This is a genomic window from Sphingobacterium faecium, from assembly GCF_003054045.1.
GTDB classification, from domain to species: Bacteria; Bacteroidota; Bacteroidia; order Sphingobacteriales; family Sphingobacteriaceae; genus Sphingobacterium; species Sphingobacterium faecium.
In genome coordinates this window covers 1-57,671 of sequence record NZ_QBKH01000011.1, presented here as the reverse complement: position 1 = coordinate 57,671, position 57,671 = coordinate 1, and the positions used below count along the sequence as shown (strand labels likewise).

Genomic DNA, 57,671 nt, shown 5'->3' with positions numbered 1-57,671 from the left:
CCAAATGAGCACAAAAAAATCTCACAGATAGGTTTTTAAAATTTTAGTTTTTTTTCAACTCATTAGCGTCCTTTAGATTTGCTATTATTAAAAGGCTCACATTACTAATAAAAGACGTAACTATTCAGGTTTTTAGTTTTTGGCAATAGTTGTGAATAGAAAATTATTATATTTGTTTCAAATCTCATTTTTTAGGTAATGTTAGAAGAATTGGTAATGTATATGAGATGGCCCTTTTTTCACCATTAATTTCCGCAACTTTCCAATTTTTTGCTTCATAAAGTTTTTTTATGATGTCTTCATCAATACCGTAGCCCATACTGTCTTTAACTGTAATATCTTTTAATCTCCCGTCGACATCTACAGTAAACCGATACTTTCCCAAAAGTTTCTTTTTGCCAACTTCTTTTCGGGTCGGGAGTTTAATTGTTCTTGTGATATCCGATGCGAAGTTTGAAGTATTGTTTGACTGTGCTACCCCATCAAATGATAGTACAAGAAAAGTTATTAGTATTGCCAATTGTTTTATCATGAATTTTTAATTTTAAACGTATTTTCCAGTATTTTTTTTCTAAAACTTGTAATTGAAACTTTCCTTATAATTATTGTTTTACATTCCCTATCAGCCCTATACATTCCTCTCTGATAGACCATAGTTCGTCAAGAGAGTAGGGGATTTTGTAATCTTCAATCCATTGAGCGAGGTATTCGCGATGATACTGTACTTTGAAATCGGTTATTTGATCTGCTTGTATTTCGATTTCTTTAAGTATATCCAGCTCAAATTTAGTTTCGTTTATCCCGATTCCTGTAAAATCCATGATGTAGTTAGATACACGTAAATAGTTATGAGCTTCCGGAATGTACGGTAAATCGTGCTCTTGCAGTAACTCTTTAATAGCAGGTGTGTTATTACCACCCATTTTGAATAATCCCAGTATGAGTTTTAGCCCATGTTTTCCATTTTCATCAGCTAATCTTTTCAATAGCGCGTGCTTTGTACTGCAAGTGCCACACAGATCTTTAAATAGTGCTAATTCATTTTCCTTATCGTGATTGCGACGATATGGCAGATTGCTAACCCAGTTACTCGCTTCTTGAAATGTATTGATACCTGCACTTAAGAATGTTTTCGAAATCAAACCATTTGACGATAAGATTTCGAAATTAAAGGGTTTAAAATACAATCGTCTTGAGAACTGATTCGTCCTTCGATCGAATAAGATTGGCTCACCAGATTTTTTATTAAGATAGTAACGGATATTTTTGATCAGATATCGTGGATGAAAATCCGGACCAAACTCTACAGACTCTCTATACTTATTTAATATATCCAATGCAGTCCTTGCAGAATTGAAATAACCTTCAGCTACTAATTTCTTGAAATACTCCTGAACAGCATCATATGTGCTGAGGAACGACGAGGTCGGTAATTCAATTTCTTTATCTTCCTCAATAATTTTCAGAGCTCTAAGTGGTTTAATTTCATCGTTTGCAATGACAATTTCCCACTGCATTTTCTTCCGTTCAACTATACTGAAAGTGACATCTAACTTGTAATAATCTATTGGATTGCAGGGAGGATTATAACGTTCTAGTCTAAATAACTTTGCCAGAACTAGACTATCTTCTGCATCTATTAAAGTTTTTTTTAACGGATTTTCGGCATCACGGATTAAGAAATTATTCTTACCAATCATAAATGAACATTCAAAAGCAGAATATCCCTTCTCAGTTCTGATTTTATGAAAAAACATTACCTTATCAAATGAAAATGCAGGAAAGGTAGTATAAACGATTTTTTTTCTCTTTGCGGCCATAATTAATCGATAAACAAAGATAATGATTTTTTATGGTCTTTTGAAAAGAGCTTCGTCGTCACTCTTCCTTAATAAAGTTCCTTTTTTAACCGTAGCTTCAATGATTGCTGTAAAATCTTTTGCTTCCCAATTCTTTTCAGCTTTTGAACCACAATGATGAGCAATTTCTTTCGCAGAATGCCATTCATCAAAAAAGGAGTCTTTTTCCTCAGCTAATAATATATAAAGAACATCAGTCTGTTTAAGTTCTGTTGGTTTAATTTTAATAACGATTTTCTCAACCATTTTTTCCTCAAAATCTATTGGAGGATAGAAATCATTAATATCGTAAGACGTGTTTAAGCTTTTTTCTTTGGACTTAATTGTAAATGCTTTAGCAAGTTTGTTTAAATGCTCGTCGTGATATTTGGCAGGATTCAAGTTACTTTCTATCGCTCCTAAAATATTTCCATCATCACTGAGTTCTAATATTTTTTGAATATCTCTAGTAGTTAGATCAAGGGAGATTCTAATTACTTTGATTTTATTAATGATGTACAGTGCTATTGAGCTAATTAAAACTGGTTTTTTCACAATAGCAATTTCGGGGCTTAATTGATTATAAAATGTATTAGATAAAATTTGGATTGCATTAATAATCTGATTATATTTGAATTGTAAATGATTTTATAATTATTTATGGCATTGAATTAAAAGAGTCTCGACTACATACTCTGACAATTAATCATGACGAGACGGTAGATTTAATGCCCAAGTAGATATTTTATGTACCTTTGGTGCATGCTATAGCTCTTGGGCTTCTATCGTGTATCGTTTCGTGAGGGGTCAGAGCCTTGTAGTGCGATGGATAGGGCCCAAAGTTATAGTTCCTTTTCATTTCGCGACTCTCAAATTATAACCATCAATTTGTGAGTATGTACCAAAGAAAACAAACCACCAAAAACATCATCAAGCCGGCAGGTTGATCTGCTGCGCAAAGTCACTATGCTGACTATCCATTCAAAATGCAATCATGTACAGCATATTATAACCATTGATGAAGACCTTTTAATTGCATTTTTTCCAGTTTATTTTTTAACCATTGTCGGTTGAAAAGGTTGCTTATTGCCTGAATTTTAGCTCCTGATTCAACTTCAATGTAAACCATTAAACAATGCAAAAAACTTGTGTTAGGGAGAGCTATGCGCTGTCCCCAGGGAGAGAACTGTCTTCGTTTTTTATCGAAAATCGTGTTCCAATAACCAAAGAACCCATTATGACAACACCAATACCAAAACAGAAATCTAAAAAGCCTACGCCCGTCAGGTCCAGAGGTCGCGTACCTCATGTGCCTCTATCTATTGTAGTGCAAAGACCAGAGGACCGATACTATTCGATACTGGTTCCCGCAGTGGAAAAGACCGATCCCTATATCAGTATAGTGCGTGATGCGCGCAAAGATGTACTTCGGATCACGATGGTCTGCGTATCGATCTATGAAGGGTACCTATTTGCCTTGGGGCTGCCATCCAACTTTCCAAAAGAACAGATTATCGTGTTTGGACAAGACCGAGCCAGGTATATCCCTTGCCGATCTTGTGAGTACGGAGAAAAGCTGATCTACCATTATGAACTCACCGTACCTACCGATACAGCCATTGAAGAGTATCAGCAACGGATCTGTAACGATCTCAATGATCATTTTCAGTTGGATGTCAAAGTGGAGCAGCTTTCCATTGTCACAGATAGCAGACCGATCTCTACTGAAAATGGCGAGTCGGTAGAACTGATCTGGGAAGATCAGACCACCGTGATTATGAGAACCAGAAGAGACCATATAGGAAAGCTCGTCTATTAAAAGATCCTAGCTGAAGTATTAAAAATAAATTTTCTACCCGTGAATCTCAATTCTGCCGAGGGATACAACTGACATGATACAAGTAAACCCTCGGCATGAAATGGGGATGGTGGAACTATACCCAAAAAATTAACAACAATGAATACAGATGATAGATATAAAATAAAGCTTTGGGGATACCTCAAAAAGCTATTTAAATCCAAGGGGGATAGCATCTTGCTGATTGGCAAGATGTTATTTTTCACTTTGATGTCTAACGCTTTTATGCTGAGTACTTACGCTCAGACACCCCGCAAGGACAGCGGGGTGAATGGGCAGGTAAAATATGAGCTAACTGGTGTAGTTGTGTCCTCCATCGATGGCACATCACTGCAAGGAGTATCTGTTCGCATCGATGCCGACAACTTACAGATCAAAACTTCCCAAGATGGAAGGTTTCAATTGACGATCAGTAATAAAAGTGGAAAGATCAGATTCTCTTCCATCGGTTTTAAAAGCCAAGAACTCAATTATACCGCAGGAGTATCAATGACTGTTAAATTGATACCTGAAGATAATAAACTCGAAGAAGTAAACGTGGTATCTACCGGATATCAGAAGATACCGAAAGAACGTGCAACAGGGAGTTTTGCTCAAGCAGATATGAATTATTACAATACGCGTCCCGCATCTACTGTTTTATCTAGATTGAAAGGACTTGTTAGTGGACTTCGCTTTAACAATGAAAAAGATATTTCTATAAGGGGGCAGAGCACAATATTTGCAAATGACCAACCTTTGATTGTTGTTGATGGATTTGCTTATAGTGGAGATATTAATATGCTCAATCCTGAAGATATCCTTTCTGTCGATGTACTCAAAGATGCGGCGGCTGCAAGTATATGGGGGGCTAGAGCAGGAAATGGTGTTATTGTAATATCAACTAAAAAGGGTGTTATTGGTCAACCTCCTGTAATTTCTTTTAATACTCGCATATCTATTTCATCAGTTCCTAATTTAAAATATGCTCCCAATTATATGTATGCAAAGACGTACCTCTCTGCAGAAAAATTACTTTTTGATAGTGGACGGTATAATTCTGCTTTCGATGATACACAGAACTATCCGGTAATATCTCCCTATGTGCAACTACTTTATCAGGGACAAATGGCTGAAGCTGAACGTCTAAAAGAAACATTAACTGGTTACGATGTGAGAAAAGAAATATCATCTACCTTCTATAGAAACAAACTCCTCCAAAACTATGACCTTAATATCAGCGGAGGTTATGATAAAGGGCAATATTTCACGTCGATAGGTTATAACAAGGATCTACAAACTTTAAATCACAACCACGGAAATCGGTTGACAATCAATATGTCAAATACCTTTTCAATTTCCGATCGTATTAAATGGACGTTGGGATTGAATTATATCAAATCAAAAAATGAATTAGATAATACGGTTTCAGAAGTTTTAAGTGGCAGTAGCTTTTATCCATATTCCCGCTTTCGGGACACTGAAGGAAATGAAGTGCCTTACTATCCTTTGTTTAGTAGCACCTGGATTGATGAGTTGGCTCCCCAAAAGAGTTTTTTGGACTGGAATTATTGGCCCATACAAGAATTGGGTCGTACAAAAAATGAGACTACAGCACATGATATTCGTGCTTATACATCGCTCAATCTGAAATTGCTGAAAGGACTTACTGCCGATATCAGCAGTCAGATGCAACAGAGCTTTTCTAATAATAATATTGTGGCTCCGCAAGAATCTTTCCTAGCCCGCAATATGACCAATCAGTATGCACAAATACTGGATGGAAAGGTGGTGGGTTTTAATATTCCGATTGGAGGTATTGCAAATTTTTCAAAAGCACAGGTACGCTCAGCTAATCTCAGAGGGCAGTTAAATTATAATTTAGTTGGTAATGAATGGCGTCTTGATGCGTTATTAGGAACAGAGATCTCACAGACAAACCGTGCTTCGGACTATTTTAGGCTGTATGGCTACGATGCCGAAATATTAACTGCTCAACCTGTAGATTACCGATCGTATTTTACTCTTAATCCTTATGGCACTACTGCAGCGATTCCAAATTATAGTGGTCAGGGAAAGGGAATTTCTCGCTTTGTATCTTCCTTTTTTAATGGATCTTTTGCTTTTCGAGAACGCTATATTTTTTCACTCAGTGGTCGGGTAGACGGTTCAAATTATTTTGGAGTCAATGCAAACCAAAAGATGGTTCCACTTTGGTCTGTAGGTTCAAAATGGCGAGTATCGAAAGAATCTTTTTTCCAAAATGGAATATTTGACCAGTTTGATTTGAGAGCAACTTATGGCTATAGTGGTAATCTTGCATCTAATTTAACTGGTGTTACCACTTTACAATATCGAAGTAATGCGGGTTTTACAGGACTTCCTTATGCAACAATGGTCAATCTGGGAAATCCTGATCTCCGATGGGAGCGTATCGGTCAGGCTAATTTTGCTATAGATTTTCGTTTAGCAAACAAATGGCTGGAAGGAAGTCTGGAATATTATCTGAAAAATGGTAAAGATATGATTGGTGATAAACCATTTGCTCCCAGCAGTGGTGTATCCAATATGAGGGGTAACTATAGTACCATTTCTGGTGAGGGGTTGGATGTAAAATTAACCGCACATCTTGTTAATAGGAAGTCTTTGAGTGTGCGATCTGATTTTTACTTCAGCTACACTTATGATCAAGTAAAAGCATATGACATAGGTCGCACTTCTGTCATGTATTACACGGCGAATGACAACATCCCCCGTGTAGGATATCCTGTGCATAGTCTATACAGTTTCGAATGGGCGGGGCTTGACCCAGCTAATGGTGGCCCACGTATCAGGGATGTCGCAGGAAATATAAGTGGCGATTATAATGAGCTACTCAATAATCTACAGGCGGAGAACCTGATTTACGGAGGAATGACTCGCGCCAAGTATTTCGGTAGTTGGGTGAATCGGGTCCAGCTAAAAAATATTGAAGTAGGAGCGAGCATACTTTATAAATTGGGATATGTATTTCGTAAGCCGAGTTTATCTTATGCAGAGCTGACAAGTTCTAGTAAACTTACTGGACATGCTGAATTTGCAGATCGTTGGCAAGTGGTAGGTGACGACTTGAAAACAGATGTTCCCAGTTTTACTTATCCCGGAAACCAAAATCGAGATAATATCTATCAGTACAGCACGGTCAATGTGGGCAATGCTGCTCATTTTCGCCTGCAAGATGTATATGTTTCATACAAGCTTCAGCCTGACATAGGGGGGAGAAAGACACTTCTTCGATTACTTTGTCAGGTTGAGAATTTAGGCTTACTGTGGAAAGCGAATAGATGGGGCTATGATCCGGATTACATCTCTGGAAATGCCAGTACTTTGAGTACTTACCCGGCGCCGATGCAAATGACAATTGGTGTCTCTTTAACCTATTAAATATAGATGATATGAAAATAATATATGCTATAACAGCAGTCCTTTTATGCACAACAATAAGTTGTTCGAGTTCATGGCTCGAGGTAAAACCAGATCAGTCATTGGTTGTGCCTACGAGTGTTAAAGACCTTCAGGCTTGGTTAGACAATGTTTCTGAATTCAATCGATCTAGTTCTTTTGGAAACATGGAAGTTACAGCAGACAACCTATATCTTACTGATGCTACATACAATGCACTGAGTACAGTTGCGGCACGCAACATCTATTCATGGGCAAAAGGTGGAAATGATTTTTATGAAGGACAAGGAAGTGCCAGCTGGCACGATGCTTACGAGAAATTACTGCAGATAAATATCATAAACGAGGGAGTTAACAAGGTCAATAGAATGACTGATCCCGAAGGTTGGGATAATGTAAAAGGTAGCGCGTTATTCTATCGTGCATTTTACCATAATGCGCTATTATCTGAATTCTGTCAAGCGTACAGTGAGAATGATCTTTTAGGTATTCCGATCAAAAGTTCTGGAAATGTCAATGATAAAATGGTCCGTAGCTCAGTGAAGGCTAGTTATGATCACGTCGTCAACGATTTAAAAGATGCGGAGTCATTGTTGCCGGTCACAGCAATTAATAAAATGAGACCATCAAGAATGGCGGTATGGGCTATGCTCTCGAGGGTCTATCTTCTTATGTCGGATTATAGTAGCGCTCTACATTATGCGAAGCTTTGTTTATCCAATAATGATGTATTGCTGGATTATAATAAATTAAATACGGCGGCTTCATTTCCATTTGACCGTTTTAATGCTGAGGTGATATTTTCGGTGTATATCGCAAATCCAGCAGTGCTGTCTCAGACTAATCACGTGATCGATAGTACACTTTATCGTTCTTATGCCGAAAATGATCTTCGTAAGCAGTTATTCTTTCGTCTAAATGCTGGATTACCTCGTTTTAAAGGTGGATACTTTGGCGTCGCAAATTGTTTTGCAGGATTAGCTTTAGATGAGGTATATCTCAATGCAATTGAATGTTTGATACGGACCGAGCAATTGAATGATGCAATGATTTTGTTTAACAAATTCATGTCAACGCGTTGGAAGGTAGGTCAATATAGCGAAGTTGTTTTTAAAGATCTAAATAATGCATTATCACTTGTTCTGGAAGAAAGGCGTAAATCTCTATTGTTCCGATGTTTACGTCTGTCCGATATCAAGCGGCTTAATAAAACTTTGCAGCAGCAAGTTTTTATGAAAAGGAAAATCAACGGCGTGGAGATTACTTTAATGCCTAATGATCCTAAGTATGCTCTTCCAATTCCGCAAAAAGAGTTATTGATTAATGAAATGCCCCAAAACCCAAGATAATATGCGAAAAAAGATAATAATTTTATTTATAATACTTTGTCGCACTTTATTACTTGAAGCACAGAACAAATCAAATTTTACGATTCAATTGAAAGGATTTGATTCATACGACAAGGCAGTGGTTACTGTGCAGCATCTGGATGAACATGCCGATGTATTAAAAAATGAAACAGAACTGATTAATGGAAATATTTTTCCACTTGAGGGCGGAGTGGGAACCATCAAACTGGACCAAGTACCTAATAATTTTATATTAACCGTTAATTTATATTCGAGAGGAACTAGATATGGTTTAATTGCAAATTGGTTTGTGAATAATACCGACAGTATTGTTATTGAGGATAATGATTCAAAGCGTAATTTTGATCGTATTTCCATTAACGGACGTGGGTCGGCCCTATATGAATTGCAATATAAACTAGATGGAATAGTTGGAAATAGAATTACTTATCCAAACTATCCAACAACACTTGATTATTTTACCAGTGATTTTGCTCGATCATTTGGTTATGATCGAGCTGTTGATATGAATATTGAAGTTGGAAGGTTGATTAATGAAACTGGTTTCGATAGTAATTGTAAAAAATGGATGCTCACCAATATGTTTTATAAAATATATACTGCTTATTTTTTGAAGCCATTAATACTTTCTTTTGTATCAAATGATCTAGAGCGAACAAGAGCGATTAAAGATGTTTTCAATCAATTTAAATCTAATTATGTGAATGGTGCAGTTCTGGGAAACATGAAGCTATCGACAGACTATATGCTTTTTTATTTACTTTATTCAAAATTAGAGGCAACATTTTCAGAGGAGAACAAAGTAGAATATCAGTTACATAAGTTGCAAACTGACTTTAAAGGCGAATCTTTAGAAAAAATGGCTTATGCTTATCTATCCAGGACATTTTATCAAGTAAAAGGAGCTGACAGATTGAATATTTTGAATTGGATGATTTCAATAACAAAGTCACCGATGAGGTTGGCTAAGTTGGAAGAAATGAGGGCAATTGGGGCGGGGATGCCTTTTCCAGATTTTGAATTAACAGATTTAAAAGGTAAACAGTGGACAAAAAATGATCTATTGGGTAAAGTAGTTTTCTTTGATTTTTATTATACAGGTTGTGGAAATTGTGTTACTTATTTTAAAAACAAGGTTTCAAAAGCTGAAGAACATTTTAGGAAAAATGAAGATGTTGTTTTTGTGAGTGTAAGTATCGATAAAAATTTCGAAGTTTGGAGGAGGTCGGTCGAATCTGAAAAATATAATTCTGAACATAGTTTGAAACTATATACCAACGGAGAAGGTAATAATCATGTTCTTATAAAAAACCTTAGAATAAATGGGTATCCTTTTCCAATTTTGATGGGAAAGAATGGTCTTATTGAGACTTCGGATAATGTCAATTTAGGAATAGCTAGTTCCAGTGCCGAAACACTGATAAAAACCATAGAGAAAAGTTTGATTCATTAATACAAAAGCCGGAAGTATTATTTCCGGCTTTTGCAACCTAGTTCATAGGTTCTTGATATTCGCCTTTTTCTGCACTATTGGGGACTATAGTGGCTGTCGAAGGTGGCGCTTGACCGACTACAGGATTTGCAGTACCAAGATTCCATTCTGCAGAACAATCTTTTTCCTGATTTTCCTGACATAACAGGTTTTCCTCATCTTGATAAATGAAATCAGCAGGATTAGTTGAAGGAATTCCGGTTTTATTATAAAAACGATGAACCCCCGCTAACTTTTTATCAGCTTTTGGTTTTTGTGTAAATGATTGCGTCATTGCCGCACCGCCTAATACAGCTACTCCAAGTAGCACTTTTGTGAAATTTTTTAATGAGGTTTTCATACCTTTAGTTTTAATTGTTTATAATTTTTGTTTTTTTTTAGGGCGTAGATTCCGGCGATAAACCAGACCACATTAAAGATAATGTGTGTTTTCCAGCCCATGGATTCGATCACACCTCCGCAATTACAGAGTTTTTTTTCAACAAAAGCGACCATTAAGGTCATATAAAGTGCGAATATGCCCATCAAAAAAGTAGATGCATGTAGGGCAAAACGCTTTATCTTGTTTACCGGGACAATCAATAATACAGCCAGCAGGATTTCCAAGATGGGAATGCCCCAGCCGATCAGTTCAGCATATTTACCTAAATAGGGGATCTTGCTGTTTCCCCGAATAAATTCAGCGATAATTTGCAGCTTCGCAATTCCTGTATAGAAATATAAAAAAGCATAGCCATAAATAATCAAAGTAGGTATGCGAGGTTTGATCCAATGTGCACTCCGACGGATTAAACTACCGTTTTTTGTGGATGTTGCCGGGTGTATCTTGTTGCCCTTGTTGTTGATGATATGTTCCATGTTTTTGCGTTGTGAATGTTTCTTCTATCCATGCAACGGAATAGTCAACTGCCGTCAACTGATTTCCTGTTTGCGGGTCTCACCCGCATATGGGGAAGGGCGCAAATTTTTTCTTGTACTGTTTCATAAATTTGTTTTTTAGTGAGCAGATCGGAAAAAATGATACTTTCACGGTTTCTTTCTTCTTTTAAGTTGGATGGTAATGATCTCTTTCATCCGACCTGCTATTACAAATTTCAACAGCATTTTTTGTTATATTTTGGGAATTTGGACACTATGTTTTGGGTTTTTATGCCCAAATTATTGGGCATAAAAACCCAAATTATTGGGAAAATGCCTATTCTCTTTCGCGTATAAGTCGACGAAGCAACTCTTCACTGATCCCCATAAACTGGGCTAATTCTTTATGTTTTATAAATTCGCGTATATCCGGATATTTGTCAAAGACAAAATCATACTTATCAGGATTGGGCAATGAGAGCAACTTTGCCCGATAATCCAGATACTGTTGCTGTTTGTCCATCAGGCTGGCGTAGATCGGGAAAAGCTTTGGGTTTTTCGCATTTATCATATATAACTCTTTCCGTGTGGTCATGAAGGTCCTGCAGTCACTGAGTGCGATAAACTGATAGTCATGCCTGTGGTAGGGTATCATCAGCGATTCGCCATTAATGGCATACCTTACCGGACAGGTCTTTTCATACTTTCCAAATAAACCCTCGGCTATAAGATAGAGCTCTCCCCAGTTGTTGGTCAGGTACTCGCCCTTAACAAAGCGGATCTCCTCTAATGCATCCGTTAGTTCAGGTATGGCAGATACCCATTCTGCATGGATGTCTATTAAAAAACTGGCTAAAATCTCTTCCTTACTTTTCTTCATAATTAAGTATTGGCTGGTACTGAGCATAAAATAGACCTACAATTTATTAAACGATGTTTGCAAAATCAATTCTTGGGAAATAAAGGCATATGTAGGGACGAATCACCTTGATAGAGGGATGAATCCAAACATTTAGCGAGGGTATTTGGATGAAATGTCGTTTTATCCCTCGATAAAGCAATATTTCCCAATTATTTTTTATTTAGAAAGCAACTTTCATATTTGTTCTGCTGGCCAGCAAAAAGGAGAAATAACTGCCTCATTAAGGCAACGGGATTGACCTGACCCGGATGGTTATAGGTCGTAAACGAAATAGACGATTATGGAAATCGAAATTCAAAAAATCGAGCCGGTAGTCTTTGAAGGAAGTTCAATCTTTGAGCTTTTTACTGAAGATACTCCACTAATTGATTTAGGTAACGGCAAGTGCTGGCCTTCTTCATTTTAGTTAGGAGAAATGCTTTTCCCGAACCAGAGAGAAGCTGCCTTCTCTCTGGTTCTTTGAATGATGCTATCCATATGCTGTAAACGATATGAAAGTACAAGAAAAACAAAATCTACACCGGTTGATGTGGCTGGCAAATGTCCAGCAGTTTTTTCAGGACAAACCGGTCTCCATCTTATGGGAGCATTATACCACTTGGATCAACAATCGGGATAATTTTGAAACACTTTACCGTGAATTACCTTTAAAAAGGTTGCGTCAATTGAATAAGGCCGGTGTTGAGCGGGCTGAAATCACTGGGATCTTGATCACCTTTCACTATGGTCCATACCGCCTGTTGCCCAAATTGCTGGTGCAAATGGGTTATCAGGTCACCTTACTGGTATCTGGGGCTGTATTGGAACGAGAGCTCAACTATTACCGATCGGAACTCGAAGATGCCGGAATGTTACAAAATCAACTGGAATGTATTGATGCAAATGAGGCAAACTCACTCCGACATATCCTGCGGGCTATTCAACATAAACGCTTGGTGTTGATGTTTATGGATGCCGACGAAGGGGTGGGAAAAGAGAAGAAGGGTATCGGTGGACAAAAGCTGGCTGTTCCTTTTGGAAGCCACTTCTTCTACTGGCGGACCAATATTTTTAAACTGGCGTGCCGTTTCGGAATTCCGGTATACTGCACTTTTATGAAGCGGGCAAATAACGCTGTCCAATGGCAAATAGCACCTTTTATGAAAATTATGGAGACTGCGAAAGGACAGGGAGAAGAACTCATGATGGGCGCATTTTCCGCACTGCAGATGGCATTTCACCAGATGATGCAGCAAGGATGGATCTATTGGGAAAACTGGGCTTTTATACATCAGTATAATGGACAGGATGCACTAGGAAAGAAAGGTATTACTGCAAAGGGAAGCTGGTTGGCACCGTTCGAATATAACCGTAAAAAATATTTATTTGACGTAAAGAACAGGCAATTTTTTGAAGTAGCTTTTTGTTTTACTGATAGTTAATTATTATGTTTGAGTTAACCATTTATAGAATGAATATGCAATCAATCCTAACATCAATCCAGCATAGTCTTTTGAAGCGTATGGCTATCAGTCTGTTAATCTTATTACTGGGCCTGACGATTGTCAATTTCGGTAAGCTCCATCTTTTTACGCCACTGACTTTTACCGTCTATGTACTGCCTTTTATGCTCTTCTTTTGCGCACTTTATGCCTGTTACCGCATGGCGTTTACAAAGGGTAGGTTTTGGTTTATATGGTGCTTGTTGCTTTTGCTGTGCGTGGGGATGACCTATAGGTGTGTCAAGTACTATTATTATGACCTGGTACCGCTGTTTTTCAACGGATTTACCAGCGACTGGAAACCAGAACATCGAACCGAGCTGCTTTCCCGTATTAGTAGTGGTCTGCTTTTCTTTGTTGTGATCTCGGCGGCCGACTATTTTGCTTGGGCACATTTCTATACGTATTTGCTCTCCAAAAAAGTACGGGCACAGCTGCACAGCATGTCCGATGTGCAATTGCTGTCCGGTCATTTTATGAGACGGCTGTACAATATTGTCCGTGTCCAGCCCAAATCTGTTCAGAGCGAAAGCCTGGATTTCTTTCAGTATGTGACCGATAAAATAGCTAAGCCTACCGTCTTGGTTCCTTTGAAAGAGGAATGGCATTACTCAATGCTATTGGTTTCCTATAGCACGGACCGCAGTTTTATGGTCGAAGGGGATGAATTGCTAGATCGGGGAATGTGGAACAGATCTGTGCCCACGCTGTCTATGATGACCTGGATTGAAAATGCCATTGCTTATAGTCCCTGTGATCCGGTAGAACCGATTGTCATCCGTTGGATCAGAACACAACAGGGAATGCAGCTCCAGATTAAAAATTGTATATCCTCGGCAGATCTGCAGCATGGGACAGGTAAAGGATTACATCTTGTTAACAGGCTTTATGAGCAGATGAACAATCACTTTATTGAACTGGAGTATGCTATTGATGATCAGAAATACTTTGTTATTAAATTAACCTTTAAGTCTTAATCCAATGGCCAAATATGATGTCATGATTATCGATGATGATTTATTCGATATCCGAAAAGCTGAAAAAGCATTAAAAGGAATTCCGCAGATGGGAGAAGTGAAGAGTTATACGAAAGCCATTGATGGTTTTAATGCCATCATTGACTGTCCGCCTGATGTCTTATTGCTGGATGTTGAAATGCCCGACATGTCCGGACTGGACCTTTATCTTACTTTGCCTGTTGATAAAAGACCACCAGTTATTCTGTACACCAAAACAGAAAAATATAGCTATAAAGGTATTAAAATGGCTGTTGCAGATTATCTGATCAAACCGGTCAGTTTTCCCGATTTATACATTGCCTTCAAGCGCGCTCTGGAGCAGAAAAATATCACGGTTAAGATTGATTTGGAAATAGAACCGAGTGGGCAGTGGTTCAAATTTAAAAACACAGACCGTTTTATTAAATTCAGTGACGTGGTCGCGATTGCGTCTATCAAAAATTATGTCATTTTTCATTTACGTCAAGCAGAGGAAGACTTTGAGTACCGCCTTACGATGGAACAGGCCGAACAGCTTTTGCCAAAAAGAACCTTCGTAAGGGTGCACCGCGGTTTTATCGTCAATACAGATTTTACAACAAAAATAGTTGATAAAACGTTTGTACTGCCGGACCGACCGGATCTGCAGCTTAAAGTAAGTGATGTAGGGTTAAAACGACTGTACAATATAAATTGATGGGCTTACTATTATAAATCTAAATATATAACTATGCGTAAAAATCGCCATTTAAGGGGCTTTCTCATAAGCCCAGGGTACTCCTATGCCCAAAAATTAATCTTGTTGGAGCTTATGGCTACCAAGCGTAAGTTGGCTAGCTATCTTATACTTCGTGAGCAGATGGAGGAGGACAACGTAAAGCTGCGGGATGCGGACTATGTCAAATCTTACGTGGGTATTTCAACCGAAACGCTCTACCGTCTACAACGGGACGGGTATATCTGCGTGGCCAAACGCACCCGAAACAAACGCTATTACCGCGATGTGGATGTGGAGCGTCTGCGAAATAGTTACCGTGGATAGTGCTACATGATCACTTGATCTTTTGCTAACCACTACTTTGTGTCATTCGTCTCTCTTTTTTGGAGGGACGAATTATTTGAAATAGAACTTCATCAATCATGACCTGCGAATCGATGTAAAATTCTATAGGAAGCCGTAGTTTTTACCTGACATTTGAATTTTATACGCAATATCCATCTTGTTGTGAACTATTCATCGAGTTGATGAGTTCTAAACGCAGTTAGTTGGAAGAGTTCTGATCTAACGTTATTTGTTACATTAAAAGATATGATTATGGCTAGTAAAAACAAATCGGGCGAAATGCCAAATGCACATTTACATGAGTTGTTTGTAGATGAACTAAAAGACATCCTAGGTGCTGAAAGACAATTGCTCAAAGGACTAAAAAAGTTATCAGACGGAGCCCATAGTGATACGCTGAAGGAAGCTTTTAAAACGCACTATAAGCAGACCGAAGGCCAGATAGAACGATTAAAATCGGTATTCTCCAGTTTAGATCTGACCGCAAGGGGCAAAAAGTGTAAAGCTATGGAAGGCCTTTTGAACGAGGCTGAAGAAATTATGGAAGAGTTCCAGGACAGTCCAGAGGTGTTAGATGCAGCGTTGATCTGTGCTGCTCAGAAAGTGGAACATTATGAAATTGCCAGTTACGGTTGTCTGGTCACTTATGCCAGGCTGATGGAACATACGGAAGCGGAAGAACTTTTGGCTGCTACACTTGCCGAAGAGAAAGAAACAGATGTTTTACTGACCGAAATTGCCATGGATGAAGCCAATGTGGGAGAGGCTCAATAAAAGGTACGGATTCAATAGTCAAAATATCAAAGCTGGTTCTTAGGAACCAGCTTTTTTTTGTTTTTGACTCTAACGGTTGATCACCTCGGTCATCTTTTCTTAATAAGCGTGGTGATGATCTATTGACCAGACAAAACACAAAAAATCTCCAAACGACGATGGTCAGACCATCGTCTTGGAGATTTAAATATAGAAGCTACGTATTATGCTGAGTTAAGTAGAATAACAGAAACCCTGTTCCTCATGACAGGACTGCGGTTTACTTATGAAGTAGGTGGGATGACACCATTAGATGATTCTGTCGAATTGGAATCGCGATATTGGATCATGCTTGTATCTGGCATCATGGTATCTCGCTGCATGGTGGTATCCGTAGACATACTGTCCACATTATTTCCATTATGATTCGTGCTGTTACCGCAGGCTGATGCTAAAATTATACCCATTATAGCACCAAATAAGAATTTCATTTTTTTCATGATTGTATAGTTTAGTTTAACGTTGTAAAGTGTTTTTATTTAGTTTAGTGTCAATTGGACATTTTTGTTATATCTCTGACTGCCCTCTTCCATGAAATCGTATCAATTGATCTGATACATTTTTAATTTTTCCTTCAATGTTTTTCGGATCACATGGATCCGTGATTTAATGGTTCCTTCGGGAAGATCATAGACCTCAGCTATTTCCTGATATTTATAACCATCCAGGTACATACGAAATATTTCGGCATTGTCCTCTGATAAGCTTTCAAATGCCTTGTTGATATCATCATGGATCATCTTGTTTTCTGTCTGATTGATCGATATCGTATCAAAATAATCGGTATGAACATATTCATCGTAGATAGCATTTTTTCGTTTTTCACGGCGGTATTGGTTGATGTAAATATTTTTCATGATCACATATAGCCAAGTCATTAATTTTGGATCATGGATAAAATTATGAATAGATTTTAGTGCTCGAATGAAGGTTTCCTGCACCAGATCCTCTTTTTCATCATAATCGGATGTAAACTGACTAGCAAAGTGGTTGAGTTGTTGTCTTTTTTCCTGGAACAAGACATTTAAATCTGCATTTTCCATATAATCTCCTTAATTAACATATTAACTTAATCGATACTAAAACAACGAAAAATCTAGGGTATTAGTTTGTCGGTTATAAGGTGTTAAATGTATTCTAAAAGCATGATGCGTATTAATAACACGGATATTATTATTCTAAAAACTGTAGTAATTCCGCTACAAATGCGTTTTTAATCAATTATGTAAAGTCAGTTGTGAGGTCTTGATGTCGATATAAATAGGTGTTTATTTTTTATAAATAAGCATTTGCCACATATGCGGTATAACACATAAAATCAGTGTTTTATGTGTGAAAACACGTGTGCTTATGCGGAAAATACCTTAAAGTTATTATTATTGAACGATCATCAGAAGAGATTGATTCTTGTAGTATAAAATGTTAAATAATAACACTCACTTAAAAAAATCTAAGATGGAAAATTTAGAAAACAAAAACCCTAAAGAAGGTGAAACAACGAAAAAGATTGAAGATAAAACTGCTCAAATACCATCTAAAGTGTATTTATGCGCGGCCATCACGGCTATGGTTGGTGCAGCAGCATTGAAATGTGTAGGTCATAAACATACCGCACTATTTGTTGGACAGTGGGTCGCCCCGTTTTTACTGTTCGGTATTTATAATAAAATCGTAAAAACACAGGGCCACGATCAGCAAGACCATCAATCTTAAAAAGTTTTTATATTAAAAAACAAAAAGAGTAACAGGACTATTAAATTTTAGCACGATGATTAGAAATTTGAAAGTATGCGGCATATTTCTAGGAATTATTGCCCTTCTAGCTTTTAAACAGCAAAATGCAGAACAGGAATTTATCACTAAAGCGTATATGTCCAATCAGTATGAGATTGCTGTTGCCAAGCTCGCCAGTGAAAAATCAAAAAATGATGCGGTAAAGACCTATTCCAGTATGTTGATTGATGATCATCAAAAACAAATTGGTGACCTTCAAAAAATGGCTGCTGCACAGGGCATGACCTTGGTGGACGGACTGGATGCCGACCATCAAAAGCAATGGGACAAGGTAAATGGTGCGGACAGTACCAGCTTTGATCGCACTTTTAAAGATGACGCTATCGCTTCTCATCAAAAAGCTATTGCGCTATTTGAGGATGCTAGTAAAAATGAAAACATCAAAAATGTAGAACTTAAAAATTGGATTATTGGCACATTACCAGGTCTAAAGGCACATCTGGACCAAGCTCGTGTACTCGTTGCAGAGGACATGACAGAAACTGCCGTTAGTATCCCACCTCATACACTGGGGAGCTTAAATAAGTAAGAACTATAGCAAATATGTAAAGTGAACTTTATAATTGGTGTTTATCACGTTAAGTTAGTATACAATACTTTGTATGCTAACTTAACGTGATTTTTTTGTTGCCCCATTACTTGATCAATAAGATAGTTAACATACTCGAGATACTCGGTCAGTAACGGGTATTGATGACAATTGGAACATTTCCAGTTAACATTTGTTTTACTTGCGAAATGATCAAGTTTCCCGAGAGCTCTTCTTCAATTTATTGATGTGGAGTTAATCCATATCATACTGATCTTTTAGGCTAATTCAACGGATCAATCGGGTCTATTAAATCATCTCGATTCCGACCGTGAGTTTCATCCCGTGAATATTCCTCTAGGTCGCTTTCTTGATCTTCCTGATTTCGTTCTGGTTTAACATCTGGATCTTCTAATTCGGGATCTGGATGGGTCAAAGCGCTGTCATCCTGTTCTGTCTCATTCTCATCATCATCATTGTTGTAGGACTTGTCCGGATCTTGGTTATAGGATTGATCTGGATTGACCATCATTGCTGCCACGATAAGACCTAGTCTTTTGTCGGCGGTTTCTGCATGTAAGTTCATAGTTTTTATTTTAAGGGTCTAATTTATTATAATAACAGCTCCGTACAACAAATAGTTGAGCCGTAAAATACCCGAAAAAAGGAACAAGTACGCAACGACTCCCTTCATTTGGTTATTTGAGAATAAAATAATGGTGCAACAAGAAATCGATCATAAAAGGGGAAAGGACCGTGTACTGAACGAACAATGATTCAATATGATTATTTATTGTCCGTATAGGGAAAGTAATTCAATTCAGTGTATACAAGATGTTTTATGGGCTAGTTGTGGGTATGCGATGGTGGCTTAATATGATATATGATGAGATCTTCAGCGTTGACTTTCAGGGGTCACATCCAAGAAAAAGTAAAAAGTTGTACCCACTCCTTTTTCACTTTCTACTTCAATGGTCGAGTGATGATAAAGAAGTATCTCCGATACGATATATAGACCAATTCCGAATCCCGCAATATGATTAGTCTGTTCGCTGTCTACTCGATAAAAGCGGTTAAATAACTTTTTTTGATCTGCCAAATCGATCCCAATACCTTCATCTTGAACATACAACCTTATTTTTTCACCAAACTTCTCACATCCTAATGTAATGGTTCCGCCATCAGGTGAATATTTGATGGCATTAGAAAGGAGATTCATCAATACTTGCCCCATCTTGTCCCGATCAGCCAGAATAGTGATATTGCTGTCGCAAGCAAATTTAATATGATGTTTATTGATCAAGAGTTCAGCTTCGTTTTTAATTTCCTCAAATAAAGTGAGGAGCGAGATAGGTTCTATAACGACCTGCAATTTTCCTTCTTCGATTCTGGCTAGACTTAGAAAATCCCGGATTAGGGAAGTCATTTTTTTTGTTTGATTCTCAATTTTTGCGGTGATCTGCAAACCAACGTCATCGCTGCTTTCATTAAATTTTTGTTTTAGGACCTGTGTAAAAAGCAACACTGAGGTAAGCGGTGTTTTTAGCTCATGGCTGACCATGGAGATGAAATCATTCTTCCGTCTCTCCTCGAGTTTTTTATCTGTAATGTCTCGGGCTATTTTTGAAATACCAAATATATTACCTCGTTCATCTCTAATCGGAGATATGGTCAAGGAAACATCTAGTAATTTACCGGATTTAGTTCTGCGTTTAGTTTCAAAATGTTTCAGAGACTCACCAGTTCGCAACCGCTGTAAAAGATCATTTTCCTGGTCTTTAAGGTTTTCTGGTACTAATTTTTCAGTCGAATGGCCGATCATTTCAGCTGCACTATATCCAAATACCTCCTCGGCGGCATGGTTCCAGCTCGTGATGGTCCCATCCAGTGATTTTGCAATAATAGCATCGTTAGAGCAATTGACAATAGCAACCAGTTCTGCATTCGTCGTTTCAGCGACTTTAAGATCGGTAATATCGAGTATGGATCCAATAATCCGGTGCAGTCCTTGATCGGGATCAAAGTGTATTAACCCCTGCACCTTTATCCAACAAGTATTGTTGAGCTTTGATTTTTTGGTCCGGCAGATGAAGTCAAAAGACCTATCCGAAATATGATGTTGTAATCCTTCAATCTTAAGGCTCACTTCGCCCCGGTCATCGGGATGAACAAGCGCAAGAATATGATCGGGGTATAAGATATCATCCTCCAGATCCAATATCTTTTTCGTTTCCGTAGATAAATATATTTTTCCTTCTTCCAGCACCCAGTCCCAAGTTCCTAATGCGGTTGCTTCAATGGCTAATCTCAGCCTTTCTTCGCTTTTCTTAAGCAACTGCATGAGATGATTTCGCCGTTCTTCCTCTCTCACTAATGCAGTAATATCTTTTGTAAAACATCGGGAATGTATAAATTCACCATCTTTAAAAAGCCCATTTGAACTGATCACGACATATTTCAAAGAACCATCTTTGCATATTAATGTGGCGGGATAGTCGCTCAATGTTTCATGATCTAAAAGGCGCTTAAAAAGCTCATGAATAATCGTTGGATCTTGATGAAAATCAGTAATGGACTTCCCTAAGTATTCATGTCTATCGTAACCTAACAAATCCAGTTCTGCTTGATTTGCCCATATGATAATACCATCCGCATTGACCCAGTGAAGGGGTACTGCTCCATGCTCTATAAAATCTGTGAGTTGTGCTACTCGATCTTTAAGCTCCTCATTTTCCTTTTCTAGAGTTGCTATACTTCCAGGTGTTTGATTAGGTTCCATGCTGATAAATACTATTTTATTACTATGAATAGGATAATCACTAATAGTAAAAATACTATAAATATTATATTTTACGAATAATTTTTTATTAAATTATTCAATCAGAATGCAATCTGTGGATCAATTACAATCGTTACTCATTATTTCTGTAGATCGTCGTATCGTTTTTTAAAGGTATTTCGAATTTGCTGGATAGGCACATTAATACGCAAAAAATACTTATTTGAAGGTAGTTACCAGCAAGTATTTAGGTCACTATGTAGGGTATTTACAACTCCTGTTAACTACTAATACTGGAATAGTATCTTGCTGCAGAAAAAATTAAACGATTCTACCTCGGAGTTGTTCATCTTACGGATATTCAACGATCTATTTTTAAATTAGAAAGGAGATTTTTTTATGCAAGCAATGAATTACAGAGGGCCTAAGCGGGTTCGGATAGCCGAAAAACCGATGCCAGAAATACTTCATCCCGACGATGCCATTATACGGGTCACCAGAGCCTGTATTTGCGGTTCAGATCTCCATCTGTATCACGGCATGGTTCCAGATACTCGCGTGGGAAGCACTTTTGGACATGAGTTTATCGGTGTGGTAGAAGAAGTTGGTCCGACGGTACAAAAACTTAAAGTTGGGGATCAGGTGCTAGTACCCTTTAATATAGCCTGTGGAAAATGCGCATTTTGTAAACAAGGACTATATGGCAATTGTCACGAATCAAATTCTATGGCAACGGCTGTTGGTGGAATATTTGGCTACTCGCATACTGCAGGTGGCTTCGATGGTGGGCAGGCGGAATATGTGCGCGTTCCTTATGCCGATGTTGGTCCAACCGTCATTCCCGAAGGTATGGATTTAGATGATGCCTTGCTATTAACGGATGTAGTCCCGACAGGTTATCAAGCTGCCGAGATGGGTGGTATTAAAAAAGGAGATACTGTCGTGGTATTTGGTGCAGGACCGATCGGTATCATGGCGGCTAAATGTGCATGGCTCTTCGGAGCAGGACGTGTCATTGTGATTGATCATCTCGAGTATAGATTAGATTTTGTTCGTCAGTATGCCCAATGTGAAGCCTATAATTTCAAATCTGTGGTAGATCCAGTGCTTTTTATTAAAAAGACAACGGATTGGTTCGGTGCTGATGTATGTATCGATGCCGTTGGATCAGATGCTTGTGGAAGCATGCTCAATACCATTACTGGTAAAAAGCTCATGTTGCAAGCAGGTGCAGCAACGGCACTACATTGGGCAGTCAATGCTGTTAAAAAAGGAGGCATTGTCTCCGTAGTAGGTGTATACGGCCCGACAGATAATCTGGTTCCCATAGGAAATGTGGTCAATAAAGGATTGACAATTCGTGCTAATCAGGCGTCAGTCAAACGGTTGTTGCCGCGATTGATTGAACATATCAAGTCGGGGGTTTTAGATCCAAAAGGAATAATTACCCACCGCATTCCTTTGTCGGAGGTTGCAGATGCGTATCATATTTTTTCTTCAAAACTTGATGGTTGCATCAAACCCGTACTTATTCCAGGAAAAGAATAACATAAATTGAATTATTATGAAACAAGAGCAAGAAAATTTTAAGCATATAAAAGGCTGGGGCATTGATGCGGATGCTGACAATGAACCCACGTATCCGATGAAAAATTATACAGGAGACGATCATCAGCGAAGCAATTGGGATCGACCACCACTACAGAAACCAAGTGTGGAGGTATTACATTCCAATGAAAGACCAACTTACTCTGCCGTAATAGGGGAGACAGTACCGCCAACTGGACTAAGCGGCATGATCAGAAGATATGCTTTTCAATTTAGTGAATCTAGTTATGGTCATTGGTTACCTTTACTATTGGCCGATAGGATTAATGTAGTGGAGGGTATAGCGGATGATCTAGCAAAAGGAAAGATACCCAATATATTCGTGGAGAGGGGTTGGAATGCGGAATGGAAATACAATCGACCTGCACGCATCCAGAAAATACTTATTGCAGCAGTTACCATTGGGGCTGTACTGGCGCTTTCACAATTGAAAAAACGAATCCAAGCAAGATAGGTTAATAAGAATGCAAAGCCATAATAACATTATGGCTTTGGCATTTTCTGATCATGTAGGATTAAAAAATAAGGTCGTTTGATATACTCAATTTAAATGTCCCTTGTTTTTTTATGCTGGTAATTCCGTAATGTACTGATATTTCCCCTTTTGATTGACAATTGACGCAGATGCAAAGATCTATAACCTGTCGTACAAAACAATTGGGCATCAAGTATGTTGTATAAAGTATAACTTTATAAAAATATACCCAAGATCTGTTGATCATGAGTTGATCGTCTTTTTGTCCTATTGATATAGCGATAATGTATATTTTTATTTACAACGGAGATATCAACATGAATTTTAAAAATGAACAGGTGGCCGAGCTCATTCAGCTCAATGAGGATCTAGAAAATTATTTTAGCAATACCATTATTCCGCAATTATTCGTTGATGCAAATCTGCGACTGCGTAAATTTACACCTCCTGCCATGAAGCAGTTTGTTTTAAAAGAGGACTACATTGGACTACCCTTAAATGATATTAAAGAGAATTTCAGATACCCCAATATCATTAATAACATCAGCACAGTAATTTCTACAGGTAAAATGCTGGAAAAAGAAATCCAGACCACAGACATGCGCTGGTACCAGATGAATATATTACCCTACATTACGCGTAAGGATAATCAGACCAATGGTGTCATTATTACTTTTGTTGATATAACGGCTCGGATCAAAGATTTAAAAGAGCAGGAAAAACTCATTATGGAACATGAACTACTATTGGATCAGATCGCTCATGATATTAAAAGTCCATTAGCAGGTCTTTATCTGACCTGTGATCTGATCAAAATAATGCCAGAAAATAAATCACCAAAGTTTAAACTCATGACCGAAAATCTGGAAAGGGGATTGGTCAATATCAAAAAGGTTATTTATGATTTAACAGAAAGCCGCTGGGCAGAACAAAAATACCAAGCTGCAGAAGAACTATTGGATCTGCCCCATATTTTGGAAGATGTTAGGTTGGCATTGGCTCCGCAGATTATTGCTTCAAACGTTCACATTTCTCAAAATATCGAAGTCTCCGAGATTAATTTTGCTAGACGGAAGCTACGTAGTGTATTGTACAATTTGCTTAGCAATGCAATCAAATATACGCCAGCAGACCGCACACCCGATATTAAAATTCACTCGTACCAAGAAGATGGCTACATGGTTATTCGTATTCGGGACAATGGTATAGGTATCGAGGAGGAAGATATAGCCACTATTTTCGAAAAATTCAAAAGAGTGACCTCATCTGCAGATGGTTCAGGAGTTGGATTATATTTAGTCAAAAGTATTGTTAAAAATGCAAAAGGTAAAATTCTGGTAAAAAGTAAACTTGGCCATGGATCCGAATTTAAGGTTTATCTGCCGTTGTAATAGGGTGTTGACGATATGTTTTAAGTTATTTGCATCCCAGTGAAATTAAATTTTTTTAAATCGCCTAGCCATTATTCTAAAGATGAATAACTTTAACTTTTCACATCGTTGTTCATTACATTTGTCTTGTAAATGCTATTTGTTCAATAACATCTCCATTAATTTGTAAGTAAATTTGCTACGTAATTGGTAATTTCAGCAAGCTGTTGCTGATATAGGATTGATGATAGAATAGGAAATAAAACTGGGTGCCAAATGGTTTATGAAAATTTCAATCTTTAACTTATTTTTCAAAGTCCTAAGAGGGGATCTTAGGACTTAAACGTTTATCTGTAGTAATATTTATGATAAGACTCCGTGAGAGAGCAGTATAAAAATAATAATTGTTTTAAAAATTTTAAAATAAAATAAATTTTTTCCTGATCCTGTTTATGGGCTCCGTATTAATATGTAATAGTATCCATTAATGATGAATATCTATACTTCCCATGTAGATGTAAACCCATACCTATCACTAAACTTTGCGAAGTTAACAGTGCTGTCTCCCTATCATAACGCCGGATCTTTTGGGATTTCAATATTAAAGTAGAAAATTTCCCTTTTATTCTCTATGAGCAGGATAAAGGATACAACTTAACATACGATATCAGCATAACCTTGCTCACTCTATTCCGTTTACTGCCATTTTCGCCGTGCTTGTCAGATGCGGCATATCATGCTTACATCTAGGAGTAGCTTTTCCTACTAAAAATTTCACACTGTCGTGTCGCGCGCAACGTATTAATATGTTTTGATAGGTATTTATTCCCTTTATGGACAATTTATGAACGATTAGGATGAAGGGGTTGTTATCCTAGCGTAAATGAATCAGGTTACTAGCCCATGAGGCAGTAATCAACTCGATTGATTTAACAAGATCAGTTTAATAAACGTTTAAGTACTCTAAAGTATTAAAAAAACAAATTCAACGGTTCAGCTATGATTAAAAGAGACGGTAAAAATACGAGCTTATGGCAAGATCTGGAAGATTTGGAGGGTTACCATCAGGTGCCACCCTCTGATCATGTTGATGTCATTATTGTTGGTGCAGGTATAACAGGTATCACGACTGCACTGATGTTGCAAGCGCAAGGTAAGAAATGCTTAATTCTTGAAGCACATACCGTCGGATTTGGGACGACCGCTGGTACATCAGCTCATCTGAATACAGTATTGGATACACCCTATCAAACAATCATTTCCAATTTTGGAAAACTACAAGCCATACTGGCTGCTGAGGCTGCTCAACAGGCACTAGAACAAATAGCCGGTTTTATTGAAAAATTTCAGATTTCCTGCGACTTTAGCCGCTGCGATGGCTACATGTATGCGACACAACAGGACGAAGAAAAAGAGCTGGTTGAAACCTTAGAAGCCATCAACGAAGTGGGTATTCAAGCCGAGTTTGTCGACAATATCCCTGGTCCGATGGATTTTACTCGCGCGATAAAGTTTGGAGGGCAAGGACGCTTTCATCCCCTTAAGTATTTAAAAGCGCTATATGCTGAATTTTTGAAATTAGGCGGTCATATCCTGGAAAATACAAAAGTGGTCAAAATCATTGATCAGGAAGGTTTTCAACGTGTAGAGACAGCAGGTGATAAAAGCTATTATGCTGATCATGTGGTCTATGCTACCCATACGCCACCGGGAGTTCATCTGTTGACGTTCAAACTAGCTCCTTACCGTAGTTATGTGATGGGGATCGAATTAGCAGATAACCAATCTTATCCTGAAGACCTTATTTATGATATGCAAGATCCATTTCACTATTTTAGAAAAGCCGACTATCAAGATCGACAACTGTTATTAGTAGGGGGGCAGGATCATAAAACCGGTCAGCACAACAATACAGATTTTAATTTTACAGAACTGGAATCATTTGTCAGAAATACATATAAGGTCAAAGAAGTCGTATATAAGTGGTCATCGCAATATTACGAAAGTACCGACGGCTTACCCTATATTGGATATTTTCCAGGTAAAAAGAACAAGCGCATATTTGTGGCAACTGGTTATAGCGGTAACGGGATGATCTTCGGAACCTTATCTGCTCAAATCATTTCGAACCTGATTGTGCATGGCAAAAGTACGTATGAAGCGCTATTTTCACCTTCACGATGTAAGCCAATTGCCGGTTTTTCTAATTTTATGACTGAAAATATAGATGTCGCCAAACATCTGATTACCGATAAGCTCTCGGTGTCGAAGATCCACAGCTATTCCGAAATTGCCAAAGGAGAGGGGCGCATTATTAATTTTGAAAACCGAGATATTGGCCTTTTTAAAGATGATACAGGTCAGTTATTTGCGGTAGATCCGGTGTGCAAACATGCCGGTTGCGTCGTACAGTGGAATAGTACGGAACGGAGCTGGGACTGTCCTTGTCACGGCGCTCGATATGATCCGAGTGGCAATTTGCTTACTGGTCCATCCACAGCAGGATTGCCTGTTTATGAAATAGAAGAAGATGATTAAACAAGGAAGAAAAAGCAACCAAGAAGCAGGATATTAATGAAGCAATATGCTCACTTTCTTGTAAGTTTTTCAGTTTGCTTCCGAAGTAAACTATCAAATTTTAATTTTTCACCTTTAATGAATACATTATGAAAAACGAAACGGGCACAACGCCAAAATTTAAAATGAAAACGTCGGTTCATTCTGAGCCTGCTTTAAATGAACTTTTTTTTGATGGCATCCGGGATCTGTATTGGGCCGAAAACCATCTCCTCAAAACCTTGCCGAAAATGATTAAAGCCGCGAGCTCCGCTGCACTCAGCAAGGCCATCGAAAATCATCTGAAAGAGACAGAGGGACATGTCGCTAGGCTCGAAACGATATTTGATATCATGGGAAAAGAGCCAATTGCTAAAAAATGCAATGCCATGGAGGGCTTGGCCAAAGAAGGCGAAGAAATCATTGAAAGTACAGAAGCAGGGACGGCAACGCGTGATGTGGGTATTATATTAGCCTCCCAAAAAGTCGAACACTATGAAATTGCAAGTTATGGTGGTTTGCTGCAGCTTGCTGCGACACTGGGATTGACCGAGGTAGCGACACTCCTAGAGCAAACTTTGGAAGAAGAAAAAGCAGCTGATCTCATATTGACAGAAGTGGCCGAAGAAGGAGTTAATTATCAGGCATCAGAAGAATCGTAAAACCTATTAAAATCAACCCCATGAAAAAAAATAAAACCGAAGATCATACCACCAAGCCGGTGGACAATAAAAAAGTCCAGTCGCTGCAACCACATACTGCCGATGCCACCGATCAGCAAATGACGACCGATCATGGCTTGTTGATCAATGACGATCAAAATTCGTTAAAAGCCGGAGAAAGGGGAGCTACTTTACTGGAAGATTTTATTCTCCGAGAAAAGTTGACACATTTTGATCACGAGCGCATTCCCGAACGCGTTGTCCATGCTAGGGGTTCAGGTGCTCACGGCGTATTTAAGTTGTATAAACCACTGAATAAGGTCACTAAAGCCGGCTTCTTAAATGATACCGAAGTAGAAACTCCGGTATTTGTGCGTTTCTCCACCGTTGCCGGTTCCAAAGGGTCGACCGATCTCGCGCGAGATGTCAGGGGATTTGCCGTAAAATTTTATACTGAACAAGGAAATTTTGATTTAGTGGGTAATAATATGCCTGTTTTCTTTATTCAAGATGCCATGAAGTTTCCGGATTTGGTACATGCGGTTAAACCAGAACCGGACAATGAAATTCCACAAGCAGCCTCGGCGCATGATACGTTTTGGGACTTCATCTCGTTAATGCCCGAGTCCACGCATATGATTATGTGGCTGATGAGTGATCGTGCCATACCGCGCAGTTACCGCATGATGGAGGGATTTGGGGTACATACCTTCCGCTTTATCAATGAAAAGGGTGTGGCCAGTTTTGTAAAATTTCATTGGAAACCGCTATTGGGAGTACATTCCGTGGCTTGGGACGAAGCCCAGAATATTTCTGGCAAGGATCCAGATTTCCATAGAAGAGATTTATGGGAAGCGATCGAAAGTGGTGCCTTTCCGGAATGGGAGCTTGGCGTCCAGATTGTACCAGAAGAAGATGAGTTTAAATTTGGATTCGATTTGTTAGATCCTACTAAAATTATTCCAGAAGAACTTGTTCCAGTGGAGAGGATTGGTAAGATGACCTTGAACCGTAATCCCGACAATTTTTTCGCAGAAACGGAGCAGGTTGCGTTTCATGTTGGTAATATTGTACCTGGTATTGATTTTACGAATGACCCCTTGTTGCAAGGCAGGTTATTTTCCTATACCGATACCCAGCTGATTCGGCTGGGAGGGCCAAATTTTCATGAAATACCGATCAATCGTCCGATCGTGCCTATATACAATAACCAGCGGGACGGCTTTATGCGCCAACAAATTAATAAAGGAAAGACGAGCTACGGACCAAATGCTTTGGGAAATAACGACCCACAGCAAGTCCGCGAAGCAGATGGTGGTTTCACCTCTTATCAGGAACGGGTTGATGCCAAGAAGATACGGAATAGGAGTAAGAGTTTTTTTGATCATTTTAGTCAAGCCAGATTATTTTTCAACAGTCAGTCCGAACCTGAAAAAAATCATATCATTGATGCATTTAGCTTTGAGCTGGGTAAAGTAAAGACCATTGCTATCCGGGAGCGTATGCTTGGTATCCTATCCTTGGTCGATCCGGCTATTGCAGCGGAAGTGGCTTTTCAATTGGGATTAAAAGTGCCTAAAAAAATAGAGCAACCGATTAATCGAAGCATACCAGCAGATGGTGTTGTCGCCGATTATCAGCCGATAGAAGTCGAGTCACCAATCGCTAGATCCGAAGCATTGAGCATGGAAAATACGGTAAAAGATGGAATTGTCAGCCGTAAAATTGCGATACTTGCTGCCGATGGAGTAGATGCCAAGTCGCTCAATTCCATGAAAGAAGCCCTTGAAGATGCGGGCGGTGTCGTCCATATTATTGCACCAAAACTAGGAGTCTTACTTGCTTCAGATAACAGCCAGATCCCCGTTGATGAGAGCTTCCTTACTGCAGCCTCGGTTTTATACGATGCCGTTTATGTCCCAGGGGGTACGAATAGCGTGGCGACGTTAGAAGCTGAGGCCAATGCGGTGCATTTTCTCAATGAGGCTTTCAAGCATTGCAAGGCTATTGCTGCAGATGAACAGGCATTACAAATATTAGAAGCGACGTACTTTAGCCAAAAAATCCCCGATGAATTTTCAGAGGAAACGGTACTTTCTGAAGGAATTGTTTACGGTAATAAGGGATTTAGACTTGCGGCGCTCTTTATCAAAGCAATCGCACAACATCGTTTCTGGAATCGTGAAAAGCCACGTTTAGTTCCAGCGTAGAACATTTAAATACAAAAAATACACCCAGCTTAAGCTGGGTGTATTTTTTGTATTTTGATTCTTTAAGCTTCTAAAATTGCGATGGCGCGCTCATTACCCTGTTGGGCAGCAAGCTCCAGTACCGAAAGACCGCGGACATCTACGATATCCTTTTGAGCTCCACTTTCCAGTAAGAGCTGTAACACATCATTTCTGCCGAACATCGCAGCGAACATCAGTGCCGTACCACCATTGCCATGCTGTAGATCGAGATCGGCACCATAACCGATCAATAGAGTGGCTATTTCCACATAACCTTTAAAGGCGACGCCCATCAGTGCGGTATTACCGCCATTGTCCTGTGCATTGACATCAGCTCCAGCATCCAGCAATAATTTGGCGGCATCTTTTCGATTATTGTAACAGGCGATGATGAGCGGGGTGAAGCCTTTTTCATCCCTGCAGTTGAGATCTATGTTTTGGCGGATTAATTCTTGGAGTACCTCCAAATTGCCGATCCGCGCAGCATGAAGGGTGATTTCAGTCATTTGAGTCATAAAATGTAGATATGTAGTGTCTATAAAAAATGCAGGTTACTAGGCGTTTACGCTTCTTTTACCTGATTGGCAAATCCCTTGATGAGTGCTTTCCATTGTGGATAGGAGGCACCTATTATAGCTCCAAGTCCCACCATAAAATTTCGCACATTATCCACCAGATGCGAATTCTCCGTATTCAACACTTCATTACGACCTGCATATTGAAACAGCAGGCTGTTATTCCGTTGCTCAACAATTAGGGTTGAGGTAGCGATGCCTTCGAAAAAATGAGCGGTATCGTTGTTTTCTGGATCGGTAGGATCAGGACAAGGCTTTAGACTGATCGATAAGATTTTAAATTCGGACATATCTTTGGATTCCATATGGACGACATTGACCCAGTCGAACCCTTTGGTTCTGGGTAATCCTGGACCAGGAATATCAATTTTAATATAATCATGTAACTGCAGCGACCGTTGCAGCTCCACGCCCCGGCTATCCACCAGTTTAAAAACTGCCGCTGGAATTTCGGCGATACGGTGCCAATCATTAATGGCGAGTAGGTTCTTAGATGCGATCGAAAAGGCCTCGTTTGCTAATTCTGTTGTTGTAAATTCAACCGATTCAAAACAGTCTAGTTTATTACCTTCTTTTTGAGTGGGGATTATGTTTTTCATCTTTATTTAATTTTAAGGACAACCTCAAGTTGTCTGATGTTTATACCGCTATATCTCTGTACTTATTCTGAAACATTAAACCTTATTTAGAAACAGGGTGCTTACTTGGCCGGATAATAGACCCAGCCTACTAGATTTTCAAATGCATCAGCTTGTTGCAGATCAACTAAAATCGTGCTATCCATAAATAATAGCCGTTTCGTATCGCGATTTAGGTCTTCAATAGGGCAAAATAAGGCATTTTCATTGGGCAGTTCAACATTGCTCTGTAGTGCACGATATCCATCTGCCAAGAGATTCTCAATGAGGGTTGGCGTGATGGCTTCGAGTTCATGCATCATCTTACCGATCCAGGTTTTTTCACGTTCTTCAGATCCCGGATAATGTTCTGCAACAAAATCCAAGATCAGTTTTTCACCTTCTTTTTCTAATCCATCTCGGATCATGCGCAATCCCATCGATCGGGTTTCTTCCTGATAATAATCTTTACCGTATTCAAATTGAATATCTCCTGCAAGTGGACTTGCTTCAATTTTGGCCCGTAGCGCCATCTGACGGTTTAACAGTTCGTGTACATAGGCGTAAGTCTGATCCATACTCATTTGATTTATAATTTAAATGACTCTATTGATGATCTTGTCATGCAAAGAACACATCTGGGACAAGAAAAGTTTATGTACTAGTGCTTTGATCGATGGAGACCTCCATCAAGTACGTTTAAATAGAGATTATAGGGACAGAATAAGTATTCTGTTTTTATTTTAGGTATTTTATACGGTTTAGAAAACACAAACTTTTGACCTGCCGACACGTTATATAATAAGTTAAACTTAATCAATACGATCATGGCAACAAAAAATGAAAATGCAAAAGTCGGTCTAATCGATGAAGAAAAACAGCCGAAGAAAAAGAAAACCATTACTTCAGTTGTGGATAAGAGACATAAGAAGCAAGAAGGTGATGGCGAAGCGGGTGTTAATCCGCAAAACGAACAATTGAACGATATGCCTGAGCCAGATACCTTTCCAAGAGAACAGGTCAAAAAATAGGCTCTCCCATACGTAAATTACAAATACGGGAAATCGGTCCGAATCTGAACGATTTCTTTTGGTGAGTTGTATTTCATACTAAATAGGTGATAATATTTTAATTTAATGACATTTTAAAAGTGCAGTTATGGACAGTAAAGTAAATGATCCGGAAATGATCAACGATTTGATAAAAATTAATAATGATCGAATAGCTGGATATAGAACAGCTTTAGATCTCGCGCATAGTATGCATATAGACGATCTAGGTGGAATATTTGCAAAATATATCCTCCAATCGGAGCAATTTATCACTGAACTAACACCTCATGTGATACGAGAAGGAGAGGAGCCTACAGACAGTACCATGCTGAGCGGTAAGCTATTTAGATTGTGGATGAATATAAAAGTAAGCGTTGCTGGAAACGATCGCAAAAGCTTATTGGAAAGTTGTGAAAAAGGGGAAGATGCCTTTAGAGATATGTACAAGAAAATATTAGAGGAAGATAGTGAATTCTTATCTGTCCCTGTTCAACATTTAATAGGAGACCAGTTGAGCCGTCAATTGGTTGCTCATGATGAGGTTAAAGCACTAAGAGATGCGATATTAACATCTGATTAGTGCTATTTAAAATTTAATGGACCAGAAATAAATTTCGCTCTATATTCAAATTAGGTTGATCGTAAAAAAGGGGAATTTTTCCCCTTTCTTTTTGTTTTTTTAATGGGTTGACTACATTTACGTAGTATGTTGTTTGGCTAAATTAATGATTTCTGATCGCCTCGATCAGTTCCTTTTTTTTCATGGCATACCTTCCGGTGATGCCTATTTTTTTTGCTTCGGCAAGCAGTTCTGATTTTGTTCTCGAATCTAAATCACTCGCCTGTCCACCTTTTTTGCTTGCCTTCGGTGAGTTGGCGATACGAGCGGACTTTTCCTTGCTCATCCCTTTATGGCGTAATGCTTCATACTGTGCATCGTCTTTAATTTGTTTTCCGTGATCGTTAGGCATGGTCTTCATTTTTAAAGTTTATAGTAGAGATGATCAGATAGTATGATCATCTTTTAGTTTCGCGATATTATTTTCCTCTTCCTTTTTTGCAAAATGCTCGCGAGCAAGTTTCAAACCTATAGCGATAGCCGTTCCCTCATCGTTCCCTTCCTGTAATAGGGCATTCGCAATTTCTACAGCTTTATCCCGAATATGGACGGGCTGATTTTTATAGGACGGTGGATAGTCATTATTGTACCAGGGCATAATTTCTCTTTTTAATGATCAAACAAATAAAATCTCAGATGATTAAATTCCTGTCATTCGTGAACGTAGATCATCTGCCAATTCAGTTCTATTGATATAACAAATAACTCTTTGTAAAGTTGATCTTGCTGATAAGTCAAGGCAAATAATGATGTAGGAAATACACGAAGAGAGTAAACCACTTATAGGTAACATTTGTTCTAATTATAATAAAATACTACAAAGTATATTTTGTATTGATTTAATCCCTATTGTTATGCAATTTACCAGCTTATCCCGATCCCTACTAGTAGACCTTAAATGCAAAGGATATAATTTGTTGACCACCTACGATGCTGTTAACATGTCAAATCCAACTTGGCAACCTCTTCGCATCCGCAACGTACAAGAATATCTTTTACAATTGAAATATAACGGGAGCAATATTGACCTCAAAAAACCAGCTGTTTTGATCATTGATCAGGCTTTGAATCTTTTGGAAGATAATCAACTTTCAGGAGATGTTTTGATAGAAGATGATCATGCTCAGCGTTTGCAACAAAAGTGCAAGCTATACGATCTCCGTTATCATTTTACGACCAATCCAGAAATTTACGATTTTTCTTTCGATCCTCAGCGCGTACTGATCCGTAATCATGCATTAAGAACGGGGGACCATGACATCTATTTCAACTATCTTCAAATGTACTATCAGGAACATGTTTCTTATGAAATGAAAGATATGGAAGTTTTGACGGAGTCTCTAATGTGTTTAGATGCCAAGCAGGCTCAACAGTGGTTCGAAAGGAGGCAGGTCACTGTAGTAGAGTCAGATATATGGATCTGCGACCAGGATGCAATCCTTAAAGTATTGGCTGTAAAGGAACATCACCATCGATGGGAATGTCTTGATCATGCAGATGAAATGATCTATAATTTAATAAGTGTTCAGGAAGTACTACTCCAACGTGATCTTTTTTGGATAGATTCTAGAATCATGTAAAGGCTTATTGTAAATATGTTTAATAAGCTTTATTTAAGCACTCTAACATCATTAACAGTAAGTGAAAGCAAAGGTTCTTTCAGATCCTTTAGTACTATGAAATAAATCACAAGTGCTCACTAGATGATTCCCGAGTCAACTCTTTAGCTTCCCTTTATAGTGGGGTATAAAAGAATGGTATCTTCTGTGGTATGAAGATAGGGTGCCATACCCTGTTGCGCATTTAAGGATTTTCGTTTGATTAACAAATCATACAATTATGGTTAAAAATAAGTTTAATATTTCAGCACCTTAAGTCTCAGATCGCATATTTTTTTTTAAAACTAAATATTTCAGCAACCATACCGAACCATTTAGCATGATCGATTGTCTTAATAGCAATGTGTTCGAGCGGTGCCGCAACAGTACTTGCAAAAGCCAATAAAAAATCAAAAAAATAGGAGAGCATAGCACATGATAAAAGAAAAAAAAGCAAAATCAGGAGCGGACTAAAAGTACAGGTTGAAATCATATAAAATTTCATATTTCAACCTTACACGAAATGCCAATAGCCAAAGGGTGTTAGCAGTTATTATTTCATTGTAAAAGGAGGATCCAACATGGTTATTACCTATAGCGACAGTTGAAGGGCCAACAACTGAGCAGCCCATTCAACTGGTGTAAACCAGTCATTTCATTTAAGCTTAACAGGCTTTTTTATTAATTTTTTAAAAAATATCAATTTATAGAAAGGATCTACTTGATCTCCATAGGCTGTATTTCTCCTATTCGACTGGATCTGTATCCCTAGATTGTTAACGATTAAATCACATTTAAATATGCATAACTTATTATGTTTTAGTCATTTGTCCTGGAATTTCGTTTATCAGCGACCGCAACACCTCCTGACTCGATTTGCTCAGGACTACCGGGTGTTTTATTTTGAAGAACCCAAGATTGGGCATGCCGATCTATATGTGGTACATGCACAGGACCATATTTGTATTGTGGAGTTGCTGATCACCAGTCATGACGAAACGACTGACAGTCGGATCCAAGCGCTCATCCATCAAGTATTAAAAGATTATCATATCGAACAGTATATCAGTTGGTACTATACACCAATGGCACTTCAGTTTACCCGAGAGTTGAAACCTGAAATGGTAATATACGATTCCATGGATGAGCTTTCAGCTTTCAGATTTGCTCCGCCGCAACTTTTGGAATTGGAAAATGAATTATTTCAAAAAGCAGATGTCGTTTTCACCGGTGGTCACTCTCTGTTTCAGGCAAAGAAACATAGACATCATAATATTCATGCGATGCCCAGCAGTATTGATAAGGAACATTTTGGCCAGGCTAGGGGCATTCAGCAGGAACCTGAAGATCAAAAACCGATCGGTTTTCCGAGATTGGGATTTTTTGGTGTTGTTGATGAGCGGTTTGACATCGAACTGCTGTGTGAAGTTTCGGCACAACGTCCCGATTGGCAGTTCGTGATTATAGGACCTGTTGTCAAAATTGATCCCAATGATTTACCACGAGCAGCCAATATTCATTATTTAGGCCCAAAAAATTATACGCAATTACCTGCATATATTGCGCATTGGGATATGGCGTTGATTTTATTTGCTTTAAATGAATCTACGGAATTTATAAGCCCTACCAAAACACCAGAGTATCTAGCAGCGGGAAAACCTGTGATCTCAACGGCAATAAAAGATGTTGTTCATCCCTATGGAAGTGCAGGATTGGTGCAGATAGTCGATAATCCCACTTCATTTATTAGAGAAGCTGAAAAAATAGGGGCAAGCAAGGAAAAAGAGCAGTGGTTGAATAAAGTAGATCGTTTTCTTGAAAATGAATCTTGGGATCACACTTATGCTAAAATGAATGCACTCATCAATCAAGTAAGAAGAAGTAATCAAGTAAAAATAAGCACTGATCAGGTGACAAATGTACAAAAGGAGATCGATCATGTATGATTTTTTAATTGTAGGCTGCGGTTTTGCCGGAGCGGTTTTAGCGGAGCGTCTTGCTGAAGAAGGAAACAAGGTATTAATCGTGGACAAACGTGATCATATTGCGGGGAATGCCTATGATTATTACAATGAAGAGGGGATACTTATTCACAAATATGGACCTCATATCTTCCATACCAATTCGGAGGAGGTATTTCGATATCTGAGTAGGTTTACCGAATGGCGCCCATATGAGCACCGAGTTTTAGGTAGTGTAGACGGTTTACTGGTTCCTATTCCCATTAATTTGACGACCATAAATGAGTTGTACGGTAAAAATCTAACTTCCGACGAGGTGACTGATTTTCTGGCATCAAAAGCTGAAAAAAGAAATCCGATCCTGACTTCGGAAGATGTCGTGGTTAATGTTGTCGGGAAAGAGTTATATGAGAAATTTTTTAAAGGATATACCAAGAAACAGTGGGATCTCGATCCTTCGGAGCTTGATGCTTCCGTAACCGCACGCGTACCCACAAGAACCAATAAAGATGACCGCTATTTTACAGATAGCTTTCAGGCCATGCCGAAAAATGGTTATACGGAAATGTTCAAGAAAATGCTGTCGCATCGGAATATCAGCATCATGCTACAGACCGATTATAAGGATATTATAGACGTCATTCCTTTTAGGACATTGATCTATACCGGACCGATCGATTCGTATTTCGATTATTGCTATGGTCAACTGCCCTACCGTTCCATCGATTTTAAATTTGAAACGTTAGATCAGGAAGTATATCAGGAAACCGGAACCATCAATTACCCAACATCCAATCTCTTTACGAGAATAACAGAGTTTAAATACCTCACAGGACAAAAGAATCCGAAAACCACCATTGTGTACGAATATCCAACGGCCGAAGGTGACCCTTACTATCCGATTCCAAGGAAGCAAAACCAGGATATTTATAACCTGTATAAGAAGCTTTCAGAGGAGCATCCGAATGTATATTTTACAGGTCGCCTGGGGACTTATAAGTATTATAATATGGATCAGGTAGTCGCGCAGTCACTGGTACTTTTTCGAAAAATTAAAAATCAGGAAGTCTATGTTCAGTCATGATTTTTCACCCTCCCATCAGAGCCCTTTTAGTAGTTTTCTGATGGGAGGTTTTGAATGCGCGGATCACCTCAATGCATTTGGAAACCGGGTAGATTTATTTCAGGCATCTGGGCATGACCGCTATCTCGAACAAGACTTTGATGCGCTAGCTGGCCTCGAGATCCAAACGATTCGTGAAGGTATCAGATGGAGTCATGTTGAATATCAGCCCTATCAGTACGATTGGTCAGAAGTAGAGCGGATGATCACAATTGCTCAGGCTAAAAAAGTTCAGGTCATCTGGGATATCTGTCACTTTGGTTTTCCGGATGACCTGACACCCCTGCATCCGATGTTTGCTCGAAGATTTAGCCAGTTGTGTCGCGAGTTTGTCATCAAATATAGAAGTCTGGTGCCAGAAGGTGTTTTAATCGTCACGCCCATTAACGAAGTTAGTTTTCTTTCCTGGTTGGGAGGAGATGTGAGAGGCACCTCTCCGTACTGTACCGGGCAGGGTTGGGAGGTCAAATATGCCCTGATGAAAGCCTATATAGAAGGCATAGAAAGGATGAAAGAAGTAGATGCCTCCATAAGGATCATGATTACGGAGCCATTAATCAGTATCGTCACCAACGATCCTGAAAATCTGGTATCAGTGGTTGAAGCTGAAAAAAGACATCAGGAACAATTCCAGGTGCATGATATGCTGTCTGGTGCGATGTGTCCGGAACTGAGGGGGAAACCTGAATATCTCGATATTATAGGTGTTAACTATTATTATAATAATCAGTGGATCAATGAGACGCATGAGATCTTACCTTGGGCCGAAGAGCCGGCTCATCCCTACTTTCGATCCTTGCAGTCGCTCATGGAAACTGTCTTTATCCGGTATGGACGACCACTTGTCATTTCGGAAACCAGTCATCCTGGAGAAGACCGTGCCAAATGGGTTCATGCCATTACAAAAGAATGTATGGCTATTTTACAGTCAGGAGTGCCGCTTTGGGGTTGCTGTTTTTATCCTATTGTCGATCGTCCGGATTGGGATGATTTAGCATACTGGCATCACAGCGGAATCTATGATATTTTTGATACCAACACCCTGACACGAGTACCTGATATCAGGACGATCAGCGCAATTTTAAATTTTAAAAAACAGATCGATACCTTTCAGGCATTAACAGATGCTGATTATTTACTTTTTAATTCTAAAGTCATTTCGCTCTGAAGAGCAACAGTCAACTGTCATAACCATCATTAATCCTATTCATGAATTATTTAGCGTTTGAAAAATCATCAACATAAAAACAAGAGATCCAAATTAGCCGCACTAATACTTGCTGCGCAAGTTATTGGAGAATCAGCATTGGTAGAAGCGGCAGAAACGGACGATGTCTATTCTTTTGCCGAAAAAACTTTGGCACAACTCACATCTGCCCAGCTTTTGATGGCAAGTGTTTCAGAAAGATATGGTGGTCAGGATGTAGGACTGGTACCCGGTACTAATCTAGCAATGCTGACCATTTTGAAACATATAGGCAGAGGTAACTTAGTGATGGGAAGGGTGCTGGAAGGACATATCAATGCACAGCTGTTAATCCATCAATTTGGCAGTGAAAAACAAAAAAAGCGCTTTGCCGCAGACGCCTTAAGGGGTAGGCTTTTTGCTGTGTGGAATACGCAAGCTGAGGACGGTACCGTCTTATCAAAAAACAAAAAAGGCACTTACCATTTAACGGGTTCTAAAACTTTTGCCACAGGCACTGATTATGTTACCCGGCCCATCGTCACGGCTGCAAAAAAAGATGGATCTTGGCACATGTGTGTCGTCCCCATGGAGGAGGTACATATCATCAGTGATCCGAACTGGTGGAACCCCATGGGAATGAAGGCCAGCAGAAGTTTTAAAATGACATTTGTCAAAGCGCCTATTGCCAAAATAAATATGTTGGGATCAGCGGGCCAATATTATCAACAACCTGGTTTTAGCAGTGGATCGGTACGCTTTGCGGCTGTACAGTTGGGAGCAGCTGAACAATTATTAGATGAAACAAGAATCTACCTGATCCGTTTAAACAGGATAAAGGACCCTTTTCAAAATACACGATTGGGTCAAATGGCCATTTTGGTCGAGTCAGGAAATCTGTGGTTGAAGGCTGCAGCCGGTAGAATGGATCACTATATGAAAAATTCGACCAAAGCTGAGGAAAAAAAATTGATGATATATGTCAACATGATGCGAACCGCTATCGAGCAGATCTGCATCGATATCATGAATCTTTGTCAAAAATGTGTCGGTGCCCGTGGACTCAACAAGCCCTATCATTTCGAAAGAATCATCCGTGATCTCAGTACTTATCTGCGGCAACCCGCTCCTGATACCGTATTGGCAGAAGTTGGCGAATATATCGTACACAATGGTGTTGCTGCCGACGAAATGTGGAATCTAAGTATTTATAAAAAGAAAAATAATGAATCAAGAAAAGTATAATCATATCCCACTGGCGCCCGAACAGTGCGTCACAGGATTTGGCACCACGCTGATTGTTGCTCCACATGCCGATGATGAAAGCTTAGGATGTGGGGGAGTAATCTCCCTATTGCGCAAATATGGGCAGAGGGTATATATCGTCCTGTTGAGCGATGGAACACGGTCACATCCAAACAGCAAAGCCTATCCTCGTGAAAAACTGCGCGATTTGCGCGAGAGAGAACTGCTGGATGCCGCTGAAATACTGAGTGTACCTGCTGAAAATATTATTTTTTGTCGATATCCAGACAGAAATGTGCCGACGATGCATAGTGAAGGATTTGATGGAGCAGTACAAAATATGGCGAAACTGCTAGCGATCGTAAAACCGCAAAGTATATTTGTACCATGGCGGAGAGATCCACATCCTGATCACCGCGCTGCTTTTCAGATCATAGAGGCTGCTGATACTGCTGTCGCAAAAATATATGAATATCCGATTTGGCTGGAAGAATTAGGTGTCGCGGGAGATGAGCCAACACAGGAGGAGTCCATACCTTTTCGTTTAAATATTAGCCAGGTGCTGCATCAGAAACAAGAAGCGATAGCACAGCATCGTTCCCAAATTACTGATTTGATCAGTGACGATCCAGAGGGATTTAGACTTTCACCGAATATGCTGAGTCGATTTGCTGTACCGTATGAAACATTTTTTATATCAAAATCATGAAGGAAAAAAAATCTTTAAATTTGGATTACTTCAAGGATATCTATGATAGGAGCGAAGATCCCTGGAATTTTGAAACCAGTACCTATGAGGCTGCAAAGTATGCGGCAACGATCGCAGCTCTTCCGAATAAGCAGGAGGAGCGAGTTTTAGAGGTGGGGTGTTCGATCGGCGTACTCACGCAACTACTAGCGCAAAGATGTACTCATTTATTGGCTATAGATGTTTCACAAAAAGCGTTGGATATTGCCGCAAGACGATGTGAACATGTAAGAAATGTAACGTTTAAAAAAGCAAGTTTTCCAAAGGAATTACCAGCAGATCAATTTAATTTAATTATGATCTCAGAAGTTGCTTATTATTTGTCAGCAGCAGATTGGAAAGCTGCTATAGGTGCTTTGTATGAAAGATTGGTATCTGGAGGTCATATTGTTCTTGTCCATTGGCTCCCCGAAGTACCCGACTATCCTCAAACAGGGGATGAAGTACATGATCGTTTTGAGCAATTGATGCGGGACAAAATGAAATCTGTTTTCTCCAACAGAGCAGAAAATTATCGAATTGATGTCTGGGCTAGATCTTGATGGGCGTATTCCTCCAGTTTGGCCTGTAAATCTGTTATAGCTGTATCGATATGGACTGCAGGAAATTCCTGTTGATCTTGGATCTGTCTGAGTTGCATAATTGTTCCATACCATGTTCCAAAATATCGGCTGTTCTTAAAAATGGTCATTAAGTCACTATCGATGGCCACTTCCGGAATTATTTTGCTCATCTCTAGATAGAAGTCAAATTCGGGTCGGTCTTTTAGTTCCCACACGTGGAGCAGGCTTTTCTTCCGATGGAGCCTGTGGAAAATGGATGTACATGACTCTACAAAATATTCTTCTACTTGGTTTCCTAAGTTCTTCCAGGCATTCAATTGGTAGGAAAGACCAATTTCGGCCCGACCGATGCATCTAGCCGATGTATGGACCTGGACTAGATGACTATGTCTAATTTTGGCATCTACGCTTTCTAATCGTTCAAAAAATGCGCAGTCCTCCAGTTGGTCAACGATGGGAACACCTCCTGCGCGAGCGTAGCAATCTGTGGTAATCGCAAAACTACCATTGAAATGTTGATGATGTCTGGGTACAGGGTCAACAGCAGGATCGATGATTTTCGCCTCTAGCTCAGCAATTAGGAGGTGATATTTTTCGTCTTTAAAATGATGTAAACGTGTAAATTCGTCCAGGCCTTCTAGCTCATCATCAGCAAGTAATATTCTTCCTCCGACGACCTCAGCTCCCTGCTCTATTTCCCAGTTTGTCTGTGCAATCCAATCTGAGGCTACCGTCGTATCAGCATCTGTCGTTAGCAGGGTACCGCCACCATTTTGAGATAGTCGGGCATAAGCGCATTCCATCAGTTTTCTGCGGATGTAGCCGATATTGGCTTCGCTCGGTTCTAATATCACCTCCTGCAAATGAATATGAAGGTGTGGATGGTCATGTTGAAAACCTTTAATGTAATTGACGGAGCGGTCCGTACAATTATTGGCCAAAACTAATACTTCAAATACATCTGGATCCAGCAGATTACCCGATCGATCAACCTGTACAGCAAAAGAGGAGAGTGTATTCCAAATATAGGTTTCCTCGTTCTTCACTGGAATAACGATACTGAATTTTACGCTCGGCGAGATTGCTGATCGAGAGAAAAAAGTATCATGTTGTGCGGGATTTTTCATCATATTTTATTTTTCAGTACGCATTTAGATCTTTTAATACATAACGCATTATCCACTACCTGAAAGATTTCGCTTGCGTCTCTTCAGAAAACCGAGAACTTACAAATAAATACAATTCAAATACCAATTCGTTCATATCCATTTGATAAAATTGGTATGATCGACGACAGGTAGGAATTGCCATCATATTTTATCAATTGAAGTTATAGAATAAAAACCAATGGACAATTGTAACTGCTATTTTTTCGTTATTTTTATAAATCGAAAACGAATAGTGCGCGTCAAAAGGAGGTGCCAAATAGCCTTGTTTCTTCGATTTGAAACTATTGCTAATAAAAATATAAATTAGAAAACATGATTCATATTAAGACTAAACGTGAAAAAATGAATGCGGTATTTATGAAGCACCACTTGAAGGGTTTGCCTTTCGATGCGGTGATTCACCATTTCAGCGAAAAAGATCAACACGAGCACATTCATGATCATCCATTCAGTTTCACGACGCATATCTTAAAAGGGAGTTATGTGGAACGAATTTATGAAATTCATGCAGACGGAACTTATACGACATCGATACATCATCGAAAAGAAGGAACTTCACATTTTGTGGCAGCAGGCACCATACATGAGATTATGGAGTTGCCAGAAGGGGAGTGCTTTACACTCATTAGACCTTATGAAAAAGAGCGGGAGACCTCTTTCTACAGATTTGAAAATGGAAAGGTATTCATAAGACGGTGGAATCAACGTAAATTTAGAGCATACGGGACCTAGAAAATCTTTTTTATAAATTGATCTATATGAACAATACGATCGACGAGTTCCACTGCCAGATCCGTAAAGTAACCAACGCCAATGGGTTATTCGGTTCGGATATGACACTGATTTCTATAGCATAAAAAAATATTAAAAAGAAATGAACGACGGCATGGACAATTGGGTAACAACGGCGCAAAAATTAGCGATTTGGTTTCCGGGAAGAATGGTGTTAGATTTACAGTAATAAAATTGTTCAATTACCGCCCGAAGGCGCGGTAATTGAACATTTAACATAGTTTGTATTACACTCCCATGATCACTTTTCAGTCCCATTGAAATACTCAGATACTCACTTCTTTTTTTTATAACTATGTTTAACAAATATAATTAAGGTTTAAGGATAACCTTTACACAATCTTCTTCTTTTTTATCAAAAATTTTATAATCATGTGTTGCATCATCCAATCATAACGTAGGAGTCATAATATCATCTAGTACAACCTTGCCGTCATTAACCAGCTCGATTAGTTTGTCAATATAATTCAGTACAGGAGCTTCACCCTGCTTTATGGTAATTCCTTTATCAAAGACCCGGTGGAGTGGAAAGTTACCATAAGACGAGCCATACAAGCCCACAATTGATACCGTACCCATCCTTCTTACCGCCTCAAAGCAGAGATCGAGCACTTTCATCGAACCCATTTCAAAATTGACGGTAGCTTTAACTTTATCCATACAAGTACGTTCTGGTTCAAATCCTACTGCATCTACTTATTTAGAGGTTTATTAACCTAATTCCATATTTTTAGTGCCAATATTTTTTTCGACTCATACCTGCCATCAAAATGCTACGTTATGGTTGACCTCCACCACCGGCAGATCCATAAATTTGTCCTGTGGCATAACTTGCGTCATTGGCTGCAAGTTGTACATATATTGAGGCCAATTCTGCAGGTTGGCCAGGTCGTTCAAGTGGGGTGTCGCTACCGAAATTGACAAGTTTTTCCATTGTTGCCCCGCCACTAACCTGTAAGGCGGTCCATATTGGGCCTGGAGCAACACCATTGACACGGATTCCTTTAGATCCCAGCTGTTTTGCCAAAGAACGTACAAAACTTGTATTTGCAGCTTTTGTTTGTGCATAATCGAATAAATCTGGAGAAGGGTCTGTCGCTTGAACTGAGGTGGTAGCAATAATAGAAGATCCTGCCTTCAGATGTGGTAGAGCTGCTTTAGTAAGCCAGAAAGGAGCATAAATATTAGTTTTCATTGTCGCATCAAAATCCTCTGAGCTGATATCAAGAATGGATGGCCTGGTTTGTTGTCGACCTGCATTGTTGACAAGAATATCGAGCCCACCGAGTCCAGATACGGCTTCGGTAATCAATTTTTTACAAAAATTTTCATCCCGGAGATCACCTGGTATTGCCAATGCTTTGCGGCCTTCTTTTTTAATCAGCGCAATCACTTCTTTAGCATCAGCTTCTTCAGCAGGTAAATAATTAATGGCTACATCTGCACCTTCTCGAGCGTAAGCAATTGCAGCAGCTCTTCCCATTCCTGAGTCGCCACCTGTGATTAATGCTTTACGTCCGTTTAATCTGCCTGAGCCGCGATAGGAAGTTTCTCCATGGTCAGGCCTTGGATTCATTTGACTGGCAAGTCCTGGCCATGGCTGAGATTGTTCTTTAAATGGAGGTTTGGGAAACTTCATTCTTGGATCTTCCATATCGTATCCAAGTTTTTGGTTTGTGGACGAACTCTCATTTCCCATTAACGGTGTAACTGCTAATGTGGCAACACCAGCTCCGATACCGCCGATTACTTTACGTCTACTGATTTTGTTTTCTTCATTTGTCATAGCACTAAATTTTATTTGCAAATTGGACGTTTCAAACGTTCAACACAATATTGAGAATAATTGTATGAAAGCGCTTTAAGTAGCGGTTTTGCATCCAATTAATTTTGTTTATTCTATTAATAAACATGTGGAAAGGCTTGAAAGTTGTCAGGTTAAATACTGGTTTTCGTGATTTATATACCTTTATTGACGCAATCAGGTATTGACGCAATCAGGAATTCCCACAACTATTACAGTAAAAAAGTTAAAATCAATACACGACACAATTAAAACTAATTTTTATATTTTTTACGACAAAAAAGATCTAGAATGACTTTAGCAATTAGAGAAGTGATCATAAGATTTTTTCATAGCAGCTCAATCTAATGCTGAAGCTTCAGCAATTCAACGAGGAAATTAAAATAGGTGTTTATCTTACTAGTGGGCATTTTTTTTCAGCAACTTTTATAAATTTTCAAAGCGAATTTTTACAGATGGCCTTATATGTTATACTTACTGTTTAGCTCAGGCAGATTTGGTTATGCCCAGTCAACATATATCGAAAAACACGAAGAAGTAGACCCAGACCTCGCAAAGCCCGATGCTGTAAAATGCGGAGGCTGGAGATTGTCGATTAACCAAAATTCTCTAGCCATTTCTTTTATATTGTTATTTCTGATCAGTTGGATAGGAAATTTACACGGCAGTTTATTGATTATAATCAAGAGCAACTCCTTAAAAATGAACCTGTAAATACTTTAAGTGATTTTCTGAAAGAACCTCCTTTTTGGTTTGAAACATTTCAAAATTGGCAAAGTGAATTTCTATCTGTTGCAACAATTGTAATTTTAACTATTTTTCTCCGTCAAAAAGGTTCTTTTGAATCCAAGCCCGTGGCTCCCGGGCATCTGGAAAGAGATAAATAAGGCACAAAATCGGCTAATGGCATAGCATACGGGACGTGTCATTTCATATTTTCTAAATATATCTTCCGGCAATGAGGTCAAGTTTTCCCCATTTGTTGGTCAGGTACTCGCCTTTCAAAAAGTGGATCCCTTCAGATGCATCCGTCAATTCGGGTATGGCAGATACCCCTTTTGTATGGAGGTCTTTAAAAAACTGGCTAAAAGCTCTTCTTTACTTTTGCTCATGGCTTAATTTTATAATGGTGTTCTGGCTAAAAAAGACCTGTAAGATATAAAAAGATTTGTTATAAAGGGCTATTCAGGGAAAACTAACCTATAGGAGGGACGAATGACCAATAGGAGGGATGAATGGTTATTTGACCTACACCTTCTGCTGGTTTTAACCATTCAACGTGGCTAATGGATCATATTTCCCCCAAATCGCTATTGATCAAAATCTTCTGCATTTTTGGATATCAGCTGATAAATGAATAGAAGGTTTAACTTAAAATTGAAAATGATGGAAAACGACATGCAAACGCTGGATGACATCTGGATCGCGGGCTACACCGTCTTCGACCTCATGGAAGATGAACCCATGTTTGTGTAGCTAAACGCAGCCGCAACAAACGCTGCTACCGCGATGCGGATGTCGAGCGGCTGCGTCAGCATTATCGCGGATAAGGCTCCAACTCTTTGTATACTGAGCTGCATGCAGCGTCTGTGATCCATCGTCTCTCGCACCTAGAGAGACGATTTTTTGTGGAACTGGAAATGGGGGGTGTTCTCCTGTTTTTATAGTTTTCTTCTGACTTTCTTCTAACCAACTTCTACCTTTTCTTCAGTGCGCTTCGACCGAGCTTCGAGGCTCCTTCGACTCAACCGCATGAAAAGTCGAAGCCAGCTCGAAGCGCACTCGTAGCAGACTCGTAGCGAGCTGGGCAATAGGCAGAAATTGGTCTGCTATTGATGGTTTATTGATGGATCTCTTAACGCAAAAATTTCCTGTTTTCAATTTATTTTTTGTCGCATGCGGTCCGACATCGGTCAAAAACGCGATGCCGATCGGTCTCGGTTCGGTCTTTCAATGCCATGCTATTGTTTGTTGATTTACTGCGTCTTATGTTTGTTATGTCAATCGAAAATACCGGTATAAAACAGCGTTGACATTACTATAAAAAAATATGGGAACAATCGTAAATGGAGCAAATGGTGGCTTTAAGGGTAAAGCCGGCTCAGTAATAGGAAGTAGCTGGAAAAGTATCAACTACATCAAAGGTCTTTATAAAAAAAGATCTAAGCCCTCGTCAGAACAACAGCTCGTGCAGCAGGAAAAATTCAGAACATTGATGCGTTTTCTACTGCCGATCAATGTCTTTTTGCAGATCGGGTTCGGTCGTAAAAATACGGAAAAAGTAACTCCGATCAATGCGGCTTTTCAGTTTAATCTCAAACAGGCGATCAGGGGTACTTACCCTAACTTTGAACTCGACTATGCCAAGGTCAGCATCTCCGATGGTACGCTTTATGGTGCAGGGACGCTCGGTGTACTGTACACGGCAGGTGAACTCAGCTTCACCTGGGATACGGGTGTCAGCGAGAACTTCAAGACCTATGGCGACGACCTGGTGTACGTATTGGCTTACCATCCGGAAAAGGATGAATTTATGTCGACTCCGAATCCAGGGACACGAGCCAATGGGGAAATCAACTTTATCGTTTCGGATCATCTGCAGACAGGTTCGGTCCATACCTGGATTTTCTTGTCCAACCGATCTAAAACCAGGGTATCCAAAAGTGTGTATCTGGGAGAGGTACAGCTAGACTAATGCGCATATGGGGTCAGGCCGAACTGGCCTGGCCCCTTATTTCAAAAGATCAATAGATATGGCTAAAAAAATAGGCAGTCCTGCACAGGCGCGTGCAAGGGCTGCATTTAGAGCGGGGATTGCCTACCTGGTTCCGCTGAAAGACTTGGTCGAGAAAGGCTATGCTGAAAAGGCTAAACGAAAAAAATCATTTGCATCAGCGCTCGCGCTGGGCCATCTGCTGCGTACGGCGATCCAGATCGTGGACGGTGAGCCAAAGGTGGATCCATCCAAAGTGTTGCTGAGCACAGGTACCGTGGCTGATGTGCAGGTTGATCAGATACGCCGTTACCCCGATCGTATTGAAGTGACACATCACTGGTTTCCTGCAGCATATAGTGCCGCCGATGATTATCTGACGCTCTGTGCCTATCAGGTAGAAAAAGGGTATGCTTTTGTCAATGAGCTGACCTGGAAGAGGCGGGAGGGCAAAGTCATCTTACCGATGCGGAAAGAATTTCAGGATGAAGGACTGCACCTCTATCTGATGGTGACAGAACGGACGGGACAAAAATATGCCCGTTCGCAATATTTAGGTTATTCAACAGCATGAAAACAAAACATATCCTGCTGCTCCAACGGATTTATGGAGCAAATGGAACAAATGGAACTTTGACGTATCGTGGTGAACTGATCTGCCATACGATCGAACTGCCAGATCGGAATAATATCCCTCGGATCAGCTGCATCCCAACGGGTCAATATCAATTGCAAAAAAGGCGTTACCCCAAACATGGGGAGCAGATCGGTATTCCGCATGTGCTGGGACGGGAGGCGATCTTGATCCATGCTGCAAATGATGCGCAAAAGGAACTCTTGGGCTGTATCGCTCCGGTCACCACCCTCACGGGTGAAGGAAAAGGACATGCAAGCGGTCAAGCGCTGGCCAAACTCAAGGCACTGGTGTATGCCTGCTGGGAAAAAGGCGAGGAGGTGTATTTGGTTGTTAAGTGACCAAGTAACGAAGTGATCAAGTGACCAAGTGACGGAGTAACCAGTAACCCAGTGACGAAGTGACTTTCTAACCTACTAACTCCTTCACTTTCTAGCTTTTTACTAACCCCATAACCATCTAACACAAAAACAAAAATGAAAAAAATAATAACAAAAATAAACCGTGCGCTGCAGGTGGTCCTGCTTGCGCCGATTAAATGGCCTGGAAAGGCCTTACAGATGCTCAAATATATCGCACTGGGGCTTGGTGTGGTGGAAACGGTATTGGATGATCCAGACAAAAAGGAAGCGGAGGAGTCTCCGCCAACAGAGAAGGGCAACGCGCAAAAAGAAAAGGAGGTGCCCGATGAAAGGGAATGATATCCGGATCGGGACGCTCGGTGGCACGCTGTGTTCCATCTACGCGAGCTTTTCTTTTGGTGACCTCTTGCAGACGGCACTTATGGCCGTGGTCGGTACGGCCGTGAGCTATCTGACCAGTAGGCTATTGGGAAAAGTGGGAAAACGCAGACCGAAGTAACTTTTGTGAGGATGTTGATCCAGCATCGATTAAGGAAAGTGAAGCGCTCCACAACGGGGCGCTTACTTGGTATCTTATGGTTTGATTATAGTAATAATCCGATGCCGATTACGCTAGATAGAAAGATATGGGAAAAAATTATAGAATAGTTAGGAGGTTATAGTGGCTTATCGATGAGTTGTTTAACCTCTTTTATGTATATGAACATAGTGATGCGAGGGCGTTACATAACGACAATATCGGATACGTATATCCGAGCTTAAGCTCATATTCTGCATGAGCGCATTATGCTATTAGATCGGCTGAGGGTAGAACACCGAATTCCTTTTTATAGAGTGCGCTAAAATAAGAGGGTTTTGAATAACCTAACTCGTAGGCTAGATCTTGGATGTTGGTCACATGACCATTCTGAAGTAATTTCCGCCCGAGTAGAAGCTTCTGTCTGGTAAAAAAAGCTTTCGGTGTGACCTTGAACATCTTTTTAAACAGTAAGTTGTATTTTGTTAATGACATTTCAGCCATGTCGGCCAGATCAGTTAATCCTGGAAAGTTGGATAATAGATTTTTGAGCAAGTATTCAGAAGTTACCATAATTTTTAAAATATCGTGCTCCGATATCTTGGTCAATATGGGTTCAATTGTTTTTGATTTTTCAACCAAATAATATAATAGATGAAAGGAAAGCCCGCGTAAATGTACTTCTATAGTGGGGTCATCAAAACTCTTATTTTTCAACGAATTGAGCAAGATTTTGCTTTTGCTATCGATATGGCTATAAAAGGACATGGTATTTTTGCTCTGATCAAATAAAAGTTTATTCACTTCCATCTCATCATATGGATCGACAAGTGTTTTCAGGTATTGCTTATCAATCAAGAGTCTTAAGTTATACATTCTGGTGTCGACAGGTACAGTAATATCGTTTAACGTGCTGCAGTCAAGTAAGCCCATACCCAATGTCGCGTGATAGCTGATTTTGCGTGCTATCCCGTCGGTGACATGGGTGGTCATCTCATCACTCATTTCAAAATAAGCAATTAAAAACTCTTCGTTACTGGGTACTCTGGAAAACGCGATTGGCTGATGAAAGATAAAGTCAAATAAAGAAACCGATAGACCGGGTAAAACCTGTAAGAAGATGGACTGACCGGTAGCGACAGATGCTGGAAGCGTTAATATTTTATCATCTTCTAATGTCCCCCCAAGAACGTCGATCAGAGACTGTTGCCATGATGGATCTAATGAATAGTGATAAGCACAAGGTATAGGTGGGGTTTGAATCATCGCTATAATCGAGTTAGGTAATCTTTTGGAATAGTCCCAAATTGGGTTTTAAACAGTTCAGAAAGTCGAGCCGGAGAGGGGAAATTAAACTCGTGCGCGACTTCACTGATCGTATGTCCTCCTTTTTCAAGCATTTCTTTAGCACCTATTAATTTGTTGGTTGAAAAATAAGAATTTGGAGTATGCGTGGTCAGCAGTTTGAAAATATTTTTATATTTTGTTGGAGACATACAGGCCTGTTCTGCTAAAAACGGAATACCTGGAAATGTATGTTTCATATGAGCGATCAAGTACGCCTGAGATTTGAAAATACTGGAAATATCCTCATCCACAACTTTCTGAATAATGATTTCTGCCTGCTTCATTTTTTCAATATATTCGGCCAGCAGACTGTAGACTGTTCCAGCACAAAATAGATCAAATAGAGGTCCTCCGATGGGTATTTTCCTTAATTCATTCATCAACCACCAAGACTGTGGTGTCATATTATCAAATTTTATAAAGGTATGTTTTGACGGGTTAAAGATGGTATCCAGCAAGGCTCCATGTTTGGGTAGTGCGGAGATAAAGTTTCTGACCGTATCTTTCTTAATAAAGATATGCAAGAGATAGCTTTTGCTGCCTGCTTTTACCTGATAATCCTGTTCTAAAATAGCATCCATAATGACAATATTGTATGTCCAGCGGCTACTGGGTATGGAGTGATCATGGAGCTTGACTGTGCCCTGTCCTTCCGTGAGGTTAAAATGCATACAAACAAAATCCGTATCGGTATTGCGAATTTTGTACAATACATCTTGGTGATATTCGACATCCACTACAAATGCTGTTATATTTTCACTAATAGGGCAAATATACCGTGTCCCCGTATGGATATCATCCGGTATCATCATAAACTGTCCGTTCATGTGACCGTCCATCTGTTGGACAAAATTGTCCATCCAGTCTAATTTTACACCATATTCATGGACAACTTCTCTCATGCAGTCTACTTGATATTATTGTACTCGATCACGCTATATAATTAACTCAAAGTAAGTAAATAAAGTTTGGTATTCAACGCATATTCCAATTCGGATTCAAATTCTATTTTGTTAAAAACATGTCTTTCAGGGTATTGAAAGTGGATAAATGTCCGCATTGGATCGTTTTAAATTTTATTTGGGCAGGATAAGATTGGGGTCTCTGGTAATTTTGTAAACGAAATAAAAATCGCATCGTTATGGTTATTCAAAAATATTTAATTGTAAAAGATACACCCGTATTATTCTCTTCGAGCATCCTGCATGCCGATATGGTCAGTGCAGCAGGAAAAGTGGAAAGTGCCGGTTTTTTTGTTCTGCACAGGAGTAAAGCAGACCATTCGCTGAAAGTGATTTGTTTTGGAGAAAGTAGTTCCTTGTTGATCTCCAGTAGACCTGATGTCGATCAACAGCTGATCTCGAGCTATTTAGGAATCCATGACTAAAGCAATCATTTCTTTCGTTGAATCAGCTTAATGCGCATTTCTATATGCCTGCGGTGTAAGGCCCGTTTTTTGTTTGAAAAGGCGTGTGAAATGCTGCTGATAAGTGAATCCGAGTTGCTGAGCCACTTCACTGATCTGCTTTCTGTGGTCACAGAGCATGATTTTCGCTTCATTGATCATGGTGGATTGAATATGATCCAATGCCGTTCTTCCGGTTTCTTTTTTGATCAGGTCACCAAAATAGTTGGCGGAAAGATGGAGCTGATCGGCGCAGTAACGCACAGAGGGTATGCCTAGTATCTGTGGTTGTTCAGATTGATAGTAAGCCAGCAATACCTGTTCAAATCGACTGAGGATATCCTGATTTGCCTGGGTACGCGTGCTAAACTGCCGATCATAGAAACGCATGCAATAATTCAGAAACAGCTCGATATTGGACACGAGTAGCGTTTGGCTATGTTGGTCTAGCTGTTGATCGGTTTCATAGGCAATTTTATCAAAACAGTCGTTTACGATGGCCCGTTCCTTCTTAGAAAGATGGAGTGCTTCGTTCACTTCGTAAGAAAAGAAGTGATAATCCTTTATTTTTCTCCCTAGAGCCGTGTTTCCAATCAAGTCGGGATGAAAGACCAGTGCTTTGCCCTGTGGCTTGATGATCGAACCCTGACGATCGATCCCGTACACCTGCCCAGGTGATATAAATACCAATGTACCGTCTGCATAATCATAAGCCTGGTTGCCATAGCGCAGGTCTCCACACTGGATATATTTTAAAAAAATAGCATAAATGCCCATATTTCGTTTCACATACAGATAGGTAGGCATGTTGTCAAAATCGACGACACTGACCAGCGGATGAAGGGTGTCAACTCCCAATGAATCATTGTACTGCTTGACCGTGTCGATTCTTTCTATTTCATCCATCTTGTTCACATTTATGATTGTACAAAATTAATAAATGATCCCCTAGGATGAACAACAAATCTGTCATATCCGTAAAACTGGTAAATAAATCCGTGTTTTATATGCAGGAGTCAAACATATAAAGCTGAGCTTTGTATAGAAAAATAAGGAACAACAATACTAGTCATAAAAACGGACATCATGAACAAGAACAAACCACTCAGGGCGCTGCTCGTTTTTGTGCTCTCGATCACGATAGCTATGGTACATGCACAACACAATACGACGGAGCTGTCTGGCCAGCAGCAAGGCCTGGTCAAGATTGCGGCTTCGACAGCAACTGGAAATATGGACCAGCTCCATACCGCACTCCACAAGAGCTTGGATGCAGGTCTTACCCAAAATGAAATCAAAGAGGCACTGGTACAGCTCTACGCGTATACGGGTTTTCCCAGAAGCCTCAACGCGATCCAGGTGTTTATGTCTGTTGTGGATGAAAGAAAGAGCCGGGGCATAGTCGATGCAACTGGTCAGGCAATTACGGTCAACAGCAGCACGAAGGACAAATACGAGCAAGGCAGAAAAGTGCTGGAAGAACTGACACAGACCACACAGGCTAAACCTGCACCTGGCTTTGGCGAATTTGCCCCGCGCGTGGATGCTTTTTTGAAAGAACATCTGTTTGCCGATATTTTTGCAAGCGATGTGCTGAATTATCAGCAGAGGGAACTGGTCACCATTGCTGCGCTAGCATCGATGCCTGGGGTAGAGGCACAGTTAAAGTCCCACATTCAAATGGGCAAGAATACCGGTATCACGCAGCATCAACTCGAACAACTAGCTGGAATCATCGAAACAAATGTCAGTACCACACAGGCCAATACCGTCAGGAAACTGATCGATATACCTGCGGTGCCCGTAATCAAGACGGATATGATGGTCCGGATCTCCGAGATAGCCATACAGCCCGAATATCTGGAAGCTTACCAAGCCATTCTGAAAGAGGAAGCCGCAGCTTCTGTTGCTCGGGAACCAGGGGTCATTGCGATCTTCCCGATGTACCAACAGGAAGATCCGACACAAGTGCGGATTGTGGAAATCTATGCCGATAAAGAAGCCTATCAATCCCACTTGAAGACTCCTCATTTTGAACACTATAAAACGTCTACACGGCCCATGATAAAAGCCTTAAAGCTGATTGATATGACCCATATCGATCGGGATGCTATGCTCGAAATTTTTAAAAAACTGAAGTAGTGCAGGTCTTCTTTGCCCTAGGACATATGCTGATCAACCTATTTTCCTGAGATCGCTGGGACAGGAGCCACATGACGATCTCATATCAGAATGGAGGGCATTTCTTTCGCGATTTGGCCGAACTTTCTTAACATCAGTTTGTTATACTTCATATCCTAGCTCGTTGACCCTATTGTACTGGTCATCTAGGTAGGATATGGGCAAATAAGAGCGTAAACTATTAAAATTTCACCCGATGGCAGATGATCAATCAAAAAAAGGAAATCAGGATCGTTCCTAAGTGATTGATTGTAAGTAAGATGAAATTCCATCTGTTAAAGATAAAATGGGGGTCACTTCACAAGCTGTCACTGGTGCAATCCGTGCAACGGGTACGATTGATCGCGATACGCTCGAAGACTATTTAAAAAACAGCATAACCCATAAATAACAGATAGGCGTTGTGAGACTTACATTTTTTAGGTAACTACTAAAAGGCTGCAAATGCGTAGTCCTTTTTTTTGAATTTGTAATTATGGCTTTAGAGAAATATCGACAAAAACGATCGGAGGATAAAACCACAGAACCCTTTGGAGGTCAATCTTCTGGTCAAGAATTACGGTTTGTGGTCCAGAAGCACGATGCTTCGCACCTTCATTATGATTTTCGTCTGGAAATGGATGGAGTACTGAAAAGTTGGGCTGTTCCGAAAGGCCCATCCCTAGATCCCGACATCAAGCGACTGGCCATGATGGTCGAAGATCACCCTTATGATTACAGGACTTTTGAAGGAATAATCCCAAAAGGTCAGTATGGGGGCGGTACGGTGATTGTTTGGGATGAGGGCACTTATGAACCAGCAGAACCTGTTGCCGGAGATCTGAAAAAACAGGAAAAGGAGCTGTTAAAACAGCTCAAAGCCGGCAAACTGAAAATTAAACTCAACGGTAAAAAACTGAAAGGCGAATTTGCTTTGGTGAAAGCCTACGGGAAATCCGAAAACAGCTGGCTCTTCATGAAATTGAAGGATAGGCATGTCAGCAAGAAAGACATCACGTTGAAAGACAAGTCGGTTATTTCTAAAAAAAGCATCGCCCAGATGGAAAAGTCTCCTGATCATGTCTATGGCAAGAAAATCATCAAAAAAGACAGTACGGCGAAGGATAAGCCTAGCGGAAAGAAAAAAGCTGCGGCACTTATCGACGAGCAAATAGCAGATAATAAAGAAACTGAAGGAACGGATGTCGATGTGGTCAAATTGCTTCAGAAAGCACCTAAGAAAGCATTTTATAGTCGGTTAGAACCCATGCTAGCCACCCTTACAGATCAGCCATTTGACAATGATGAATGGCTGTATGAAGTAAAATGGGATGGCTATAGGGCTGTTTCATTTTTGAAAGGTGGACAGGTCGATATCAAATCACGTAATGACAAGAGTTTTAATGAAAAATTCTATCCCATATATGATGAACTAAAATCGATGGAGCTTGATGTTATTCTAGATGGTGAAATCGTTGTGGTAGGAGCGGATGGACATGCTAATTTTGGTGCCTTGCAGAACTGGCGCAGTGAAGCAGATGGCGACTTATTATATTACGTTTTTGATATCCTATGGTATCAAGGTAAGGATTTGAAAAACTTGACCTTGTCCGAAAGGAAGGGCATACTTCAAGAGCTACTACCCGAAAGTGAACGGATCAAGTTAAGCACGCCTTTCTACACGTCGGGCATCAAATTTTTGGAATCGGCAAAGAAGATGGGACTGGAAGGGATTATGGCAAAACGCAAGGATAGCCTTTATCATAGCCATACCAGAACAAAAGACTGGTTGAAAATTAAAGCCAACCAACGTCAGGAGGTATTAATCGGCGGTTTCACTAAAAATGAAGGTTCCAGTAAAGCATTTAGTAGCCTGCTTGTTGGTGTCTATCAAGGCAAAGAACTGGTTTACACGGGCAAGGTGGGCACCGGCTTTAGTGACAAACTGCAACAGGAGCTGCTCGGAAAATTTAAAAACCTGACCCGCAAGACCTCTCCCTTTAGTACAAAGCCCGATGTGAATAAGGCTTCGCGGTTTCGTCCCGACCCGCCACATGCCGATGTTACCTGGTTGAGACCAGATCTGATCTGCGAAGTGAGTTTTACAGAGATGACCGCAGATGCTGTGATGCGCCATCCTTCATTTCTCGGTTTACGGGAGGATAAAGATCCTAAAAGTATTGTGTTGGAAAAAGAGGTATCGACCCGTCAGGTTGTTGACCGTTTGGATGAACCTATAATCGCTGATCAAGGAAAAATGAAAAAGACTTTACTGAATCCGACGGACAAAACGCAGGTCAAAAAGATCAATAAACAGGATTTGAAGTTCACGAATCTCGATAAGATTTTTTGGCCGAAAGAGAACATTACAAAACGTGACCTGATCAATTACTACCATCAGGTGGCTCCGTATATATTGCCCTATTTAAAAGATAGACCGCAGAGCATGAACCGTTTTCCCGACGGCATAACAGGCGAGGGCTTTTATTTTAAAAATGTAACCGATAGTGCTCCCGATTGGGCAGAAACCTATTTGTACAAAAGTGAAACGGATCAAAAAGACAAGCAGTACCTGGTCGGAAAAGATGAAGCGACCTTGCTGTATATGGCCAATCTAGGTTGTATCGAAATGAATCCATGGAGCAGTACGATCAAAAAACCCGATCACCCGACCTTTTGTATTATTGATCTTGACCCCGATAAAAATTCTTTTGATCAGGTCATCGAGACGGCAAAGGTGACCAAAGATTTACTCGATAGCATGCATGTACCCTGTTACTGCAAGACAAGCGGCTCTACGGGTCTGCATATCTATATTCCCTTGAATAATAAGTATACGTATGAACAGTCCAAAGAATTTGCGCACGTCATTGCTACTCTAGTAAATCGAGAACTTCCCGACTATACGACTTTGCAACGTACCATCAAGGACCGCAAGGGTAAGATGTACTTGGATTTTCTGCAGAATAGACCGCATGCCACCATTGCTGCTGCTTATTCGGTACGTCCAAAACCCGGCGCAACGGTATCGATGCCGCTGCATTGGGACGAAGTTAAAAAAGGACTAAAGATGAGCGATTTTACTATTTTTAATGCACTGGAACGACTTGAAAGTGAAGGCGATATCTTTAAGCCAGTTCTGGGTAAAGGCATTGATCTCAAAAAGATCATCGATCAGTACACCGATCAATAGGCTTCTAGTCTGGATAAACGGATGCCAACAGGCTACAAAAAAAGCTAATCTGGAGATTAGCTTTTTTTGTAGCGCTTGTCCCGTCCTGAAATAAGTTGACATCTAACTCAGCTTATTATGAAAAAAGAACTAAAGAACAATTTACGACGGAGTCAGCGAGATTATAGCCTA

Annotated in this window: 55 protein-coding genes and 2 pseudogenes; 36 read left to right on the top strand and 21 right to left on the bottom strand. The window is 39.8% G+C overall.

Features of this window, described 5'->3' with window-relative positions; genetic code table 11:
• Positions 1–184 precede the first annotated feature (184 nt).
• The 3 genes from C8N37_RS21615 to C8N37_RS21605 all read right to left on the bottom strand — a co-directional run bounded on the left by C8N37_RS21615 (position 185) and on the right by C8N37_RS21605 (position 2,393).
• The gene (locus C8N37_RS21615; protein ID WP_108160859.1) at positions 185–532 is read right to left on the bottom strand and encodes an energy transducer TonB; all 348 of its coding nucleotides are present in this window, start codon (positions 530–532) and stop codon (positions 185–187) included.
• Between the two features lie 70 nt (positions 533–602).
• Positions 603–1,820 (bottom strand): hypothetical protein, encoded by a 1,218-nt coding sequence (locus tag C8N37_RS22995; protein ID WP_211322319.1) that lies wholly within the window; start codon positions 1,818–1,820, stop codon positions 603–605.
• A 30-nt stretch (positions 1,821–1,850) separates the two neighbouring features.
• Positions 1,851–2,393 carry a hypothetical protein gene (locus tag C8N37_RS21605; RefSeq protein ID WP_108160858.1) on the bottom strand — a complete coding sequence of 181 codons (543 nt, stop codon included), beginning with the start codon at positions 2,391–2,393 and terminating at the stop codon, positions 1,851–1,853.
• A 580-nt stretch (positions 2,394–2,973) separates the two neighbouring features.
• On the opposite strand from C8N37_RS21605, the gene C8N37_RS21600 reads away from it, so the two are divergent.
• The 4 genes from C8N37_RS21600 to C8N37_RS21585 all read left to right on the top strand — a co-directional run bounded on the left by C8N37_RS21600 (position 2,974) and on the right by C8N37_RS21585 (position 9,939).
• Complete coding sequence (locus tag C8N37_RS21600) at positions 2,974–3,657, top strand: hypothetical protein (protein WP_108160857.1); 684 nt, start codon at positions 2,974–2,976, stop codon at positions 3,655–3,657.
• Between the two features lie 138 nt (positions 3,658–3,795).
• Positions 3,796–7,098 (top strand): SusC/RagA family TonB-linked outer membrane protein, encoded by a 3,303-nt coding sequence (locus C8N37_RS21595; protein WP_108160856.1) that lies wholly within the window; start codon positions 3,796–3,798, stop codon positions 7,096–7,098.
• Between the two features lie 11 nt (positions 7,099–7,109).
• Complete coding sequence (locus C8N37_RS21590) at positions 7,110–8,465, top strand: RagB/SusD family nutrient uptake outer membrane protein (RefSeq protein WP_108160855.1); 1,356 nt, start codon at positions 7,110–7,112, stop codon at positions 8,463–8,465.
• 1 nt (position 8,466) lies between these two features.
• The gene (locus tag C8N37_RS21585) at positions 8,467–9,939 is read left to right on the top strand and encodes a TlpA family protein disulfide reductase (RefSeq protein ID WP_170114577.1); all 1,473 of its coding nucleotides are present in this window, start codon (positions 8,467–8,469) and stop codon (positions 9,937–9,939) included.
• 37 nt (positions 9,940–9,976) lie between these two features.
• Here the strand turns inward: C8N37_RS21585 and C8N37_RS21580 are convergent, their stop codons facing one another.
• From C8N37_RS21580 to C8N37_RS21570, 3 genes are all read right to left on the bottom strand, one after another.
• The gene (locus C8N37_RS21580) at positions 9,977–10,318 is read right to left on the bottom strand and encodes a hypothetical protein (protein ID WP_108160853.1); all 342 of its coding nucleotides are present in this window, start codon (positions 10,316–10,318) and stop codon (positions 9,977–9,979) included.
• The gene (locus C8N37_RS21575; RefSeq protein ID WP_108160852.1) at positions 10,315–10,836 is read right to left on the bottom strand and encodes a MauE/DoxX family redox-associated membrane protein; all 522 of its coding nucleotides are present in this window, start codon (positions 10,834–10,836) and stop codon (positions 10,315–10,317) included. The genes C8N37_RS21580 and C8N37_RS21575 overlap by 4 nt, the downstream gene beginning before the upstream one ends.
• Positions 10,837–11,173: 337 nt before the next feature.
• Positions 11,174–11,743, bottom strand: a complete 570-nt coding sequence (locus tag C8N37_RS21570; protein ID WP_108160851.1) for a cyclic nucleotide-binding domain-containing protein — start codon at positions 11,741–11,743, stop codon at positions 11,174–11,176.
• Between the two features lie 506 nt (positions 11,744–12,249).
• Between C8N37_RS21570 and C8N37_RS21565 the strand changes: the two genes are divergently transcribed.
• The 4 genes from C8N37_RS21565 to C8N37_RS21540 all read left to right on the top strand — a co-directional run bounded on the left by C8N37_RS21565 (position 12,250) and on the right by C8N37_RS21540 (position 16,074).
• On the top strand, positions 12,250–13,179 hold the full coding sequence (locus C8N37_RS21565; RefSeq protein ID WP_108160850.1) for a lysophospholipid acyltransferase family protein: 930 nt from the start codon (positions 12,250–12,252) through the stop codon (positions 13,177–13,179).
• 284 nt (positions 13,180–13,463) lie between these two features.
• The gene (locus tag C8N37_RS22690; RefSeq protein ID WP_146171118.1) at positions 13,464–14,216 is read left to right on the top strand and encodes an ATP-binding protein; all 753 of its coding nucleotides are present in this window, start codon (positions 13,464–13,466) and stop codon (positions 14,214–14,216) included.
• 4 nt (positions 14,217–14,220) lie between these two features.
• Positions 14,221–14,934 (top strand): LytR/AlgR family response regulator transcription factor, encoded by a 714-nt coding sequence (locus C8N37_RS21550; protein ID WP_045754253.1) that lies wholly within the window; start codon positions 14,221–14,223, stop codon positions 14,932–14,934.
• Between the two features lie 618 nt (positions 14,935–15,552).
• Positions 15,553–16,074, top strand: a complete 522-nt coding sequence (locus C8N37_RS21540) for a YciE/YciF ferroxidase family protein (protein ID WP_094772215.1) — start codon at positions 15,553–15,555, stop codon at positions 16,072–16,074.
• 263 nt (positions 16,075–16,337) lie between these two features.
• On the opposite strand, the gene C8N37_RS21535 is transcribed toward C8N37_RS21540, so the two are convergent.
• Entirely contained in the window at positions 16,338–16,553 is a 216-nt protein-coding gene (locus C8N37_RS21535; RefSeq protein WP_108160846.1) for a hypothetical protein, read from the bottom strand.
• Positions 16,554–16,655: 102 nt separating this feature from the next.
• On the bottom strand, positions 16,656–17,156 hold the full coding sequence (locus tag C8N37_RS21530; protein ID WP_045754256.1) for an RNA polymerase sigma factor: 501 nt from the start codon (positions 17,154–17,156) through the stop codon (positions 16,656–16,658).
• Between the two features lie 412 nt (positions 17,157–17,568).
• Between C8N37_RS21530 and C8N37_RS21525 the strand changes: the two genes are divergently transcribed.
• Positions 17,569–17,826: a hypothetical protein gene (locus C8N37_RS21525; RefSeq protein ID WP_045754257.1), complete on the top strand. Its 258-nt coding sequence runs from the start codon at positions 17,569–17,571 to the stop codon at positions 17,824–17,826.
• A gap of 55 nt (positions 17,827–17,881) precedes the next feature.
• Positions 17,882–18,436 (top strand): DUF4142 domain-containing protein, encoded by a 555-nt coding sequence (locus C8N37_RS21520; protein WP_108160845.1) that lies wholly within the window; start codon positions 17,882–17,884, stop codon positions 18,434–18,436.
• 283 nt (positions 18,437–18,719) lie between these two features.
• On the opposite strand, the gene C8N37_RS21515 is transcribed toward C8N37_RS21520, so the two are convergent.
• Together C8N37_RS21515 and C8N37_RS21510 are read right to left on the bottom strand one after the other, a co-directional pair.
• A complete protein-coding gene (locus C8N37_RS21515; protein ID WP_045754259.1) occupies positions 18,720–19,022 on the bottom strand; it encodes a hypothetical protein in 303 nt (100 codons plus the stop codon).
• Between the two features lie 309 nt (positions 19,023–19,331).
• Positions 19,332–21,215, bottom strand: a complete 1,884-nt coding sequence (locus C8N37_RS21510) for a PAS domain S-box protein (protein WP_108160844.1) — start codon at positions 21,213–21,215, stop codon at positions 19,332–19,334.
• A gap of 399 nt (positions 21,216–21,614) precedes the next feature.
• Here C8N37_RS21510 and C8N37_RS21505 point away from each other — a divergent pair, with 399 nt between their 5' ends.
• From C8N37_RS21505 to C8N37_RS21480, 6 genes are all read left to right on the top strand, one after another.
• Positions 21,615–22,763, top strand: a complete 1,149-nt coding sequence (locus tag C8N37_RS21505; RefSeq protein WP_108160843.1) for a zinc-dependent alcohol dehydrogenase — start codon at positions 21,615–21,617, stop codon at positions 22,761–22,763.
• Positions 22,764–22,779: 16 nt separating this feature from the next.
• Positions 22,780–23,277: a hypothetical protein gene (locus C8N37_RS21500; protein ID WP_108160842.1), complete on the top strand. Its 498-nt coding sequence runs from the start codon at positions 22,780–22,782 to the stop codon at positions 23,275–23,277.
• 338 nt (positions 23,278–23,615) lie between these two features.
• Entirely contained in the window at positions 23,616–24,689 is a 1,074-nt protein-coding gene (locus tag C8N37_RS21495; protein WP_108160901.1) for a sensor histidine kinase, read from the top strand.
• 978 nt (positions 24,690–25,667) lie between these two features.
• Entirely contained in the window at positions 25,668–27,206 is a 1,539-nt protein-coding gene (locus C8N37_RS21490) for an FAD-dependent oxidoreductase (protein WP_108160841.1), read from the top strand.
• Between the two features lie 128 nt (positions 27,207–27,334).
• Complete coding sequence (locus C8N37_RS21485; protein WP_108160840.1) at positions 27,335–27,886, top strand: YciE/YciF ferroxidase family protein; 552 nt, start codon at positions 27,335–27,337, stop codon at positions 27,884–27,886.
• Between the two features lie 20 nt (positions 27,887–27,906).
• Positions 27,907–30,096, top strand: coding sequence for a catalase (locus tag C8N37_RS21480; protein ID WP_108160839.1), 2,190 nt, complete (start codon positions 27,907–27,909; stop codon positions 30,094–30,096).
• A 62-nt stretch (positions 30,097–30,158) separates the two neighbouring features.
• Here C8N37_RS21480 and C8N37_RS21475 read toward each other — a convergent pair whose 3' ends face one another.
• The 3 genes from C8N37_RS21475 to C8N37_RS21465 all read right to left on the bottom strand — a co-directional run bounded on the left by C8N37_RS21475 (position 30,159) and on the right by C8N37_RS21465 (position 31,887).
• Positions 30,159–30,623, bottom strand: coding sequence for an ankyrin repeat domain-containing protein (locus tag C8N37_RS21475; RefSeq protein WP_317046792.1), 465 nt, complete (start codon positions 30,621–30,623; stop codon positions 30,159–30,161).
• Positions 30,624–30,679: 56 nt separating this feature from the next.
• Positions 30,680–31,291 (bottom strand): hypothetical protein, encoded by a 612-nt coding sequence (locus C8N37_RS21470; RefSeq protein ID WP_108160837.1) that lies wholly within the window; start codon positions 31,289–31,291, stop codon positions 30,680–30,682.
• Positions 31,292–31,392: 101 nt separating this feature from the next.
• Positions 31,393–31,887: a hypothetical protein gene (locus tag C8N37_RS21465; protein ID WP_108160836.1), complete on the bottom strand. Its 495-nt coding sequence runs from the start codon at positions 31,885–31,887 to the stop codon at positions 31,393–31,395.
• Between the two features lie 249 nt (positions 31,888–32,136).
• Here C8N37_RS21465 and C8N37_RS21460 point away from each other — a divergent pair, with 249 nt between their 5' ends.
• Together C8N37_RS21460 and C8N37_RS21455 are read left to right on the top strand one after the other, a co-directional pair.
• Complete coding sequence (locus tag C8N37_RS21460) at positions 32,137–32,340, top strand: hypothetical protein (RefSeq protein ID WP_108160835.1); 204 nt, start codon at positions 32,137–32,139, stop codon at positions 32,338–32,340.
• 127 nt (positions 32,341–32,467) lie between these two features.
• Entirely contained in the window at positions 32,468–32,941 is a 474-nt protein-coding gene (locus C8N37_RS21455) for a ferritin-like domain-containing protein (RefSeq protein ID WP_108160834.1), read from the top strand.
• A 142-nt stretch (positions 32,942–33,083) separates the two neighbouring features.
• Here C8N37_RS21455 and C8N37_RS21450 read toward each other — a convergent pair whose 3' ends face one another.
• Both C8N37_RS21450 and C8N37_RS21445 read right to left on the bottom strand, forming a co-directional pair.
• The gene (locus tag C8N37_RS21450) at positions 33,084–33,332 is read right to left on the bottom strand and encodes a DUF7218 family protein (RefSeq protein ID WP_108160900.1); all 249 of its coding nucleotides are present in this window, start codon (positions 33,330–33,332) and stop codon (positions 33,084–33,086) included.
• Between the two features lie 33 nt (positions 33,333–33,365).
• Positions 33,366–33,578, bottom strand: a complete 213-nt coding sequence (locus C8N37_RS21445) for a DUF2188 domain-containing protein (RefSeq protein WP_094772205.1) — start codon at positions 33,576–33,578, stop codon at positions 33,366–33,368.
• A gap of 256 nt (positions 33,579–33,834) precedes the next feature.
• Here C8N37_RS21445 and C8N37_RS21440 point away from each other — a divergent pair, with 256 nt between their 5' ends.
• The 7 genes from C8N37_RS21440 (at position 33,835) to C8N37_RS21410 (ending at position 41,383) form a co-directional block, all read left to right on the top strand.
• Positions 33,835–34,560 carry a hypothetical protein gene (locus C8N37_RS21440; RefSeq protein ID WP_146171117.1) on the top strand — a complete coding sequence of 242 codons (726 nt, stop codon included), beginning with the start codon at positions 33,835–33,837 and terminating at the stop codon, positions 34,558–34,560.
• An 818-nt stretch (positions 34,561–35,378) separates the two neighbouring features.
• The gene (locus C8N37_RS21435; RefSeq protein ID WP_108160833.1) at positions 35,379–36,524 is read left to right on the top strand and encodes a glycosyltransferase family 1 protein; all 1,146 of its coding nucleotides are present in this window, start codon (positions 35,379–35,381) and stop codon (positions 36,522–36,524) included.
• Positions 36,517–37,623, top strand: a complete 1,107-nt coding sequence (gene glf, locus C8N37_RS21430; RefSeq protein ID WP_108160832.1) for a UDP-galactopyranose mutase — start codon at positions 36,517–36,519, stop codon at positions 37,621–37,623. The genes C8N37_RS21435 and glf overlap by 8 nt, the downstream gene beginning before the upstream one ends.
• Positions 37,624–37,663: 40 nt before the next feature.
• Positions 37,664–38,830, top strand: coding sequence for an amine oxidase (locus tag C8N37_RS21425; protein WP_186812871.1), 1,167 nt, complete (start codon positions 37,664–37,666; stop codon positions 38,828–38,830).
• Positions 38,831–38,887: 57 nt separating this feature from the next.
• Positions 38,888–40,093, top strand: a complete 1,206-nt coding sequence (locus C8N37_RS21420) for an acyl-CoA dehydrogenase family protein (protein WP_108160831.1) — start codon at positions 38,888–38,890, stop codon at positions 40,091–40,093.
• Positions 40,074–40,802, top strand: a complete 729-nt coding sequence (locus C8N37_RS21415) for a PIG-L deacetylase family protein (protein WP_108160830.1) — start codon at positions 40,074–40,076, stop codon at positions 40,800–40,802. Before C8N37_RS21420 ends, C8N37_RS21415 begins: the two co-directional genes overlap by 20 nt.
• Positions 40,799–41,383 (top strand): class I SAM-dependent DNA methyltransferase, encoded by a 585-nt coding sequence (locus tag C8N37_RS21410; protein ID WP_108160829.1) that lies wholly within the window; start codon positions 40,799–40,801, stop codon positions 41,381–41,383. Before C8N37_RS21415 ends, C8N37_RS21410 begins: the two co-directional genes overlap by 4 nt.
• Here the strand turns inward: C8N37_RS21410 and C8N37_RS21405 are convergent.
• Positions 41,353–42,534, bottom strand: coding sequence for a glycosyltransferase (locus tag C8N37_RS21405; RefSeq protein WP_108160828.1), 1,182 nt, complete (start codon positions 42,532–42,534; stop codon positions 41,353–41,355). The two genes, C8N37_RS21410 and C8N37_RS21405, sit on opposite strands and share 31 nt — an antisense overlap.
• Before the next feature lie 351 nt (positions 42,535–42,885).
• Here C8N37_RS21405 and C8N37_RS21400 point away from each other — a divergent pair, with 351 nt between their 5' ends.
• Both C8N37_RS21400 and C8N37_RS23340 read left to right on the top strand, forming a co-directional pair.
• Complete coding sequence (locus tag C8N37_RS21400) at positions 42,886–43,305, top strand: hypothetical protein (RefSeq protein ID WP_108160827.1); 420 nt, start codon at positions 42,886–42,888, stop codon at positions 43,303–43,305.
• Positions 43,306–43,319: 14 nt separating this feature from the next.
• Positions 43,320–43,534, top strand: a pseudogene (locus C8N37_RS23340) (IS256 family transposase); the annotation flags it as partial.
• Positions 43,535–43,755: 221 nt separating this feature from the next.
• Here the strand turns inward: C8N37_RS23340 and C8N37_RS21395 are convergent.
• Both C8N37_RS21395 and C8N37_RS21390 read right to left on the bottom strand, forming a co-directional pair.
• A complete protein-coding gene (locus C8N37_RS21395) occupies positions 43,756–44,025 on the bottom strand; it encodes a hypothetical protein (RefSeq protein ID WP_244914500.1) in 270 nt (89 codons plus the stop codon).
• A 118-nt stretch (positions 44,026–44,143) separates the two neighbouring features.
• Positions 44,144–45,151, bottom strand: a complete 1,008-nt coding sequence (locus tag C8N37_RS21390; protein ID WP_108160826.1) for an SDR family oxidoreductase — start codon at positions 45,149–45,151, stop codon at positions 44,144–44,146.
• A 365-nt stretch (positions 45,152–45,516) separates the two neighbouring features.
• Between C8N37_RS21390 and C8N37_RS23235 the strand changes: the two genes are divergently transcribed.
• The 6 genes and pseudogenes from C8N37_RS23235 (at position 45,517) to C8N37_RS21365 (ending at position 49,217) form a co-directional block, all read left to right on the top strand.
• Complete coding sequence (locus tag C8N37_RS23235; RefSeq protein WP_307724996.1) at positions 45,517–45,654, top strand: DUF6766 family protein; 138 nt, start codon at positions 45,517–45,519, stop codon at positions 45,652–45,654.
• Positions 45,635–46,056, top strand: a pseudogene (locus C8N37_RS23315) (DUF6766 family protein). The gene C8N37_RS23235 and the pseudogene C8N37_RS23315 overlap by 20 nt, the downstream one beginning before the upstream one ends.
• Before the next feature lie 1,163 nt (positions 46,057–47,219).
• A complete protein-coding gene (locus tag C8N37_RS21380) occupies positions 47,220–47,864 on the top strand; it encodes a DUF6266 family protein (RefSeq protein WP_108160825.1) in 645 nt (214 codons plus the stop codon).
• A gap of 58 nt (positions 47,865–47,922) precedes the next feature.
• Positions 47,923–48,456 carry a DUF6266 family protein gene (locus C8N37_RS21375; protein WP_108160824.1) on the top strand — a complete coding sequence of 178 codons (534 nt, stop codon included), beginning with the start codon at positions 47,923–47,925 and terminating at the stop codon, positions 48,454–48,456.
• Positions 48,453–48,857, top strand: a complete 405-nt coding sequence (locus tag C8N37_RS21370; RefSeq protein ID WP_108160823.1) for a DUF5675 family protein — start codon at positions 48,453–48,455, stop codon at positions 48,855–48,857. The genes C8N37_RS21375 and C8N37_RS21370 overlap by 4 nt, the downstream gene beginning before the upstream one ends.
• A 135-nt stretch (positions 48,858–48,992) precedes the next feature.
• Positions 48,993–49,217 carry a hypothetical protein gene (locus C8N37_RS21365; RefSeq protein WP_108160822.1) on the top strand — a complete coding sequence of 75 codons (225 nt, stop codon included), beginning with the start codon at positions 48,993–48,995 and terminating at the stop codon, positions 49,215–49,217.
• 445 nt (positions 49,218–49,662) lie between these two features.
• Here the strand turns inward: C8N37_RS21365 and C8N37_RS21360 are convergent, their stop codons facing one another.
• Together C8N37_RS21360 and C8N37_RS21355 are read right to left on the bottom strand one after the other, a co-directional pair.
• Positions 49,663–50,661: a helix-turn-helix transcriptional regulator gene (locus tag C8N37_RS21360; RefSeq protein ID WP_108160821.1), complete on the bottom strand. Its 999-nt coding sequence runs from the start codon at positions 50,659–50,661 to the stop codon at positions 49,663–49,665.
• A gap of 2 nt (positions 50,662–50,663) precedes the next feature.
• Complete coding sequence (locus C8N37_RS21355) at positions 50,664–51,644, bottom strand: helix-turn-helix domain-containing protein (RefSeq protein ID WP_108160820.1); 981 nt, start codon at positions 51,642–51,644, stop codon at positions 50,664–50,666.
• A 239-nt stretch (positions 51,645–51,883) separates the two neighbouring features.
• Between C8N37_RS21355 and C8N37_RS21350 the strand changes: the two genes are divergently transcribed.
• The gene (locus C8N37_RS21350; RefSeq protein WP_108160819.1) at positions 51,884–52,129 is read left to right on the top strand and encodes a hypothetical protein; all 246 of its coding nucleotides are present in this window, start codon (positions 51,884–51,886) and stop codon (positions 52,127–52,129) included.
• A gap of 27 nt (positions 52,130–52,156) precedes the next feature.
• On the opposite strand, the gene C8N37_RS21345 is transcribed toward C8N37_RS21350, so the two are convergent.
• A complete protein-coding gene (locus C8N37_RS21345) occupies positions 52,157–52,954 on the bottom strand; it encodes a helix-turn-helix domain-containing protein (protein WP_307724997.1) in 798 nt (265 codons plus the stop codon).
• 279 nt (positions 52,955–53,233) lie between these two features.
• Between C8N37_RS21345 and C8N37_RS21340 the strand changes: the two genes are divergently transcribed.
• Complete coding sequence (locus tag C8N37_RS21340) at positions 53,234–54,289, top strand: carboxymuconolactone decarboxylase family protein (protein ID WP_108160817.1); 1,056 nt, start codon at positions 53,234–53,236, stop codon at positions 54,287–54,289.
• A gap of 514 nt (positions 54,290–54,803) precedes the next feature.
• Positions 54,804–57,500, top strand: coding sequence for a DNA ligase D (gene ligD, locus C8N37_RS21335; protein WP_108160816.1), 2,697 nt, complete (start codon positions 54,804–54,806; stop codon positions 57,498–57,500).
• The last annotated feature ends 171 nt before the right edge of the window (positions 57,501–57,671 follow it).

Coding starts and splice junctions, on each gene's coding strand:
- C8N37_RS21485 (WP_108160840.1), top strand. CDS start 27,335: ATGAAAAACGAAACGGGCACAACGCCAAAATTTAAAATGAAAACGTCG.
- C8N37_RS21450 (WP_108160900.1), bottom strand. CDS start 33,332: ATGCCTAACGATCACGGAAAACAAATTAAAGACGATGCACAGTATGAA.
- C8N37_RS21585 (WP_170114577.1), top strand. CDS start 8,467: ATGCGAAAAAAGATAATAATTTTATTTATAATACTTTGTCGCACTTTA.
- C8N37_RS21495 (WP_108160901.1), top strand. CDS start 23,616: ATGAATTTTAAAAATGAACAGGTGGCCGAGCTCATTCAGCTCAATGAG.
- C8N37_RS22995 (WP_211322319.1), bottom strand. CDS start 1,820: ATGGCCGCAAAGAGAAAAAAAATCGTTTATACTACCTTTCCTGCATTT.
- C8N37_RS21465 (WP_108160836.1), bottom strand. CDS start 31,887: ATGGATCAGACTTACGCCTATGTACACGAACTGTTAAACCGTCAGATG.
- C8N37_RS21535 (WP_108160846.1), bottom strand. CDS start 16,553: ATGAAAAAAATGAAATTCTTATTTGGTGCTATAATGGGTATAATTTTA.
- C8N37_RS21600 (WP_108160857.1), top strand. CDS start 2,974: ATGCAAAAAACTTGTGTTAGGGAGAGCTATGCGCTGTCCCCAGGGAGA.
- C8N37_RS21405 (WP_108160828.1), bottom strand. CDS start 42,534: ATGATGAAAAATCCCGCACAACATGATACTTTTTTCTCTCGATCAGCA.
- C8N37_RS21490 (WP_108160841.1), top strand. CDS start 25,668: ATGATTAAAAGAGACGGTAAAAATACGAGCTTATGGCAAGATCTGGAA.
- C8N37_RS21365 (WP_108160822.1), top strand. CDS start 48,993: ATGAAAAAAATAATAACAAAAATAAACCGTGCGCTGCAGGTGGTCCTG.
- C8N37_RS21360 (WP_108160821.1), bottom strand. CDS start 50,661: ATGATTCAAACCCCACCTATACCTTGTGCTTATCACTATTCATTAGAT.
- C8N37_RS21550 (WP_045754253.1), top strand. CDS start 14,221: ATGGCCAAATATGATGTCATGATTATCGATGATGATTTATTCGATATC.
- C8N37_RS21615 (WP_108160859.1), bottom strand. CDS start 532: ATGATAAAACAATTGGCAATACTAATAACTTTTCTTGTACTATCATTT.
- C8N37_RS21525 (WP_045754257.1), top strand. CDS start 17,569: ATGGAAAATTTAGAAAACAAAAACCCTAAAGAAGGTGAAACAACGAAA.
- C8N37_RS21575 (WP_108160852.1), bottom strand. CDS start 10,836: ATGGAACATATCATCAACAACAAGGGCAACAAGATACACCCGGCAACA.
- C8N37_RS21460 (WP_108160835.1), top strand. CDS start 32,137: ATGGCAACAAAAAATGAAAATGCAAAAGTCGGTCTAATCGATGAAGAA.
- C8N37_RS21380 (WP_108160825.1), top strand. CDS start 47,220: ATGGGAACAATCGTAAATGGAGCAAATGGTGGCTTTAAGGGTAAAGCC.
- C8N37_RS21440 (WP_146171117.1), top strand. CDS start 33,835: ATGCAATTTACCAGCTTATCCCGATCCCTACTAGTAGACCTTAAATGC.
- C8N37_RS21400 (WP_108160827.1), top strand. CDS start 42,886: ATGATTCATATTAAGACTAAACGTGAAAAAATGAATGCGGTATTTATG.
- C8N37_RS22690 (WP_146171118.1), top strand. CDS start 13,464: ATGACCTATAGGTGTGTCAAGTACTATTATTATGACCTGGTACCGCTG.
- C8N37_RS21475 (WP_317046792.1), bottom strand. CDS start 30,623: ATGACTGAAATCACCCTTCATGCTGCGCGGATCGGCAATTTGGAGGTA.
- C8N37_RS21565 (WP_108160850.1), top strand. CDS start 12,250: ATGAAAGTACAAGAAAAACAAAATCTACACCGGTTGATGTGGCTGGCA.
- C8N37_RS21570 (WP_108160851.1), bottom strand. CDS start 11,743: ATGCTCAGTACCAGCCAATACTTAATTATGAAGAAAAGTAAGGAAGAG.
- C8N37_RS21445 (WP_094772205.1), bottom strand. CDS start 33,578: ATGCCCTGGTACAATAATGACTATCCACCGTCCTATAAAAATCAGCCC.
- C8N37_RS21345 (WP_307724997.1), bottom strand. CDS start 52,954: ATGCCTACCTATCTGTATGTGAAACGAAATATGGGCATTTATGCTATT.
- C8N37_RS21500 (WP_108160842.1), top strand. CDS start 22,780: ATGAAACAAGAGCAAGAAAATTTTAAGCATATAAAAGGCTGGGGCATT.
- ligD (WP_108160816.1), top strand. CDS start 54,804: ATGGCTTTAGAGAAATATCGACAAAAACGATCGGAGGATAAAACCACA.
- C8N37_RS21455 (WP_108160834.1), top strand. CDS start 32,468: ATGGACAGTAAAGTAAATGATCCGGAAATGATCAACGATTTGATAAAA.
- C8N37_RS21595 (WP_108160856.1), top strand. CDS start 3,796: ATGAATACAGATGATAGATATAAAATAAAGCTTTGGGGATACCTCAAA.
- C8N37_RS21375 (WP_108160824.1), top strand. CDS start 47,923: ATGGCTAAAAAAATAGGCAGTCCTGCACAGGCGCGTGCAAGGGCTGCA.
- C8N37_RS21350 (WP_108160819.1), top strand. CDS start 51,884: ATGGTTATTCAAAAATATTTAATTGTAAAAGATACACCCGTATTATTC.
- C8N37_RS21580 (WP_108160853.1), bottom strand. CDS start 10,318: ATGAAAACCTCATTAAAAAATTTCACAAAAGTGCTACTTGGAGTAGCT.
- C8N37_RS21395 (WP_244914500.1), bottom strand. CDS start 44,025: ATGGATAAAGTTAAAGCTACCGTCAATTTTGAAATGGGTTCGATGAAA.
- C8N37_RS21410 (WP_108160829.1), top strand. CDS start 40,799: ATGAAGGAAAAAAAATCTTTAAATTTGGATTACTTCAAGGATATCTAT.
- C8N37_RS21370 (WP_108160823.1), top strand. CDS start 48,453: ATGAAAACAAAACATATCCTGCTGCTCCAACGGATTTATGGAGCAAAT.
- C8N37_RS21510 (WP_108160844.1), bottom strand. CDS start 21,215: ATGGAACCTAATCAAACACCTGGAAGTATAGCAACTCTAGAAAAGGAA.
- C8N37_RS21470 (WP_108160837.1), bottom strand. CDS start 31,291: ATGAAAAACATAATCCCCACTCAAAAAGAAGGTAATAAACTAGACTGT.
- C8N37_RS21355 (WP_108160820.1), bottom strand. CDS start 51,644: ATGAGAGAAGTTGTCCATGAATATGGTGTAAAATTAGACTGGATGGAC.
- C8N37_RS21530 (WP_045754256.1), bottom strand. CDS start 17,156: ATGGAAAATGCAGATTTAAATGTCTTGTTCCAGGAAAAAAGACAACAA.
- C8N37_RS23235 (WP_307724996.1), top strand. CDS start 45,517: ATGCTGAAGCTTCAGCAATTCAACGAGGAAATTAAAATAGGTGTTTAT.
- C8N37_RS21520 (WP_108160845.1), top strand. CDS start 17,882: ATGATTAGAAATTTGAAAGTATGCGGCATATTTCTAGGAATTATTGCC.
- C8N37_RS21435 (WP_108160833.1), top strand. CDS start 35,379: ATGCATAACTTATTATGTTTTAGTCATTTGTCCTGGAATTTCGTTTAT.
- glf (WP_108160832.1), top strand. CDS start 36,517: ATGTATGATTTTTTAATTGTAGGCTGCGGTTTTGCCGGAGCGGTTTTA.
- C8N37_RS21390 (WP_108160826.1), bottom strand. CDS start 45,151: ATGACAAATGAAGAAAACAAAATCAGTAGACGTAAAGTAATCGGCGGT.
- C8N37_RS21515 (WP_045754259.1), bottom strand. CDS start 19,022: ATGAACTTACATGCAGAAACCGCCGACAAAAGACTAGGTCTTATCGTG.
- C8N37_RS21480 (WP_108160839.1), top strand. CDS start 27,907: ATGAAAAAAAATAAAACCGAAGATCATACCACCAAGCCGGTGGACAAT.
- C8N37_RS21590 (WP_108160855.1), top strand. CDS start 7,110: ATGAAAATAATATATGCTATAACAGCAGTCCTTTTATGCACAACAATA.
- C8N37_RS21505 (WP_108160843.1), top strand. CDS start 21,615: ATGCAAGCAATGAATTACAGAGGGCCTAAGCGGGTTCGGATAGCCGAA.
- C8N37_RS21340 (WP_108160817.1), top strand. CDS start 53,234: ATGAACAAGAACAAACCACTCAGGGCGCTGCTCGTTTTTGTGCTCTCG.
- C8N37_RS21425 (WP_186812871.1), top strand. CDS start 37,664: ATGGGAGGTTTTGAATGCGCGGATCACCTCAATGCATTTGGAAACCGG.
- C8N37_RS21540 (WP_094772215.1), top strand. CDS start 15,553: ATGGCTAGTAAAAACAAATCGGGCGAAATGCCAAATGCACATTTACAT.
- C8N37_RS21415 (WP_108160830.1), top strand. CDS start 40,074: ATGAATCAAGAAAAGTATAATCATATCCCACTGGCGCCCGAACAGTGC.